Below are 57,671 nucleotides of genomic sequence, written 5' to 3' on the forward strand. Positions count from 1 at the left end.
GAACTTCGTCGGCCACTACCGCAAAACCACGACCCATCTCGCCGGCACGCGCCGCTTCGATGGCCGCGTTCAGTGCCAGCAGGTTGGTCTGGTCGGCGATGCCTTTGATCACGTCGACCACGCCGCCGATTTCGTTGCTGTCCTTGGCCAGTTGAGTCACGGTCTGGCCAGTCTCACCCACCACCACCGACAGGCGCTGAATGGCTTCGCGGGTTTCCCCGGCGATGTCACGACCGCGCCCGGTCAGGCGGTTGGCTTCTTGAGTCGCGTCCGCTGTGCGCTGCACGTGGCTGGCGACTTCCTGGGTGGTGGCGGCCATCTGGTTGACGGCGGTGGCCACCTGTTCGGTTTCCACGCGCTGGCGTTCCAGGCCGCTGGAGCTGTTGTGCGCCAGGGCGTCGGACTGTTTCGCCTGGTCGGTCAGGTGCTCGGCGGTGTCCTGCAGACGGGTCAGGCAGGTTTTCAGGCGGGCTTCCTGGCTGAGGATCGACATTTCCAGACGTGCCTGGGCACCGCGGCTGTCGGTGTACATCTGCGCGATTAGCGGGTCGGACGTGGTCTGCTCGGCCAGGCGCAGCAAGCGCTTGATGCCGCGTTGCTGCCAGCTCAGGCCCATCAGGCCGAGCGGCACCGAAAGCGCGGCCGCCAGGGCAAAGCCCCACTGGGAGTTCAGCGTCGCACCGATCATGAAGCTCAACTGGCTGACCAGAATGAACGGCAGCCAGTCCTGCAGGACCGGCAACCATTTATCGGTGGCAGGGATGGCTGGCTTGCCCTGGTTGATGCGTTGGTAGAGCGCTTCGGCGCGGCGAATCTGTTCGGCGGTGGGCTTGACCCGCACCGACTCGTAACCGATGACCTGATTGCCTTCGAAGATCGGTGTCACATAGGCGTTAACCCAGTAGTGGTCACCGCTCTTGCAGCGATTCTTGACAATGCCCATCCATGGCAAGCCTTGTTTGAGTGTGCCCCACATGTGCGCGAAGACCGCGGCGGGTACGTCGGGGTGACGCACCAGGTTATGCGGTGCCCGGATCAGTTCCTCACGCGAAAACCCGCTGATCTCGACGAAAGCGTCGTTGCAGTAGGTGATCATGCCCTTGGCATCTGTGGTGGAAATCAACCGTTGCTGAGCCGGGAAGGTCCGTTCGCGTTGTGTAATGGGCTGGTTATTACGCATGGCTTATTTAATCCGCAAGGCTTTGACAGGGTGTCGGCCGTGCAGCGGCTTTATTGAATTTATTTTTTGTGCCGGGTGCCAAGCGTGGATCAAGGCGGGAAATGCGACGACGGGCCGCAATGTAACGGTTTGTAAGGGTTTCCCTCGGGGGGCGCTCAGCGTATGATTTTGCGCCCCCGACGCTGGCGCTTTGGTGGCTCACCCTTGAAGGGGCACTGGTGTCGATGCCGGGTAGAAACGTACTCCTAATAATAAATACAGAGTCACTACCCAACTGAATTTAGCAAGTTTCTCAACGTTATGTTGAACCCACGAGGGCGTTCAATGCACTCATCGCACGAAGCGATGGCGGTACCGTTGGGAATATAAAATGGTGGATAAAAGTCATGCGTAAAAAAGTTGCAATTATTGGGGCTTCGTTCCGTTTTCCCGGCTCCACTTCCGCAACTTTTTGGCAGAACCTGCTGGAAGGGCACGACTTCATCACGCAGGTCGACCCGTCCCGCTGGTCCCGCGATGCGTTTTTCCATCCCGACAAGGCCAACCCTGGCACCGCCTACACCCTGGCGGCCGGCACGCTGGGTGACATCTCCACCTTCGATGCCGGCTTCTTCAGCATTTCTCCCCGCGAAGCGGCGATCATGGACCCCCAGCAGCGCCTGTTGCTGGAACTGGGATGGGAAGTGTTCGAGAACGCCGGGGTAAAACCGTCGAGCGTGCGCGGCAGCAATTGCGGTGTCTTCCTGGGCATTGCCAGTACCGACTATGCCTATCGCCTGTCCCATGACCTGTCGCTGGTGGATGCCTCGACGGCCACCGGCAACACCTTCAGCATCGCGGCCAATCGCCTGTCGTACTTCTATGACCTGCACGGCCCGAGCATGGCGGTCGATACCGCGTGTTCCTCCTCGTTGGTGGCGTTTCACCAGGCCTGCCAGGCCATTCAAAGCGGCGATATCGACCAGGCACTGGCCGGCGGTATCAGCCTGCACCTGCACCCGTTCGGCTTCCTGATCTTCTCCAAGGCTTCGATGCTGTCGCGCAAAGGGCGCTGCAACGTCTTCGACGAAGCCGGCGACGGTTATGTGCGCTCCGAAGGGGCAGGGCTGTTTTACCTCAAGGATTACGACAAGGCGGTGGCCGATGGCAACCAGATCCTCGCCGTCGTTGCCGGCAGTGCGGTCAATACCGATGGGCGCAAGTCCGGGCTGACAGTGCCCAGCGCCGATGCGCAGGCGGCGTTGATGACCCAGGCCTACGCCAGCGCCGGGATCTCGCCGGCCGACATCGATTACCTGGAAGCCCACGGCACGGGTACACCGGTGGGCGATCCGATCGAAAGCCGGGCCATCGGCCTGGCACTGGGCCAAATACGCGGGGCGGACAAGCCGTTGTTGATCGGCTCGGTCAAGAGCAACATCGGTCACCTGGAGGCCGCGTCCGGCGTGGCCGGGTTGATGAAGGCGCTGTACTGCGTCACCGAGCGCCAGGTGCCGGCCACCATCGGCATCAAGAACCTCAATCCGCGTATTCCGTTCGCCGACCTCAACCTCAACGTCGCCACTCGCAACCACGCCCTCAAGCCGAGCGGCACGCTGGTGGTGGGGGTCAACTCGTTCGGTTTCGGCGGCGCCAACGCCCACGTCATCCTGCAAAGCCACACGCCGGACGCGGCACCAACCGTTGTCCAGGCAGGCCCGGTGCCGTTGATGGTCACGGCCAAGGACAGCGCCGGGTTGGCGGCAATGGCCGAAAGCATCGCGCAGCACTTGAGCGATCACCCTGCATCCGGTCTGTATGACGTGGCGTACCAGGCGATGATGCGTCGCGACCTGCATCCGCAGCGCGTGGTGGTGTTCGAGGCCGATCAACAGCAAAGCGCCCAGGCGCTGCTGGATTTCGCCCTTGACCCGGCTGTCTCGGCCCTGAGCTCGGTGGTCGAAAGCGGACGCGCGCTGGATCAGGCCAGGGGCCCGGTGTTTGTGTACTCCGGCAATGGCTCGCAGTGGCAGGGCATGGGCAAGGCGCTGCTCGCCGATGCCGTGTTCCATGCCGCGGTGACTGAAATCGACAGCCTGTTCCAGCCACTGGCCGGCTATTCGCTGATCAAAGAACTGGCGGGCGAATACGGCCAGGAGCGATATCACCTGACCGAGTTGGCCCAGCCGGCGCTGTTCGCGCTGCAAGTGGGCGTGACCCGCATGCTGGCCAGCCAGGGCGTGGTGCCGCAGGTGGTGATGGGCCATAGCGTTGGCGAAGTGGCGGCCGCCTGGGCGTGTGGCGCCCTGAGCCTGGTCGACGCGACCCGCGTGATCTACCACCGCAGTCGCCTGCAGGGGCTGACTGCCGGCTCCGGGCAGATGTCCGCCGTGGGCCTGTCGGGCAGTGATACCGCGAACCTGCTGCTGGAGCTGGGCCTGGACGACGTGGTCGTGGCCGGCGAAAACAGCTTCAAGGGTGCCACCGTGGCCGGTTCCGTGGCCGGTCTTGAGCGTCTGGAGCAGGCGCTGACCGAGCGCCAGGTGTTCGTCCGCCGCCTTGGCCTGGACTACGCCTTCCATTCGCCGGCCATGAACGTCATCGCCGAACAGGTGGTCGAGGCGCTGCGCGACATCGCGCCGCGCGCCAGTCGCATCCCGATGTATTCCACGGTCACCGGTGGCTTGCTCGATGGCGAACGCCTGGACGCCGAGTACTGGTGGCAGAACATCCGTTTCCCGGTGCTGTTCCAGTCCGCCAGCGAGACCCTGTGCGAGCAGGGCTACAACGTCTTCGTCGAAGTCGGCCCGCACCCGATCCTGCGCAGCTATGTCGCCGATGCCCTGGCGGTGCGCGAGCAACAGGGAGTGGTGATCGCCACGCTCAAGCGCCACGACGATGCCGCGCCAATGGTCACCCGAGCGGTGGCCAAGGTGCTGATCAGTGGCGTCGATACCGACCTGGCGTGCCTGTTTCCGAGTACCGGCCGCTTCGTGCGCTTGCCCAACTACGCCTGGCAGCGCGAGCGGCACTGGCACGGCGACACGCCGGAGTCGGCGCGCACGCTGTACCACGATCGGGTGCATCCGTTGCTGGGCCATGCGGTACCCGGCCACGAGCTGACCTGGGACAACCGCCTGGACACGCAACTGTTCCCGTCCCTGGAAGACCACAAGGTCGGCGACGCCGTGCTGTTCCCCGGCGCCGGTTTCACTGAGCTGGTGCTGGCGGCCGCGCAGTGCTACCAGCCGGGTGAGTTCGTCGACATCGAAGAGCTGGAAATCCACAGCCCGCTGGTGCTGCACGCCGAGTCGAGCAAGCGCGTGCGCGTGCAGATCGATAGCAGCGATGGCACCGTGTCGATCGTTTCGCGCAGCACCACCCAGGAAGAACCCTGGGCTCGCCACGTGGTCGCCCGCCTGCCGGGTGAGGCCCGTGGGGTGCTGCTCAACGAACCGGCGCCAGTGCTGCCAACCCGCGCCGCGGATTTCACCCGTGCCGAACATTTGCAACTGACCACGGCGGTCGGCCTGAATTACGGCCCGGCCTACCAGGCCATTGAAGCCGGCTGGATCGACGGTGACCAGGTGTTGGCGCAGCTCAGCCCGCCAAGCGTGATTGAGTCGGAACTGCCGACCCTGCACCTGCATCCGGCGTTGCTGGACAGTGCGTTCCAGCTGATTACCCAGTTGCTCGGCAGCGATCCGAAGGCGCGCAACGGCCTGGCGTTCATCCCGGTGAAACTGGGGCGCATCAACTTCGCCGCGGGCAGCCTGCCGCCGTGCCTGGCCAAGGTGCGCCTGGTGCGTCGTTCGGAGCACTCGCTGCTGGCTGACTTCACCCTGTACGACGCTCAGGGGCGCGCCGTGGTGTGCATCAAGGACGCGCGTTTCCGTGCCGTCAAGTTGCACAAAGATCGCAGCGGCGATCTGAAGCTGGCGGATTTCGCCGGTATTGCCAAACCTTATCCGCTGGCCGCCCGTGCGCTGCCGCAACCGGCCTCGCCATTGCGCAGCGCCCTGGCGCAAAGCCTGGCGTCGGTGATCGATGAGCCGACCCTGGTGCGTTACAGCCAGGAAGTCGATCCACTGCTGGACAGCCTGTGCTCCAGCTTCGTGCTGGAGGCCATCGAGTCCCTCGGCGGCCAGCTCAGCGCGGCGCAACGGGCGACCTGGCAGGCCGAGGCGCAAGGCTTCTCGGGCTATCTGGATCATCTGCTGCAGCAGGCGCTGGACGACGGCAGCCTGATTGCCAGCGGCGATGCCTGGCAGCTGGCCGATCAGGGCGAGCGGCCAAGTGCCCAGGACATTTGGCAGGAACTGTTCCGCAGTTATCCCGAGCACTTCCAGATCATTCACTCGGTGGGCCGTATCGGCATCCACCTGCTGGACCTGCTCAGCGGTGCGGTGCAGATCGAAACGCTGCTGCCCCGTGAAACCTCGCCGGCGCAACTGGCCCGCCAGGTGCTGGGTGCCAGCGGCTATCACGCCTTGCTAAACGCGATTAAAGACCATATCGAACAGCGCCTGGCCGTGTTGCCGGCAGGCCAGCGCCTGCGGATCCTCGAGCTCGGCTTCGGTGGCTCACCCTTCGCCGCGCAACTCTGTGCACATCTGGACTTCAACCGTGTCGACTACCAGTACAGCGCCGACGACCTGGACCCGGCCAGCTTGCTGCAGGCCGACTTCCCGGATCTGCGCCTGCTCAGCCTGAGCGACGCCGCTCAACTGCCGGCCGTGCCCGCTCAGGGTTTCGACCTGGTGCTGGTCGCCAGCGACCTGGCGCCGTTGCAAGCCATCAGCGAAGGCCTGCGCCACGGCGCAGGGCGGTTGTCGGCCGGTGGCCAGCTGATGCTGTTGGCGCAGCACCCGGCCCGTTGGGCGGATTTCGTGTTCGGCGCGCAACCTTCGTGGTGGCTGGCCGGACAAGGCCAGGACAGCCTGTCGGTGCAGCAGCGCCCGGGCTTCTGGCAACAAGAATTGCGCCGTCACGGCCTGAGCGTTGGCGAGGCGCTGGAATTGAGCCCGGCCATGTCCAGCGGCAGCTACGTGCTGGTGGGCGAGGCCGAAGCGGCGGCGGCATTCGAGCCGCAGCCATTGCCTGCCCAGCGCTGGTTGCTGGTGGCCGATGAGCAGGGCGCGGAACAAGCCTTCGCCCAACAATTGGCCGCCGCCCTGCGCGAGCAGGGGCAAAGCGTTGACTGGCTGGCGCCGGCGTCGGCCCAGGACCTGGCCGAGCAACTGCGCGCCACGTCGGCGCCGCAGCACCTGCTGTTGCTCAGCGGCCTGTTCGGCATTCAGGGCCTGGATGACCAGGCGCGGCGCTGCATGCTGGCCGCGGCACTGACCCAGGCGTGCGAGCAGGCGGGCATCAGCCCCGATTGCTGGCTGCTGACCCGTGGTGCGGCGGTGCAGTTGCTGCCGGCCGCGGCACAGGTCGCAGGTGACCTGGCATCCCTCGCCGATGCGGCGTTGTGGGGCTTTGGTCGCACCCTGGCCAACGAAGCCGTGGGTTGCCGCGTGCGCCTGCTGGACCTGGCCGAGGGGGCCGGGGTCGACGCATTGCTGCCGGCCTTGCTCGATGCCGATGACGAAACCGAACTTGCTATCAGTGCCGAGGGCGATCGTTACGTGGCCCGCTTGCGGGTGCGCCCTGATCAGTTGGATGTCGGCACCGGGCAACAGGCCGAGCAACAGGCCGCAACCCAGGTCAGCCTTGGCTCCGAACTGCCGGGCCAGTTGCGCAACCTGCGCTGGGAAGCCCACGAGCCGTTGGTGCCGGCGGACGACGAGCTGGACATCGAGGTCCAGGCCACTGGCCTCAACTTCCGCGACGTCATGTATGCCCTCGGCCTGTTGTCGGACGAAGCCATCGAGAACGGCTTCTCCGGCCCGACCATTGGCTTCGAATTCGCCGGTATCGTGCGTGGCAAGGGTGCGCAGGTGGAAGGTGACTTCCAGCCGGGTGACCGGGTTGTCGGCTTTGGCCCGTCGAGCTTCGCCAATCGCTTGATCACAAATGCCAATGCGGTGGCGCGGATCCCCGAGGGCATGTCCTTCGAGGCGGCGGCGACCATCCCGAGCGCCTTCTTTACCGTGTACTACGCGCTGCACCACCTGGCGCGCCTGGAGCCGGGCGAAAAAATCCTCATCCACGGCGCCGCGGGCGGTGTCGGGATTGCCGCGATCCAGATCGCCAAATGGTGTGGGGCCGAGATCTACGTTACCGCCGGCAGTGACGAAAAGCGCGACTTCCTGCGCTTGCTCGGGGTCGAACATGTGTTCGATTCGCGCTCGCTGGCGTTTACCGACGAAATCCTGGCGATCACCGCCGGCCGTGGCGTCGACGTGGTGCTCAATTCCCTGGCGGGCGAGGCGATCAACCGCAACCTGCAAGTGCTCAAGCCATTCGGGCGCTTCCTCGAACTGGGCAAGCGTGACTTCTACCAGAACACCAAGATCGGCCTGCGACCGTTCCGCAACAACATCAGCTACTTCGGCATCGACGCCGACCAGCTGATGAGCGAGCGCCCGGACCTGACCCGCCGCCTGTTCGGCGACATGATGCAGCTGTTCCGCGACGGCATCCTCAGCCCGCTGCCGTACCGTGAGTTCGACGCCAACGATGTCGTTGAGTCGTTCCGCTACATGCAGCAGGCGCGGCAGATCGGCAAGATCATCGTCACCTATCGCTCGCCGATCCAGCAGGTGTTCCACGCGCCGCTGGCACAGCCACCAGCCTTGCAGCTGGCGGCCGATGGCACCTACCTGGTGACCGGCGGGCTCAGTGGGTTCGGCCTGCGTACCGCGCAATGGCTGGTGGACAAGGGCGCTCGTCACCTGGCATTGCTGGGCCGTCGCGGCGCGGCCACCGAAGAAGCACAACCGGCGCTGGCGGCCTGGCGCGAGCAGGGCATCGAGGTCCAGGCGCTGGCCTGCGACATCACCGACAGCGCCCAGTTGCGTAGCGCGCTGGCCAGCATCGAAGCTTCCCAGGCGCCGCTGCGTGGCGTGGTGCATGCGGCCACCGTGTTCGAAGACGGGCTGATCCGCAACCTGACCCAGGCGCAATTGCAACGGGTGCTCGAACCCAAGGCCAAGGGCGCGCAATACCTGCACGAACTGACCGCGCACCTGGCGCTGGACTTCTTCGTGCTGTTCTCTTCGGCGACCACCCTGTTCGGCAACCCGGGCCAGGCCAACTACGTGGCGGCCAACCATTGGCTCGAAGCCCTGGCCCGTCATCGCCTGCTGCAAGGGTTGCCGGCCACGGCCGTGCTGTGGGGGGCGATTGACGATGCCGGTTTCCTCGCGCGCAATCAGGACGTCAAGGACGCCCTGCAAAGTCGCATGGGCGGCGCGGCCTTGCAGTCGCAAGCGGCACTCGACACCCTGGAACGCCTGCTGCTGCAACAGCGCTCCGGGCTGGGTGTGCTGGAACTCGACTGGAAAGCCCTGTCGCGTTTCCTGCCGGCCGCCGGCTCGCCGAAGTTCACTGAACTGGCGCGCCTGCACAGTGGCGATCAGGAGGAAGAGAGCAACGTCGATGACATCCAGCGCCTGTTGGCAGAGATGAACGATCAGGAACTCACCGAACTGTTTGCCGAGATGCTCAAGCAGGAAATCAGTGAGATCCTGCGCATGCCGACCAGCAAGCTCGACAGCAGCCGACCGCTGCAGGAACTGGGGCTCGACTCGTTGATGAGTGTGGAGCTGGTGGTGGCGGTCGAGGAGCGCTTCGGCATTCGCTTGCCGGTTATGGAGTTGAGCGAAACCTCCAGCATCGCCAAACTGACCGTGCGCATTCTTGAACTGCTGCGCGGCAGCCAGGATGCCGAGGCCGCGCCCGTTGCCGAAGACAACTTGCAGGCGCTGACCCTGGCACGCCATGGCGTCGAACTGTCCGAGGCTGAACTGGCCCAGGTCGGCCAGGGCGCGCGCGACGCTGATTCCCAACTATCCCGTTCGATCAATTGACTATGACCACTAAAAGTTCACCAGGGCTTGGCGCTTCGATGAAAGACAAGCTGATCCAGCAAGCCCTGGAGCGGCGCCAGCGGCAGACCGGCGACGGCGCGCCGCCGGCCTCGCTGGCGGACGTGAGCCGCAATGCCCGGTCGGTGCCGGAGCAGTTCTACCGCTTCGATCAGCATCCCGGTTACCAGCAACTGCGGATCATGCATGACGGCGCGGCGCGCTTTGGCCTGGCCAATCCGTTCTTCAAGCTGCATGAAAGCCTGGCGGGCGCCGAAACGACGATCCAGGGCCAGCGCTTCGTCAACTTCGCCAGCTACAACTACCTGGGTTACTCCGGTCATCCGGTAGTTGCCGAGGCGGCCAAGGCGGCCATCGATCACTACGGCACGTCGGTGTCGGCCAGTCGCCTGGTGTCCGGCGACCGGCCGATCCATCGCGAGCTGGAGGCTGAACTGGCCCGGCTGTACGAAGTGGATGACGCCGTGACCTTTGTCAGTGGGCATGCCACCAACGTCACCACCATCGGCTACCTGTTCGGCCCGCGGGACCTGGTGATCCACGACGAACTTATCCACAACAGCGTGCTGCAAGGCATCCAGTTGTCCGGCGCGCGGCGCTTGAGTTTTGCCCACAACGACTTCGAAGCCCTCGATCGTCTGCTGGGCGATCAGCGCCAGCATTTCGAGCGGGTGCTGGTGGTGCTCGAAGGCATCTACAGCATGGACGGCGACTACCCGGACCTGCCGCGTTTCGTCGAGCTGAAGAACAAGCACAAGGTGTTCCTGATGGTCGACGAGGCCCACTCGCTGGGGGTCATGGGGGCCAACGGCAAGGGCATTCGTGAACACTTCGGTCTGGCGGGTAACGACGTCGACATCTGGATGGGCACCCTGAGCAAGACCCTGGCCAGCTGCGGTGGCTACATTGCCGGCGAATCGGCACTGGTTGAGCATCTGAAGTTCATGGCGCCGGGGTTTCTCTACAGCGTTGGCATGCCAGCCTCGGTGGCGGCGGCGGCACTCGCTGCGGTGCGCTGCATGGCCCATGACGCCGAGCGCGTGGCGACCTTGCAGGCGCGGGGCCGACAGTTCCTCGCCCTGGCCCGCGAGGCGGGGCTGGACACTGGCACCAGTACCGGGCTGGCGGTGATTCCGGTGATCACCGGCAGTTCGCTCAAGGCCACGCAATTGTCTGGGGCCCTGGCTAAACGCGGGATCAATGCCCAACCGATCCTGCACCCGGCCGTACCGGAAAAAGCTGCGCGCGTGCGCTTCTTCGTCTCGTGCCTGCACACTCCCGAACAAATTGCCGAGACCGTGGCCATTGTTGCGCAGGAACTGCAGAAGCTGTAACGCTGATGCCTCTGTAGGCGCTGGCTTGTCGGCGATGGCGGCCGGATGTACTCGATCAAACTGTGGGAGCGAGCCTGCTCGCGAAGGCGGCCTGACAGCCGACCTGTCTCCCGCAGATGTACTCCGATCAAACTGTGGGAGCGAGCCTGCTCGCGAAGGCGGCCTGACAGCCGACCTGTCTCCCGCAGATGTACTCCGATCAAACTGTGGGAGCGAGCCTGCTCGCGAAGGCGGCCTGACAGCCGACCTGTCTCCCGCAGATGTACTCCGATCAAACTGTGGGAGCGAGCCTGCTCGCGAAGGCGGCCTGACAGCCGACCTGTCTCCCGCAGATGTACTCCGATCAAACTGTGGGAGCGAGCCTGCTCGCGAAGGCGGCCTGACAGCCGACCTGTCTCCTGCAGATGTACTCCAATCAAACTATAGGAGCGAGCCTGCTCGCGATGGCGGCCTGACAGTCGACTTATTGTTTGTTGTCGGAGTACATATCCATTCCTGCGGTAACGGCCACCTACGGTTTCGCTTTTACAGCGAGTCACTTGGAAGAGCCCCAAGTAACCAAGGGCTCTTGCCCCTGACGTTCGGTGCCTCGCTCTGGCTCGGCATGCCCTCGCTCCGGTCCTGCTCCGTGGGCCCGCCGCGATGGGCCATCCTTGGCCCAGCGCGGCTAACCCGGCATCCATGCCGGGTTACCCACTGCGCAGAACCTCCACTCGGCCTCTCGACGGGGCAAGAAAATCAAAAGCCAAATCAAAAGCCAAAGCGAGGCGGCCTACGGGCCGGCCTGATCGGGAGCCGTACGCGTTACCCCCCTGTAGGAGCCGGCTTGCTGGCGATGGCGGCCTTATAGCCAACCAGTCGCTCGCGGATGTACTCGACTTATTGTGGGAGCCGGCTTGCTGGCGATGGCGGCCTTACAGCCAACCAGTCGCTCGCGGATGCACTCGATCTATTGTGGGAGCTGGCTTGCCAGCGATGGCGGCCTTATAGCCGACCAGTCGCTCACGGATGCACTCAATCTACTGTAGGAGCGAGCCTGCTCGCGATGAACCTGAGAGCACCGTGGGGTGTCTGGTGCCCAGCGTCATCGTTGACGACCATCGCGAGCAGGCTCGCTCCTACAGGGTCCGCCGCGATTGGCCATCCATGCTGGGTTGCCCACTGCGCAGAACCCGCAGCGATGGCGGCCTTATAGCCGACCAGTCGCTCGCGGCTGTACCGATTTACTGTGGGAGTGGCGGTGCGACGATTCGACTTGCTCGCGAAGGCGGCCTGACAGCCGACCTGAATTTTGTTGACTGAGTACATATCCATTGCTGCGGTAACGGCCACCTATGGTTTCGCTTTTACAGCGAGTCACTTGGAAGAGCCCCAAGTAACCAAGGGCTCTTGCCCCTGACGTTCGGTGCCTCGCTGTGGCTCGGCATGCCCTCGTTCCGGTCCTGCTCCGTGGGCCCGCCGCGCTGGGCCATCCTTGGCCCAGCGCGGCTAAACCGGCATCCATGCCGGTTTACCCACTGCGCAAAACCTCCACTCGGCCTCTCGATGTGGCAAGAAAATCAAAAGCCAAATCAAAGCCAAATCAAAAGCCAAAGCGAGGCGGCCGACAGGCCGGCCTGATCGGGAGCCGTACGCATTTCCCCCTGTAGGAGCCGGCTTGCTGGCGATGGCGGCCTTATAGCCGACCAGTTGCTCGCGGATGTACTCGATCTATTGTAGGAGCCGGCTTGCTGGCGATGGCGGCCTTATAGCCGACCAGTCGCTCGCGGCTGTACCCGATCTATTGTAGGAGCCGGCTTGCTGGCGATGGCGGCCTTATAGCCGACCAGTCGCTCGCGGCTGTACCCGATCTACTGTAGGAGCGAGCCTGCTCGCGATGAACCTGAGAGCACCGCGGGCTGTCAGGTGCCCAGCGTCATCGTTGACGACCATCGCGAGCATGCTCGCTCCTACAAGGCCCGCCGCGATCGCCCATCCATGCCGGGTTGCCCTGTGCGCAGAACCCGCAGCGATGGCGGCCTTGCAGCCGACCAGTCACTCACGGATGTACCCGATCTACTGTAGGAGCGAGCCTGCTCGCGATGAACCTGAGAGCACCGTTGGGTGTCAGGTGCCCAGCGTCATCGTTGACGACCATCGCGAGCAGGCTCGCTCCTACAGGGCCCGCCGCGATTGGCGATCCATGCCGGGTTGCCCACTGCGCAGAACCCGCAGAGACAGCGGCCTTGTAGCCGACCAGTCGCTCACGGATGTACTCAATCTACTGAGCGAGCCTGCTCGCGATGAACCTGAGAGCACCGTTGGGTGTCAGGTGCCCAGCGTCATCGTTGACGACCATCGCGAGCAGGCTCGCTCCTACAGGAGCCCTCCGCGATCGGCCATCCATGCTCAAGGGCAAGCGTTTCGACTGCGGTGGCGCCGAAGGCTACATCGACGCGACCAACTTCTGCTTCGAGAACTTCTACAAGACGGGGAATGCTTACTGATGGCGCAGCGCACAGGTATCGACGGCGTCTGTGGCGTGGACGAAAGCGGAGCCGGACACGCTGATGACGCGGGTGCGAGCACCCGTCAACCTCAGGCGTGCGTATCAACGCGTGGTCAGCAACAAGGGTGCGCATTAAAGCGGTCTGGCCGGGGCCAACTATCAGGCATGCGGCTCGGCACTGAGCCTGCTGACAAAACCTGAATTGCTGGAGCTGCCGGCATACGCCGCGCGGTCGGCCTCCTGGCTCTGATCGAGCAATGGCCTGAATGAGTTGGCGGACGCTGGCCGGTTCGAGGCAATCACTCGGTGCATCAATGGCGGGCTCAATGGGCGGTCAGATCGGTTGAAGCTGTGGGCGAAGGTTTCGGCGGTGCTGGCGTGATCTTGCTGTCGAAGCTTTGCTGCTGGCTGTATGCAAGGTGTACGTGCGTGATTTGAATCGATAGGATTTTCGGGCGAATAATATAGGTCGTCTTCGTCATCTCGCAGATGGCAGTACCATCCATACAGCGATGCCACAAGGGTGACAACGATCATGGCTATGAGGATGAAGATTAGATAACGCATCGTACTCGGCTGCCTTTAGTGGTGCGAGTGTATGGTTGAGATGCGTCCTTGCTGGTAGGCGAATTTAAGCCACTTGGAGAACCGGCTGTCTGTAGGGTAAATCCCTACATGACAGTTTTTTTCCCTTAGATGTAGAAGCTGGCTTGCCAGCGAAGGGGACCGCAAGCCTGGTAGAAGATTCAAGACCGCCTTCGCCGGCAAGCCTGGCTCCTACATGGAGTCGGTCGCCCGCGAGATCGAATGCAATATTCAAAACCGCCTTCGCCGGCAAGCCTTCAGAACATACCCTTGAGGTACCGCCGAATCTGTCGATAACGTGCGCAACTCTCGAGCAAGCCGGCCTTGGGGCGGGCGTTGTGATCCTGGGCTTGCTGCAAACTGCAAGGCAAACCGCGGATCTGCGCCAGAGGTTGTTCACCGCCGCACGGCAACTGCAGCGCATCCGCGCGGATACGCCACAGTGGCACGCCATGCGCCTCGGCACGGGCTTGCAGGTCGCCCGATTCGCACGCATGCCACACCAACAACTTACCCGTTTCGCGAGCCACCGCCGGGATCAGTTCGGCGTTGTCGTGGGCGAACGTCAACCGACCCCAACGGCTATTAAGTAACCCACGCATCGCCGACCGCTCGCGACGCGGCACGCCAATCACCGTCACGCTGCCGGCAAACTGGCTGTCCTGCTGCTTTTGCCGAGCCAGTTGCCGGGCCACGGTCATGACGTCGCAGCGCTGATCGGTCAACGGGTCGACATAACGGCAATAGCGGATATACGCCGCTGCCACCAGCTGCTCCAGAGTCGGACGCGCCTGGCGCCGGGGGATGGCCAGGCGGTCATCGGTCAAGCCCCAGCCGGCATAGAACGGCAGGCCGAAACAGGTCACCGGGATGCCCTGGATCAAGGCTTCAAGCCCGGCCTGGCTGGTGCCGACATACACCCGTCGAGCCCGGCGCGCCAAGGACGCCCAGGACACATGACGACTCTCCAGCGTCAGACCGCGTTCGAGTGCGGCATCGAGCAGGCAGCTTTTCTTGTGGCCGTTGACGCAGTCCGGATGAATCCGCACCCGCACATCCGCCTCGGGATTTTCCGCCAGCGCCGCGTCGAGCATGCGGATAAAGTCCGCTTCACACAGCCCGCCACCGGGAATCGAAAAGTCGCCGTAGGTTTGGTCCACCACCAGCACCAACGGCCGCTCACGCCCCAGCGGATCGTCATCGCTCAAGTCCGGGGCATTGTTGTACTTGCCGATGCCACTGCTGCGCATCAAGGCAATCAATTCCTGCGCGGTAGAAAGTTCTGCATCGCTCAGGGTGTGCGGCACCTGCAGGATGTTTTCCAGCAACGACGGCCGATCGGCCAGGTAGTGAATGCCGATCGGATCGACCACCATCGACATCGGCGTATCGCCTTCCACCCCCAGCGACGACGACCGCAAAAAGCCGTCTTCCAGCGCCACATAGGGAATACCCCAGCGCTTACACAACACCCGGGCATGGTCCGACGAGCTTTTGTAGCCAATCCCGGAAATCGCCTTCAACCCCGCAGGCCGCTGTTGACCGCGTCGCCACAGCCACTGCGGCGTCCCTTCAGGGTCGAGAAATTCGCCCAGGTGAAAGACTTTCCACATCACCCATTGCGACATGATGCCCACCCAGCCGGGGCCTTCCACCAGTGACTCAAGGGCGACGGGTCGATTCATTTCGTGGGCACTCATGGACGGGGCGACAACGTGCGGCGCAGGTTGATGACGGTGGGAATCGGCATCAGGCGGCTGAGCCAGCTCATGGTGCGTATCGACACAAAGCCGTGGTGGGCATAGAACGCCCGTGCGGCGAGGTTTTTCGCCTGTACTTCCAGTTCGATTTTTTCATGGCCGCAGCCTAAAGCCTGCTCGCACACCGCCTGCAGCAAGGCGCTGGCGACGCCCTGGCGGCGGGCGGTTTTACGCACACGCAAGCCGTACAGGTAAAACCCATAGTACCACTCGCGGCACTCGCTGATCATGAACAGCCCGTAGCGCAGCGTGCCACCCAGCCAGCCGAACTCACGCACGAAGGGCTGCAGGCCAGGTGAAAACGGCCCGCGTCGATGGTGTTTGAACGCTGCGTAACCGATGACGCCATCACTGCGATAGGCAAGCAACACCCGGTCCCAATTGATCCCGTCCACCAACAGGCGGTGACGGCACTCTTCGTCGCCGAGGATGAACGCCAGCGAGCCGCGCCCCGAGGTGATCCAGCGTGCAATCGCCGGCTCGCGCTCCTTAAGGCTGGAGGCGAGGACGATCTGCACGGGTTCACGCTGCATCGCGTACCGACGCCAGATGATCGATAAACGCCTTGGCCAAGTGCTCGACACCCATGTCCGCGGCGGCGCTGGCGCTACGCGCGGTATTGGACCAGATGAAGTACTCGGTATCGCCATCCGGCTCACCCAGGGCGCCATACACGTCGGGCAGGATTGGCACATGGTCACCGAAGAAACACAGCCCGGTCGGCGTGCCGCGCGCCAGCATGTGCTCGCGCAGTTGGCCGAGCATGCGGTCGGCGTTGCCCAGGTGGCGCACGTAGGGGGCGAGATCGCGCAGGTCTTCAGGCAGGGGGCGGTCGAACCATTGCGCGAGATCGGCCGCCTCGACGCTTTCCAGATGCAGCGGCCCGTGGTTCTCCATGGTGATGGCATGGATGTACAACGGCTGCGTGCGACCCGGGGCATCAAGCAATTCGCTGATCTTGTCGGCCACGGCGCAGTCACCGATAAACGGACCGGCCTTCTGCTGCTCGTTGAAGCTGCGCACGTCGATGAACTCGTCGAAACCCAGCGCCGGCAACACCTTGTCGCGACCGTAGAAACTGCCCACATAAGGATGCACGCACACCGTGCGATAACCTCGACGCTTGAGTTCCAGGGCGATACTGGCAACGCCCTGGCGCGCCAGGTGGCGATAGGGATTGAAGCGATGGACGCCGAGCTGGTCGACCTTGATGCCGGTCAGGAAGGCAAATTCGGTACGCACCGTATTGGCACCCCAAGCCGCCACCTGCAAACGACCTTGGGTCAGCGCTTCACCGCGCAAAGTGTCGAACTGGTCGAGGACCTGCGCACGAATGCCGGGCCACAGTCGGCGCGCATCGAAAAACGATTCGCTCTGTACCGACACCAGGTCCGCCAGGGTGGCATCGGCCATGGGACGAGCCTCCTCGCCAAGGAACGGCGAGTTCAATGACGCCAGTGCCACAGGGCGCCGGGCCGCAAAAAAATACGTCCACAAACTGGCCGCCAACCCCCAGCGACCCAGGTCCAGGCCAGCGTCGAAGGTCGGTTGCAGGGACTTAAAGCCGCCAAGCCAGAGCAGCACCAAGCCACCGAGCAAGGTGCCCGTCGCCACGGCGTGGGCGTTGGCACCGACCGGTTCGAAATACAGGCCACAGCCCAGGTAGACGACAAACAGCAACGCCAGGCCAATCGCCTTGCCGATGCCGAAGAACGGCAGGTACAGCCGCGGATAGCGCACCGCATCGCTGAAGTATTCGAAGTCGGCGCAGACGAAGGGCTCGCGCAGCGAATGGTATTTGGCATTGCTCACCAGCACGATCAACAGCCACAGGGCCAGCACGTTCACCGCGCTGAACCAGACGCGGCCGGTGATCAGGTACAGCAAGCCGACGGCGAACGCCCAGGCACCGGCGTGCAACAGCCAGGCGCGCAGCGGGCGACGCCAGCCGGGGCAGGGCACCAACAGTCTTTCGAAAGCGCACGACAGGAGAAAACCGAGCACAACCACCAAGCCAAACGCACTACTCAAGAAATCAGGCACCGTAATCCAGCCACCGCAAAATGATCGACGACAGCCGTGGCGGAATAACCCCCAGGGCCCAGCATCCAAGGTTCAGCGGGAACGGAAAACTGATCCGCGCCTGATTCGCCGCCAGGCCCTTCTGAATCCTTCTCGCGGCTTTTTCCGGGACCCAGAGCAAGGGTTTGGGGCCGGGCATTTCAAAGCACATTTTCGATTCGACGTAGCCGGGCATGATCACGTTGATCTTCACCCCGTCCACCGCCACCAGGTCGCGCATGGCTTCGCCGTAGGCCTTGATCGCCGCCTTGCTGGCGCTGTAGCTCGGGGTGGCGGGCAGCCCGCGCCAGCCGGCCAGCGAACTGAACAGGGCGATCTGCCCGAACTTGCGCGCGCGCATCGCCGGCAACGCGGCTTGCACCGTGGCCAGGGCCGCCAGCACATTGATTTCGATCAGCGCCTGCGACAGCTCCCAGACTTCGCCCTCGCCATTATCACCGGTGGACGTGTTGACCCCGGCGCCGACAATGATCAGGTCCGGTGCCTCGCTCTCGCTGATCTCGCCGATCCAACGCCGCAAGGCCGTAAGATCCTGGACGTCGAGCGGCTGCAGCAACACCCGGGCACCGAGGGCGCGGCATTGCGCGGCCATTTCTTCCAGGCGATCCAGGCGCCGGCCTTGCAGTATCAGGGTCACCCCCGGTGCCGCATAGGCAGGCGCCAGGGCACCACCGATGCCGCCTGTGGCACCGGTGATGAGAATGCAGCGTGGAGACTTGTGCAGCGTCATAGGTACTGTTCGATCTTCGAGGTTTTCGCCATCAACACTTCCAGGGAGTTGTTCACCGCCATGTCGATGCCACAGCGGGTATAGAAGCCGCCGTTGACCTGCGTGGTGTGAATGACCGTGCTGCGAAAGCGTTGAAAGAGCGTGGGGTCGGGTGGTTCCGGGTGGTCCCAGAACTCGTCGAGGCCGCCTTGGTGGGTCAGCCCCTTGAGGTTGTAGATCGGGTCGCTGAGGGCGATGGTCGGCACGTTGTGCATCAGCGACGAGCCGCCCACGGTGCTGTTGACCGTGACCACGCCGGCGACATGCGACAGCAACGTCGGCATGTGCCCGCTCTCGAGGAAGTCCACGCGGTCTTCTATGCCCAGCTTGTGGGCGATGCGTCGGGTGATGCGCTGGTAATTGACGATACCGGGCGTCAGCGGATGGTTCTTCACCACCAGCCGCGCATCGCTGCCGGCATGGCGGGCGAACGAGCCCATCACGTGCTTGAGCACATCCTTCATGTGCCGGAACGGCGAGTGGTCGCGGATCTGCGCATCGCTATCCAGCTGCAGGGGCAACAGGAAGGTGCGGTGACGATTGCGCGCCACCTCACTGATCACCTCGGAATCGCGGCCCTTGGCACTCAGCAGGCGAATGCCCTGGCGAATGTAGCCCGCATACTCCACCGCCGCGTTGAACGGCGCGTGCGTCTTGTAATGGGGGAACACCACTTTGTTCAGCGCGCCGCCGACGTGATACATCACGTCATGCAGGGCCCGGGAGGCAAAGGACAGGCGAAACTCGTTGCCGTTGTGATAACGCGGAATGTACTTGCCCACTTCCCGATACCACTCCGGATCACGGGGCAGCAGCGAGTGATTGTTCACGCCGTTGCGCTCAAGGGTGATCCAATACGGCCGGAAGTAACCTTCCTCGAACACGTGCACACGAATGCCCAGCGACTTGGCCAGCTCCACCGCCGGTTGATGCACCGGACGGCAGTCGCCGAACAGCACTACGTCGGTGATGTGCTCCGCCTTGAAGCAGTGGCTGTAGAAATCCAACAACCGCTCGGGGCGCGCCGAATAAAACTCCAGCGCACCGCTGCTGTATAGGGTATCGCCCATGTTGAAGCTGACGGACTTAACCCGCTGTCCCTCGGCCCGCAGGGCTTGGGCCAGGCGCGCGAAAAACGGCGAACTGACGCCCTGCAATAACAGGAACGAGTTGCGCGGCTTCACCGGCACCGGGCGCAGAGAGCGCTGCCGGGGAACTAGGATTTCCTGAGGCGTGGTTTCAAAACCGTAAGGAGCAAACGCTGAATCATCTCTCGCCATGTTGGAGTTCTTCCTTGCGTTGGTACTTCATCCCAGTTCTGGATCTCGATAAGCGTGCGTTCAGGAGTGGTAAATTTTCGGGTGATGCGGCTGACATAAGTCGGGTAGCGGATCAGGGTCGCTGCCACCAGCTCGTCCAGGCTCAGGCGCCGGGTGCGGCGCGCCTGAACATCCGGGCTCAGGTCGCGATCCTGGGTCAACCCCCAACCGGCATAGAACGGCTGGCCATAAGTGGTCACCGGCACGCCGCGTAACAAAGCTTCGAAGCCCGATTGCGAAGTCAGCACATGCACCTCGTCGACCTCGGACAACAGTGTGTGGAAAGGCACATCGCCCACCACCTGGTTGCACCAGTCGCTGGTGCGTTCTTCGTCTTCGCCGGCCTCACGTGTGCCGGCCAGTACTTCGGGGTGCGGCTTGTACAACAGCCACGCCATCGGATGACGCTCGCGCACCGCCTTGAGCAAATCCAGGTTGCGGCGGATCCGGTGCGCGCCATAACGAATCGACGCGTCGGACTCCACCTGGCCCGGTACCAGAATCACCCGCTCGACACCGGCGGGGCGTTTCCACGGGGTACCGGGCAGGTTGTACTTGGTCACGCCGGCCACGCAGATCGCTTCACGCAAGGCCGCTGCCCGTTGCAACAAGCCCGGTGCACAAGGCTCGTTTTGCAAAATGTGTTCCAGACGCGAAGGGCGGGTGGCGTCGTAGTAAATGCCCAGGTCGTCGAACACCCAGGACAGAGGGCGGGTTTTTTTTGCGCCTAGGCCGACGGAGCGTAGGAAGCCGTCTTCGACGCGGCCGAGGTGGCTGGCATTGTCTTGTTGTGCAAGCGCAACGTCATGCTGACAGCCCCAGGTGACCACGTCCGCTCGGGTCTTGGAATCTGTGGGCGGTGGAGCAAACTGAGTGAATGAACCGTTAAAGAAGTCCTCCACCAACGGATGTTTCCACTTGCTGAAACCGACCATGTGCAGGCTTTGAGGCAACCGACTGCGCATCCGCCGCTGCAGACCCAGCCACGCCAGCACAGTTTCGGCCTGGCACGGGGCGCCCGTCTCCGGGTCGACATAGCGCGGGTATTCCACCAGCGCGGCATGCAGCAGTTGCTCAAGGCTGACCTGCTGGCGACGCTCAGGGGCGGGCCACGCGTCAACGGTCAAACCCCAGCCGGCATAGAACGGCATGCCAAAAGTGTGCACCGGCACGTTCCACAACAGGGCATCGAAGCCCAGCTGTGAGGTCATCACGTACACCGCCTGAACAGCCGATAGCAGCTCGGCGGGGTGCACGTTATCGCTGATCACCTGCACTCGTGGATGCTTGCGCAACGCCGGCAGGTCGAAGTGCCCCTGCTTGCGCCCGGCCACCACGTCCGGGTGAACCTTGACCACCACTGTGCTCTGTGGATGCTCGGCCAGCGCTGCGTCGAGCATGCGCTGGAAATCGGCGGCGGTGGCACCTTGCAGCGAGGCATCGCCGCAAGTCTGATCGGCGACCAGCACGCAGGGCTGCGGCAACGCATAGACTTCGATCCGTGCGCCGTTGTATTTCGACACACGCTCTTCGCACCAGCTCGCCTGCAAGGCACGGGCACGCAAGACCTGTGCTTGGGTCAGCGGCAGGGAAATCAGTTGTTCGAGGCGAGAAGGGCCGCTGGCGTCGTAGTAGATGCCCAGCGGATCGACGATCAGCGACAGCGGCGGGTCTTCAGCACCCAGGCCCACCGAGCGCAAAAAGCCGTCTTCGACAGTGATCAGCGGCAACCCGGCAGCGCCTGCAGCCGCTTGCGCACGCAGCGCGCTAGGTTTGCGTCCCCATGCCAATACGTCATCGGCCTTGGCAATGTCGCCCACTGCTCCACACAGCAGCCGATACTCAGGCAGCAAGGCAGGAAGGGTAGGGATCTGTTGCGCACCTTTAGACAGAATCAGTAAAGAGCGAAGTGGCGGGGCAGCATTGTCCATAAAAAACAGCGGATATCCATGACGGGCGCACTCTCGGTCAGGCACGAATCATTGCGTGTGCCTGGAGGAGATGCTCAATGAAATTTGCCGCGAATGATAATACAAACGGATGGTTGTCATTCACAAAATGTAGGAAAAATCTGACAACTTTTTCACATAAATAGAGATTTCCCAAAACACCTGCAGGCCCGTCCACCTCGGCCCGATGAGCGGCATCCGTGAGTCTTGCGGCCCGATTGACAACGGCAAGAAAACCAATTCACCTCACTGCAACTGCCCCCCGCCAACGCCCCCATCACCCCTGCAGGAGCTGGCTTGCCAGCGAAGGCGATCACCCAGCCAACCCATTTCGCCCGAATTCACTCAACTTTTGAAGAACCTTCCGACAAGCCTTTCAGGTTGTCGTTAGGAAGACGTATCTCTAGCCTTTATCCGCCGCTGCCAAATCAGCGGCCGGGCATGGAACCCCGGTGCGAAAACGGCTCAATAACATCACCAATAGATGGAGCTTCAACATGCCCAAATCCTCCTCAGGCACCATGTTTCTCATCGCCCCAGGAATCGACACCGAGACATTGCTTGCCCACGCCTGTGAATCGCTGAAGTCCGCAAGTGTCATGGCCAGTGATTTCGCGACATTTGTCGACGGACCGCAGCGCAGCATGCTGTTGGGAATCCAGCAAGTGATCATGCTGGCCGATATGGCGGTGAATCGCGCGCTGGATAATCTCGATCCGCAAGAGTGATCGGGTCCCTCTCGGAACCAGCGTTCTTGAACTGACAGGAAGCCCAGGCGTGAAGACGCCTTCGCGTCAAATCAGCCCCTTGGAGCTGGCTTGCCAGCGAAGGCGTCCTCATATTGAACAACGAACGTCCGTGTCGACTCGCCTAACGGCCCGAAATCAACGGCAGCGCCAACAAGTACTCATACTTCTCATGCAACAGATCCAGCTTGCCCCGTCGCTGATGATCGGCAATGGTCTTGGGTCGCAGGAAGTGCCAGAGGGAATTCTGCAGGAAAAAATAATTCAGATTGCGCAATACCTGTTGTCGGTCGAACCGAGGGTCCAACTTTTCCAGATAGGTCGCGAGGAACTCGTCGCGCGCTGCCATAAAGCGATCCATGTCGCTGCGCCTGAACACCGCGCTCAGGTAGGAACCGCCGTCAAATCCGATACGCCCGACCTTGAACTCGCTCCAGTCGATCATTTGCAAACCTTGGGGCGACAGGAAAAAATTCTTGCGCAAGTAATCCATGTGGCAAAAACAGCGCTGACTCTTTTTTGCTCCATTGGCCTCACGGCGCAACATCGGCCGCAACGCGCGAAGTCGGCGGGGTAGGTCGGCAAAACGGTCGTCGTCTCGGGCCAGTTCTTCAAGGGAGTGCAAATAGCGCTCGTAATTGAAGCGCGACCGCAGCAGATACCAAGGCCGAAAAAAATCCATGGTCCAAAACTTGGGAGCCTGCCACCAGATAGCGAGGCCCAGATGACGGCTGGAAAGTGCCTCGATCTCGGCAATGCCCGGCGCCACGGTCTTTGCGATAGACGACATGCGTGGCGGACGGCCTTGTACGTACCCAGTAAAAATCAAGCTTTCCCAAGGCGTTTCAATCACGCCCAGGCAAGGTGGGTGCTTGAAGTAAACACTTTCGCTCAGCACGTCGCGTTCCCGATAGAAACGTGACTCCAGGCTGGTGATAAAGAGAGTTTTTCGAATCGACTTTTCGATCACGTCCACTGTGGCGCCGGTAGCGAGGTCCGTCAGCCGGTGATGACGCACGTAATTGACGAACGAGGCATTGGACGCGAGATCATTGGTGACGATGCTGAACCCGTCAGCCCGATACCCTGGCAGGAAAAAGCTCAAGCGTTTTTCCAGCGTTGAGCGACTTAGCCAGAAGGCATTCCTGCTGCTGGCAAGTGTTGTGTCGTTCGATTCGGTACCCATGCGTTCCAACTGTAAGCAACCATCCATTTTCTGCCTGACACACCAGTGAGGGCGTCTCGATCCTTACCCACTTTCCGTAACAGTTGACCAGAAGGGGCGCGATAGTACGGATTCCGTCCACTGATTGCCATCCACGTGGCACTCAATGACTTGTTTAATGTGGTTTAGGAAATTTCCTACAGACGGGAGGACTTCTCCGTTCCCTCGCTGCCATTGAGCCGTTACCATACGCGCCTTCAAAATCAAGGAGCGATAAGGTCCCCATGAATCACCTACCAATTGCCAAAGAAGCGCTCTATGCCCAGGCGCAAGCAATCAGTCAGCTGGCCGAACGCCTGGATGGCGAATTCCAACGTGCAGTCGAACTGATCCTCGGCTGCAAAGGTCGGACCGTCGTGTGCGGCATGGGCAAATCGGGTCTGATCGGGCAAAAGATGGTCGCGACGTTCGCCTCGACTGGCACTCCAAGTTTCTTCCTGCATCCGGCTGAGGCCTTCCACGGCGACCTTGGTATGCTCAAGCCAATCGATGTGCTGATCCTGATCAGCTACAGCGGCGAGACAGAGGAACTGATCAAGCTGATTCCGAGCCTGAAATCCTTCGGCAACAAAATCATCGCCATGACCGGCAACGGAAAGTCGACCCTGGCCAAGCACGCGGATATCTGGCTGGACATCTCCGTCGAACGAGAAGTGTGCCCCAACAACCTGGCACCGACCACCTCCACCCTGGCGACCATGGCCATGGGCGATGCCCTGGCGGTAGCCTTGATCGAAGCCATTCAATTCAAGCCGATGGACTTCGCCCGCTACCACCCCGGTGGCAGCCTGGGTCGCAAGTTGCTGACCCGCGTCAGCGACGTCATGCACTCGCCGGCACCGATCGTCACCCCGGCCACCAGCTTCCACGACTGCCTGCTAGTGATGACTCAAAGCCGCATGGGCCTGACCGTGGTAATGGAAGAGGACGTCTTGGTCGGTATCGTCACCGACGGCGACCTGCGTCGCGCATTGCTGGAAAACGAAGGCGTGATTCACACCACCGTTGCCCACTTCATGACCGCCAACCCGCACACCATCAAGGATGATGCGCAGCTGTCCGAAGCGGAAACCTACATGCTCGACAACAAGATCCGTGCCCTGGCCGTCACCAACAGCAACAACGCTGTCGTAGGCGTCGTCGAAATCTTCGATTGATACCGCCAACCTCCATGCTCCGCCAGCTCCTGCGATCCCACACGATCCTTGTAGGAGCTGGCTTGAACTGGTCCAGTGATCTCGGACAATCTTTTCGGGTTTCACGCCGCTAACTTTTCTGGTTCTGCCGGTGAGTGGTAACAGTTGTAGTTGTGGCGCGTTACTAATGCGTTTTACGCATTTTTTATCATGGAAGAATTTTGTGTTTGGTTTATTTTCAAAGAAGGCTGGGAAGCCGTCAAAAAAAATTCAGATCGTATCGGTTCTGAATAAATTGTCTGCACAATCAGGTGGCGTTACCCGAGTAGCGATGGCCAGAGCTCATACGCTTTCCGGTCGCGACCTTCGATCCCTTATTGCAACGCTTGATTACGATCCGATTATATTTGAATCCATCGCTACTCTTCGGGCCGATGCTCGCTTAGGTAGTGGTGTCGGGGTCCTGAATTTCTTTATCTATTACGCGATACTTTCTGCATCTGCCGGGAAGAAGCTTCTTATCAAAGATTATTATGTTGGTATTGATAATGATATTTTGAATCGGCAGTCCCGATATGTAGGCTTGACAGAGTTTAGGTCGACTGAGTATTCGGATGTCAATGGTCGGGTTTTCGCAAGAGAGTTCGTTGGTACAGACGGCCATGTTGTTAGTTTTCAATTGGAGGTTCCCGGCAGGGAGGTTTTGGTTTTTGGGACAAGAGATGACGCTTGTACTCATTGGTTGAATGAGGTCTCTAACTTCGGCAAGACAAGTATATTAATTGCAGATTCATCCACGAAAAGCGGTGTTGTAGCGAGTGTCTCGGCAAGGAAAGCTAGAAAGATACTCACTTTGCATGGTAATCATCTGGCCCGGCCTTATAACTTTGGAAGTGATGTAAAGCCTCTCAGCAGAGGAATTATTAGTAGTTCACGGTCCGCGGATGCTGTAGTGCTGCTTACCGCTGCGCAGGCGAATGATGTTTCAAAGCAATTCCCCTCCGTAAAAAACTTGTACGTAATCCCGAATTCGGTAGATGCGTCTCCAAGCAGGTCGATCGATAGATCAAACAAAACGTTTGTAGTCGTTTCTCGGCTAGAGTCCGTAAAAAATGTTGCAATGGTAATTCGTGCATTTCGAATTGCTGTTGATGTTGACTCAGAGCTACGATTGGAGATTTGGGGCCATGGGAGCCAGCTGGAAGCTCTCGAACGATTGATAGTCAAGTTGGATTTGTCGGGTTATGTGAAACTTGAGGGTTATGCGAATCCTGTTTCTGAAAAATTTTTCGGTGCTCGTGCCTCACTTTCTGCTTCGGTTTCTGAAGGTTTTGGCCTAAGCATTTTGGAGTCTATGTCCTGTGGATGCCCAGTTATTGCGCTTGCTTCGAATTACGGTCCAGTCGAAATCGTTAAGAATGGTTTAAACGGGTATTTGGTCGAGAATGAACAGCAGATGGCTGATCGTATAACTCAGTTGGCCAATGATGACACTCTCCTCAACGACTTGGCTTCAGGTAGTTTGAAAACTGCAGAGGCCCATAATGCTGATTCGATAGGCGATCTGTGGGTAGCTTTAGTAAAAAATCTTACCGATCCATCTTGGCAAGGCTATAAAGCCAAACGCTCAAGAATTCTGAAAAACTCGCGATCCAGCATTGGAGGAAATATTCTTTTCACTACACCTACTAGTGAGAAACTTGATGATTTCAGAAGAATAGAAATCATTCGGGTGAACCGTAAGCGCATGCTCAACGGAGTGGCCTGTCTTGTTGAGCCTGGGTTGTATTCGATCAAACTGCTGGAAAGGGATAGGGAAGGCGGGGTTCTGTTGAAATTTTCTCAGGGTAAGAATGTTTATCAAGGAATTGTACCAAACGGTTCAATCGAGTTTCGATTGCTGTCCTAGGCTAGCTAGCGAAATCTGACAATCTTCAAAGTATTGCATGGGAGTTCTGATTGTATGCATTCGACAGGCAACCTGAACAAGGACTGGGTATAACTTAGACAGGTCGCGCAGTTCATAGTCGATTTTTGTGAGCGAGTGCAAGTGTTGAAAGAGTCTAGCCGAGAGCCGAGTAACCAGTCCTGGATGTGGGCGCAAACCGGCGGCAATACGCCCAAGGCGCGACGGCAAATGCTCAACTTTACAGCCTGGTCGAGACTGCCAAAACCAACGGCCAATGGCCTTGTGCGTGGCTGCGCCACGCACTGGAGCGCCTGTCACATGCATCCTCGGTCGAGGATTACGAAGCCCTGTTGCCATAGAACTGCAAGCCTTCGACCCTACAGCTAAATGCGAGACACGCTTTTGACTAGGTGGGTATATGGAGCGCTTACCCGTATCTCTGCTATGAATGACTCGTCGGCTTACTGCGCCATCTTCGCCATCACCTGCGCATAACCAGCCGCAGTGCCCAGTACCGCATCCTTGCCCTGAGCAAACAGAATACTGTCCGCCACTTCACGGAACGCACCGGTACCGCCCGCTGCATTCAATACATGGGTGGCCGCCGCTTTCACATACACCGGCGCATCCGCCACGGCAAACGACAGGGCACACGCCGCGAAGGCCGGCAGATCGATGCAGTCGTCACCGATGCACGCCGTTTGCGCGGCGCTGACACCGGCTTCGGCCATCAACTGGTTGCAGGCCGCCTGCTTGTCCTTCACGCCGAACTGGCAAAGGGTAATGCCCAGGTCAGCCACGCGCTTGCGCAGCGTTGCCGAATCACGCCCCGATAACACCGCCACCCGCACACCATTTTCTTCCAGCAGCCGCATGCCCATGCCATCACGCACATGGAAGCGCTTCAGGCATTCGCCGGTGGCGTCGTAATAGATGCCGCCGTCGGTGAGCACGCCATCTACATCGGTGATGACCAGGCGAATGTCGTTGAGGGTCGGCCGTGGGGTAGGGGCCTGGCCGCTCATCAGCGCCCGCACCTGCTCCAAGCACTCCGGGGTATCCACTCCCGGGCCGGTCGGTTCGACCTGATACGCCCGAATGCAGTAACCCGCGGCCATCAGCCTCAGTTGCTCCAGTTTCTCGGCGTGCTCCAGCATCGGCTGTGGCAGGCTGCTGTAGTCGGCCAGGACATCGCGACGATAGCCGTAGACACCGACATGCTTGAGGTAGTGAGCGACTTCGCCGTCCCGTGGGTAAGGGATCGGCGATCGGCTGAAGTACAACGCGTTACCGTTGTTGGCCAGCACCACTTTCACGGTGTTGGGGTTGCCAGCTTCGTGCGCTTCGATCGCGTGGCACAAAGTGCCAACCTTCACGTTCGCATCGGCGAGCATGCCTGCAGCCAGCGCCTCAATGTCCGCTGGACGCACCAGCGGCTCATCACCTTGCAGGTTGATGTATATGTCCGCATCGATCTGCGCCATGACTTCGGCCAGGCGGTCGGTGCCGGATGGGTGATCCGGCGAGGTCATGACGCATTCACCGCCGAACGCCCGCACTGCTTTAGCAACGCGTTCGTCGTCAGTGGCGATCACCACCACATGAGCATTGGCAACTTGCAGGGCACGTTCGTAGACGTGCTGCACCATTGGCTTGCCGGCAATATCAGCTAGCGGCTTGCCCGGCAGGCGAGTCGAGCCATAGCGGGCCGGAATGACAATCGCGACCCGTTGTTCTGTACTTGCCATGTTCAAAATCCTTGTTTCAACAGACTTGGCTTCAGGCAATGTTCAATGGCGGGAACGACTTGACCAGGTCATCCAGTGCCTTGATCTGCGCCAGGAACGGCTCCAGTTGATCTAGCGGCAGGGCGCTTGGACCGTCGCACTTGGCTTGATCCGGGTTCGGGTGAGCTTCCAGGAACAGGCCGGCCAGTCCAACGCCCATGCCGGCACGGGCCAATTCAACGACCTGCTCACGGCGACCACCCGATGCAGCGCCCGATGGATCGCGTTGTTGCAGGGCGTGGGTTACGTCGAAAATGATCGGCAGGTTCGCGCAGGTACGCTTCATCACGCCGAAGCCCAGCATGTCCACTACCAGGTTGTCGTAACCCAGGCATGTGCCGCGGTCGCACAGAATCAGTTGGTCGTTACCGGCTTCCTTGAACTTGTGCACGATGTTCTGCACTTGTGATGGGCTCAGGAATTGTGGCTTCTTGATGTTTACTGGCTTGCCGGTCTTGGCCAAGGCCATTACCAGGTCGGTCTGGCGGGCCAGGAATGCAGGCAGTTGCAAAACGTCGACCACTTCGGCGACAGGTGCGCACTGATAAATTTCGTGGACATCGGTAATCACCGGTACGCCGAATTCAGCCTTTACAGCTTCGAAAATACGCAGGCCTTCTTCCATGCCAGGGCCACGATAGGAGTGGATGGAAGAGCGATTGGCTTTGTCGAAGCTGGCCTTGAACACGTACGGAATGCCCAGCTTTTCGGTCACACGCACGTATTCGGCGCAGGCGGTCAGGGCGAGGTCCAAGGATTCGAGGACATTGACGCCGCCAAAGAGGACGAAAGGTTTGGTGTTAGAGCATTCAATGTTGGGAGTGATTTTAATCATGTCTACAAGTCCTCTTTGTAAATAATGAAAAGGGCGTAGTGTCGATGCCGCAGCGCGATAGGTGCGTAGCGGCATCATCCGCTTTTCTTATCCAGTTACGTGTTGAGTGTCGTTATTCATTGAGCCATGTCGCGAGTCTGTTTTGAATTGCGACATTGTCATTTGCTGCCATCGAATACGAATTTACGTAGTAATGCAGAAGTTTCTGTGTGCGTCGTTGATCAAAAACAAACGCTTCATTGAGGCGAGTTTGAAGTTCGGTAACAGTGCGCGGATAAGCGTGAACTGCATACGAATAGTCGCACTCGCCCGTCACAATCACAGGTCGACCATGCAGTAATGCTTCCAGACCCACACCGGAGTTCACCGTAAACACTGCTTTTGCACCGGCGATCAGGTCATGTACCGAGGCATCGGACATCTCGATAGCGCCGGAGGCGGTAAGCGAATCCAGTGTTTTTTGCACGGACATGCTGTTGCAGTAAGGGTGACGCTTGACCCGAACTTTTGTCGAGCTGCCGAAGTAGTGCTCTGCAACAGTGCGGACCAATTCGATACCGGTAATTTCTGCCAGGGCAGCTACAGTGTCAGTTGGTATTTGCAGCGCGACGAAGACGTAGTCATCCTGGAATGTAGTACGTTCGGCTTTTTGCGAATACTTGGAGATATTGTTATGAATGTAAGTATCACGCAGTTCGCGTTCGTTCTCCGTTAATGCTTCGCAGGAGAAATTTTCGCTAGAGCGTTCAATGGGCTCGTGGATTGTAGCAAGCGAGGAATACCCTGCAAAACCTTGGTGATCCATGCTGCAGCGGCCAGCCAAAGGGACTTCCTGGATGTGCAGGTGATTACTGTTCAGTGGGGCATTGGTGTGGTAACTGACGACGCGTGCACCTGGAATTCGTGGGTCGCAGTTCCTCCAGTTCCATTGATGTCTAGGCACCAGTATCAGATCGCTACGATCCATCAAATAGCTGTACACGTTCGAAAGAAACTCGCGAACGGTGGCATAGCTGGGTTTTTCTTCATTGGGTGCAGCAAAAAATACCGTAGGGATGAAAACCTCCACGGTTTTAGAAAGATCGACATGATCTAGGTCGATGTCTACGATCGCTCCATTACGCAATCCGCAAAGGTGAGATGAAATCTCATTGGCGCTGGCGACTTCTACTAATGCGCGGGCTTTACCAAGGTTGCGAATAACGGTTTCCAACCAGCGCTGGTTATCTTCCGATACAGGTTGAGTACCGGTTCTGCTCCGGTTGATGATTTGCTGCGCTTCGTGAAGCCAGCGACACTTCACGGCGACCTTGACTTGATCGTCCGGATTGATGCCTTTTTTACCCTTTTCGGATGCGATAAGTTCACGTGCCTGATTGCGTGCGGTTTGAGTCTTCTCATGCAAGTCCGGGAAGAACGGCGTCGCGCGATTGATCATTGGCATGAACTTCATCAGCGTCTCACGCGGAAAGTTCAAGATATGCAATAAGGTGTTGCGCGCGTCATTGTACAGCGCATTATCAATCTCAAAGGACAGGCGCTTGACTGAGCCAAATACAGGGTAGCAAGCCTGAGCCGCACAAAGATAAGAGTAGGCTCTGGCAACCTGAGCATCATCGCGCAACATGTCACTGATCCGCATGAGCAGTTTGCGCTCGGATGGAAAGTCAACTTGTGCTGCCAGCAGAACGTCGAGCGCAGCCTCCTGGTTGCGAGTCGTCTGGTAAGCTTTTGACAGCATCAGGCGGTAGTTCAGCCTTGATGAAACTTCTGTCGGGAACGAATTGATGGTCTCAATGACTTTATGGTGCTGATCCAGCTGACTGTATACGCGTGCCAGGATGTTGAAGTTCGTCAGATTGCTCGGATCGGTTTTGATCGCCTGATGTGCCTGTTCAACGATAATGTTAAGCCAGGAAGCGTCGTTACCCGCCATCAGAAAAGCCTGCTCAAGCTCGCTGCTTGATACCAGGGATTTGGCCTTTGGCTTGGCGAGTGTCGTTTTTTGTTGTTGGGATTTGGCTGGTCGATAAAGCGCCAGGACTTCCGACACTTGACTGCAGGATGGGGCTCGTAGCAGTGTCTCAACGGCTTCCTCCTTGGCGCCTCGCGCAGCAAGGATCTTGGCCGTCTCTATGTAGCCGAAGGAATTTGATGGGTATTTTTCAATTGCGTAATTTGAGTAGCGTAGTGCTGACTCAAGGTTGTTATGGGCATTGGCGGCACTAACGGCTTGGCGCAGCTGACCTAGTGATACATTCAACCGTAGCAGTCTATCTGTACAAGCCAGGCTTGCGCGATGTGCACCAAATTTAGAAAGCAGAAAAATCGCTTTTACAATGATGTGTCGCTGGATGGATAGCATTATTTTACGCTCTGCTTTTTCTTGGCAATTGCCAGCTGACGCTTCGTTTTGTAATACTCTTTCAATTCTTTTCGTACGTAGGACTGAGGCTGGTTCGGCACAAATTCCCCTTTCCAGAGCTTTACCAGCGCTTCATGGGCCAGGCTCAACGAGTCTTTGGTGTCGGTAAACAGAGAGCTTCGCAGGGGTTCATACAAGTCGACATATTTTTGCGAATTCTCAGACAGTTCGGCGATTCCATCAGCCAGGGCTTCTGGAGTTTTAATCGACAAGCCCAGTTCGCTGCGTCGAGAATATTCCAGGCTGTACTCGTCAATTTTCTTGCCACCCATCTGCTCGGCCAAGTCTGTATCGAGCAGTGCGATGGGCTTTCTGCAGTACATGGCATCAAAGATGGCGCCGCTGTAATCCGAGATAACCACGTCGCTTATGGACAGTAGCTCCAGCAGGTCATCGTTCGCACCAAAGTGACAAATTGCGCCCATGTCCATTTTATCTTTGCGAGCACTTTCAAGAAGCTCTGTGTTGTGGTGCATTTTCATCAGAACGTTGAAGTTTTCCGCCAGATCGTAAATCGCGTTCACATACTGATCGACGCTGGATAGATCACCCCAGGTCGGCAGATACAGTACCGTTTTGCGATTCGGGTTCAATTTGGCGGCATGCTTGCTTTTGGCTGCCTCGTGAAAAGCATCGGAGTGCCAGTCATCGTAACGCGGATTTCCAACGGAAGCGGTCGGGCTGAAGTAGTCGATTCTTTCCGAAGCGTAAGGGCCATAAGTCAGGCACAGGTCTGCAAAAGCACGCCATGGACCATAATTATGAGGTTCCTTGGCATAACCATATTGGATCATGGCTATTTTCGACTTTTCGAAAGTCTCAATGCGAGAGAAGGGTGTCTGGCACACGATGATGTCGAAGACCCCATCAAGATTGGCCATTTGCGCGCGGTCCCACACCATGATCGGGGTGCCGGGATTCTTTAGGATGTCATCGCTGAACTCGGAAATGAAGTCCTGGCGCTTTTCAATCACGAAGCAGGCGCCAGGAAAAGTGCTGGCTAACTTTTGTATATGGAGGAACTGAAAAGGGTTCCATCCAACAAAACCTATCCTGGGTGTCTTACCCATACTTTTTGATCTCTGCAATCAGTTGTGTAGTGGAAATGCCTTCGGTGCGAGGTAGATAAATGACTTCGCACAATGACTTGAACTCATCAAAACGGCCTTCCCAGTCGTTACCCATTACCAGTGCGTGGGCACCGAACTCCTGAATATATTGACCTTTGAGTTCAAGCGATTCCTCAATGAATACTTCGTCAACGCAGGCAAGAGACGCGATGATGTCGCGACGTTCGGTTTCCGGGTAAACCGGGTTACGTTGCTTTTTCGAGAAGTTCAGCGCATCGGACGAGACACCTACCACCAGCCTGTCACCCTGGGCGCGGGCACGTTGCAGGATTTTGACGTGGCCGATGTGAAGGACGTCGAAGGTGCCGAAGGTGATGATGGTTCTCATGAAATATCCCTATTGTTAAACGCTTGCGCTGTATGAAAGTCGAGTATGGGTTCCAGTTCAGACCCGGAAAAGAACTGCGGGTGTGCGCTGCGTTAGATTTGTTGGGCGCCGATTCTCTGGTTTGACGCCGGCTCTAACCATAAAGCCCACCTAGTACGAGTGGGCTTTACAGTCGGCTATAAGTGCGCGCCCAGTTAGGCATTTGCCCGAGGTTGAGTTGTACCGAGCTTGAAGCTGAATTTTTTCTTGAAAAGCTTACCTTTGTAAGGTTCGCCATCGACCATGAATATCAGTCGGTACCAGCCACGCTTGGCATCGAACGAGGTGCTTTGAATCGGATAAATACCTGGTGCCACGAGTGGAGATTTGTCGTCTGGACCTGGCTCATGAGCGACTACTTCAATGGATGTGAAGCGATCCAAAGCATTCATGTCTGCATGAGCGGTAGGCGTGGCAAACCACACGATGCCGGAGCTGGTGCCGCTTGCTGCGTTGGTAACCGTGCCGGACAACGCTGTGCGATTTTTCAGTCCCATGTGCAGTTTGATGGCATTGATCTTGTCAAGCGCTTCAGAGACGTCTGCGAAATCAACGCCTGTCATATCCTGCGGCTCGAGTTCCCACCATTGGCTGGCCAGCAGCCGTTCAATTGTTTCGTCGTCAAATCTGTAGCGAATGATTTGAGCAGGAATGCCACCAACGATAGCGTAAGGGGGGACGTCCTTTGTAACCACGGCACCTCCGGCGATCACTGCGCCGGTGCCCACTGTAACTCCTTGGCAAATCATCGCGCCTGCGCCAATCCAGACATCGTGACCTATCACCGCTGGGTCGGAAGTAGGACCTTTAACTCGTTGATGAGTTTGATATCCTTCAACATCAGTAAAATGATTTGCGTTGTATTGGAAAGGATGGCAGCTCAAGTAATCCGTCGGATGATTGATTGGGCTGATTTCCGCGTTGCGTGCAATGGAGCAATAGTTGCCAATAATAGCGCCTCTACCTACATAACCATCGCGTCCTAGGTATGTATATTTGCCGATCTGCGCTTTGGCATTGACAGTGACTGCGCCATACAACTTTACAGGGCCAATCAAGACAGCTTCTTTAGAAACGCTCGCGAGTTTCGATATTAATGTGTCGTCCAAGATTACTGCGCTCCATGATGTCATTATGCAATCACTAAAATCCAAGCAGCATAAATCGACAGATTTATGCTGTTCACGCATTTTTCAATGCGGTATCAATGAAATCGACGATTTTATCTATGTGTCAAAAATGTGTCAAGCAGTCAGATTGATAATTTAGCTGCAATTAAGTATTGATTCTTACCTTGCACGATCATTTCAGTGAAAATATTTGACGTCAATTTTTGACTTCATCAACAGCGCAGGCACGGGCTTTAGTGATTTTTGCTCGTTTTTCGATGTTTTTTCGGTTTTTAGTCTCTCTGTGCTCGGGGGGGGATGCCCTATGCAGGGATTAATGGATTATTGACGTCAAAATTCAAATACGGGTTTCAAATGCCGGTTTCACATTGCAGGGTCGAGAGCGCCGGAGGGTCTAGCCCGCGGTTCGCTCCTCTCGCGAAAGTAGATGGCGATTTGATATCGCCGCAGGCGCGTTGGGTGCTTGTAGATTGGAGGCGAGAGCATATCCTGTTGGGTATTTGTGTGTGCTCATGCAACAATTGCATTATAAAACAACACTTGCTTAGTGTTGGCTAGAACCTCCGGGAGCGATCTTTGCTATGAGGCAAGTAATATCAGTTTTATACGAGTTGGCGGAGCAAGGCGGTGGGGTTACCCGGGTTTCGTTGGCGAGAACCGCGGCGCTGGCGGATTCAGGTCTAATGGCTCGTATTGCAGTGTTGGAGTTTGATGAAAAACTTGATCAGACATTTGCCAATCTTGTTCGTCAGTCAAGAGTAAGCAAGAACCTGGGAGTTTTGCATTTTTACCGATGGTTTGCGCACAGGGCCAACTGCTTGATGAGGGGTGTTGTGGATTTCAATCAGTCCACAGTTGAGCATCTGAATGTTCTGGTCAGGAAGCGTGTTGATCATATCAATGGTTTTCAACTGGGTGTAAATCGATACGTGACGAGCACAGGTTTCGTTTTTATGGAGGAGTTTTTCCAAAATAAAAGCGATGTGGTGATGGTCATATTATATTTTCCGGGTGAGCGGTCGCTTAAATTCAACTCTTTGGAGTCAGTGCATGCTTATTGGTTAAAGTGCCTGTCGCTTGAGTGTTTACCGAGTTTTTTGGTGGCTGACTCTATAGGAGCTGCTGATACTGTTTGCCGGGTTGAAGGGAGGGAGATCTATCGGATTTTGATGATGCATAGCAATCACTTGCTCAAGCCTCACAACGTCGGGGCGCCCATAGCACCCAAGTATGAAGGGGTTATCAGGGGGATTGAGCATTGTGATCGATTGGTGGTTTTAACCCAGGGTCAGTTGCGGGATGTTCGCGAGCGGTTTCCCGCTGGTCGATATACGGTAATTGGTAACCTGGTGACGATCGATCCTGCGACAGTGCAGGTTTCTCGAGATGAAAACCTCGCCGTTGTAGTTTCGCGCCTGCATGGTGTGAAGCGGATCAAGACAATGGTGAAAGCTTTTTCCAGGGTCATTGCGCGAAACCCGAATGCTCGATTGGAAATTTGGGGGACGGGGGAGCAGGAAGACAGTATCAAGGACTTCATTTTCGGACTGGGTATGCAGGACTCCATAAAGTTGATGGGGTTTGCGACGGATGTGTCTGAGGTTTTCAGGCGTGCCAGTGTCAGCTTGGGTATGTCGGTAACCGAAGGGTTTGGAATTAGTTTTGCAGAGTCGTTGGGATATGGAGCGCCACTTGTTTCAACGAGGACTAACTATGGGCCGCAGGAGATTGTAACAGATGGTGAGGATGGCTTTATCGTTGACTCTGAAGATGAGTTCGTCGATAAGGTTGCGCTGTTGCTGAGTGATAAAAGTCTCGTTTCGGATATGGGTAAAAAAGGGCGTGAGAGCGCTAAAAGATTCGCGAGTGGTGCGATAACAGGGCTTTGGTTGTCATTATTCGACGATTTAATTTCCAGTCATACCGGTCGATTGGAGTGTTCGGTCCCGGATGGTCGAATTTTGGAGAATCTGGTTTCGAGCAAGGTCGGTTGGATTTATTTGCCCAAGGTCGCTGATGATGAAGGTGCAGGATCTTACCTGTCGGCTAGAAGCGCTTTTGTAGTAGAGGTTGCAGACGATAGAGAGTTTCTCGGTAAGGTTGTTCGTTTGCCATTGGGATTGTACGAGGTCGATGGAATGGTTCTCGATGAGGAAAAAGGCAGGTACAGGTTTCGACTTATGAGGGATGGAGTTCCTTTTCGTGGAGTGATTGCAAGTAAAGCGCTGAAGTTCGTGTTGGTTTAATTGTAGGGTTTGATGTGAAGGTGGGGAGAGTAGTTTTTTGGCCGGCTGTCAGGTCGCGAGACGCTACCTGATTCTTGCGGGTGCGAGTGGAGTGTATGGTTGGTTGGTGATATTTTCCGCGGCCAGCCGCGCTCCAGATATTGGCTGGAACCTTGATGTAGCCAGGTGGTCGGTAAGATATTGGAAGCAATTGGAAGGGATGGGGTATGTTGAAGGTGAAGAGTAATTTCCGGTTTTTCTCGTGTGTGCCTGGCGTATTTTTTTTGTTGGCTGTTTTTCCTTTGGTATCGACCGCGGCGGATGATGGAGCCTGTGTGTTGCCGCTTCAGGGGGAGGTTAGAGGTAACGTAAAGTTGAATGCCGCATGCACTTATTTTCAAACTGTTCGGATCGTTGAAAGCAATACGCATCTGGATTGTAATGGTGCGACGCTTGAGGGTGAAGGTAAGCGGGCAGTCGGAATTCAGATCGATGGCAAAAAAAAGCTCATTGAAAATGTGACAGTAGAGAACTGTCGAATCCAGAACTTTAAAAATCGTGGGATCAATATAACGTCAGGGCTCCGAATCAAGGATTTTTCTGCGGATAAAGATGCAAACTATAAACTGGCGCCGAAAAAAATTCTGATTGATGATGTTACTGTGTTGGGAAGTGGTCGCGGTGGTGTGTATTTTGACAGCTACGTGACGGACTCGGTGTTAAGTAATTCGACAGTAGAAGGCTCTGGAAAGGTGGGAGTATATTTGGAGCAGGGAACTCAACGCATTCAGATCATGAATAATACGATTCGAAATAATGGTGTGGATGGGCGTCGTGAAGGGTTGGCCATTGATTCGTCCGCGCATAATACTGTTAAAGGTAATAATTTTATTAGTAATGCAGGTGGTGGGGTTTTTATTTATAAGAATTGTGGAGAAAATTTTTTATCCGGCAAATCGGCGCTCCGTTGGCAGTCAAGTGACTTTAATATTGTCCAGGATAATATTTTCAGGGATGAGCCGGTGGGGGTGTGGATTGCGTCGCGACAAAGCAAGGATTTGAGTAAGTGGGGGTGTGGTGATCCCTCTGTAGATGAAAGTGGTCGCTTCTTTGCGGATCATGCCAATAACAATGTTGTTGAGAGGAATGAGTTTTGTAATACTGTGACTGCAGTACGTGTTGAGGGGGATAATAATACAATCGTTCAGAATAGAATTGACAGTGCTAGCCGGCGGCAGGTTTTTGAGCCATATCAAAGTGTAAATAAGCCTGATGGACGCAAGACTCAAGGTAATACGGTTAAGGATAATACACTGTCTAACTGTGTTCGTTGAATTCTGTCAGTTTTGGGTATGAATAGTGGAGCATTCATTTGGCTTCCACTGTAGAGATTTTCGGGGTTGGCTGGCATAAGCTTTCTCGGTAGTGCACGGTTTTTACGATGGGGCTGGTGTTCGCAGAATGCTATGTGTCGCATTTGTTTGTGGAGCACCAGTCCGTTGTGTGCGCGATGTTGATTTTATCCCGGATCTAGTCTATTTTCCCCGTGCCATTTTTTTCTAATAATAGGTTTGTTGTCATGCACGAATTTTCTGCAATGGAAGGTAAGCATTTTAAGATTGTTGAATGTGCTGATTCCAAACGGCTCATGGTCTTTTTGGCGGGTACCGACAAAACCGATGGCAAGTTTGATTTCTGGAATGTGGGGAACGCTCAGTCCTCTCACTTGTTGTTTTTAAATAATGGACGCAATGAGTGGTATCAGCAGGGTATCCCCGGCTTTGGTGATAGTCATGATGGTACGGTAGAAAAACTTAAAGCACTCGTGCGCTATTTGAACGTTGATGAAGTGTATTTCGTCGGCGTAAGCATGGGTGGGTATGGTGCGGTGCTTTATGGTGCTGCCCTTGACGCCAATGTTCTTGCGTTCGGATACGATACAAAATTAAAAATTCTAGGCAGTCGCAGTCAGAAGCGGATGCCTAAAGATATTCCTGTCGCGTTTCCAGATCTGCGCCCGTTGATCGGATCCTCAAAGGCTAAGATTCTACAAATTGCAGGCGAGTGCGACTCTCTTGATCTCTTGTCTGCGGCGCATGTTCACGACTTGGCTAACGTCAAGACCATTACATTAACCGGAGTGGGTCATGGTGGGGCGCCTTTTATCAAGGAGTACTATGGCCTGTCCGAATTTGTGAGTACGTGGGCTAGTGGTGAACCGCTTCCTGAAATCATTGAGGCTGGTGAGTCGGTTGGTAATGCCGAGCTTGTAAATGCAGTGTACAAAATGTTCTTGGCATTTCGTGACAAGGATTGGAAGGGGGTTGAGCAGGCGGCAGTTCGAGCAATTGAGTTGGATCCGCGACACGAGTACTCCAATTATTTATTGGGTACGAGTCTATTGGAGGACAAGAGATATGCTGAATCCCAGGCGCCGTTGCTGATTTCTGTTGGTTCTGCACCACATTATCTAGGGGCTCGTTATCGTCTGGGGCGTGCGCTTATGCTCAACAAACGTCATGCGTATGCAAAGATGCATTTCATGACTTACTTAAAATCAAATCCAAAGGCGCACATTGTTTTGATGATGCTTTCTGATATTTATATGCTGGAAGGCAATATTCAGTTGGCTATCAAATATCTCGCCGATTCGCTTGAGTGCGGTGGGGATGAGGAGAAGATTTCCAAGCGCATGGCCAAATTGGCAGCTTGATCGATCCTCAGGCGCTCTTCCGCTGAGTTACATGTCGAGTGCCGGGATTCTGCTTTTAGTAGCTGTTCTTCGGCATTTGAGCGGGAGGGTGGTCCTGCACGCACTGGCGTGCAGGACGAACCTGATAACGGTATTACCTTCAACCTCCCAAAACTTTACTTTTTGATTGGCTCGTAATTCGGGTCATGTCTTCCATATCACTGAATGCCAGTGGCGCGGCCCAGCAACATCGTTTGAACAATCGGACTAATAACTTTTTGCCACTCGTACACAGCGGCGTTGGTTACATAGATCGTATCGTCCGGCTTGATCATAATCTGACGAGCATAAAAAATAGCTGCCGGATCACGCATATCCAGTCGCATGACTGTCGGCTTTGGATTGCCGTCAGTTCCCATGCGGAATACAAAGACGCCTTCCGGGTTTGCGCTACCTTCTTTCAGTCCACCTACGCTGCTCAGGGCATCCAGCAAGCTTGTATTTTGCGCAGGCATGTCCTTCAAGCCCGGCTCGGCAACAGCACCCATTGCGACAAACCGCTGACGTGCGCGGTCTAGCACCACTTCCGAGTTCGGACGCAACACCATGTTGTTGCCAGCCAGTACATCTTCATAGTTGAACTGCTGAACCTGACTGCCAGTACGCACGGTGACGTTGACCAGATGTGGCTCCATCACCGGACCGCCTGCCTGGTTGACAGCGTCCAGCAGGGTCAGCGGTCCTTGCAGGGTGCTAAAGCGGCCAGGGGATTTGACCGCGCCTGCTACCAGTACCGAGCCCGACAGGTCACCAACCAGTTCAACGTGGGTCTGCACGTCGGTGGTCACGCCTTTCAGCTGTCTGCGGATCATGTTCTCAACTTCGTTGAGCGTCATGCCGGCGACGAACTGGCGGCCGACGTAGGGCAGGGAGATCATTCCCTGGTCGTCGATGCGAGTCTTGAGCTGGGTGCCACCAGCGGACAGCGGGGCAAACAGCGCCGAGCCTTCCGGTGCGTTGTCGGTGATCAGCACACTGAGGGTGTCACCGGCCATCAGTCGCGCCGAGGGGGCGACGGGCTTGGCGATGGTCGATTGCACCGGGCGTACTGCGCCACGCATGTACGGGGCGATGGTGTTGGCGTTGATCTCAACCAGGTTGTACGGCTGGTTTTTGCTTTCGATATCGCCCTTGTAGGGACCGGCGCCGGACAAAGTGCCGCCGCAGCCTGCCAAGGTCAGGGCCGCCAGGATCAAACCCGCTACAGCGCTGTTTCGCATGCTCACGTTCAGGGGGCGAAGGGGCAGGCCAGTAATGGATTTAATCACGATGATCCTCGATCGATGCAATTAGGAAGCGGGTGACGCCGTAAAGCAACAACAGTGCCAGGAAGATGGTTGCCAGGTTGTAGAGGCGCTCTGGGTAGATGGCCATCTGTGGCGTGTTCGGGCTGACCACGGTGACCAGGGTGCGAATCTTCTTGCTGGCTTCGATACGGGCGTTGTCGAGTGCGGCGACGGCAGTCTTGTAGGTTTCTTCAGCGATGCCGGCGTCCAGGGTCAATTGCTGGAAGCTCGAGGCCACAACGTTGAGTTGGTCGCCATCGGGTGCGGATACCAGCAGGCGTTTTTCAGCATTCAGCTGTTCGCGAATGGCGCTCACGCGTTGTTGCTGCTGCTTGACCTGCGGTGAGTCGGCGCGAAGTTTGTAGAGCATCTGGGTGAGTACGGCGCGTTCTTTGGAGTGCTCGCCTTCCAGGGTGTCGATGATGCTGGCGCGACCTTGGGCCGAGCTTTTACCGTCCAGTACCTTGTTGCGGTTCTGGAAGCTCAGCAGCTCTTCCTTGCGTTGGGTGTAGTTCGCTTTCGCGCCTTCCAGTTCGCCTTGGGAGAAGCGCATCTGCTCGCGGGCGATGCTGTGGGAGACTTCGTTCACGAAGTGCTCGCTGGCTTCCAGAATGACCTGGACCATTTGCTCGGCAAGTTCCGGACTGAAGGCTTGTACTTCAACCTTGAGCAGACCGGTGGTTTCGTCATAGTGCGCGGTGACCATGCGCTGGTAGTACTTGAGCAGGTCTTCGCGCTCAGTGTCGGCGCTCAGCCAGAAAAACGGGTCGTTGCGTTGCTTGCTATATTGCTCGACCCAGTGCAGGCGGTCTTCCAGCAGTTGCATCATGTCCATCGACACGATGTACTCGCGCAGGTACAGGGTTTCTTCGCGGGAGGCCGGATTGGCACCGCTGATCAGCATGCTCAGGCCCGGCATTTGGGCGGCAGGGTTGTTGCTGTCCTGGCGCACCACCACTTGCGCGGAGCTGACATAGCGGTCCACGGCAAAAAAGCTGTAGTAGACGATGGCCAGTACCATTGGTACCACGATCAGCCCCAGTGTCAGGCGCCAGCCCTTGAATTTACCCGTACTGCTCATATGCACACGCATCCTTGAAATAAAACAATCACGCCACGGTCAGGGCGATCAGGTGTTGTAGGCCTTGATGCCTTCGGCGACATCGTCATAGATCTGCACCCCGCCATCGCGCACCAGCAGCACGACGTCGCAGAGCTTCTGAATTTCATTCATGTTGTGTGAAACCAGTACGACCTTGGATTTCTGCAGGCGCTCTTCGAAGACGTTGGCGCACTTGCGTTTGAAATGCGCGTCACCCACCGACATCACTTCGTCGATCAGGTAGTAGTCGAAGTCAAAGGCCATGCTCAGGCCGAACGCCAAACGCGAACGCATGCCGGAGGAGTAGGTCTTGACCGGTTCGTCGATCCAGCTGCCGATCTCGGCAAAGTCTTCGACGTAGGCGACCTTTGCACGCATGGCATCGCCGACCGCACCGTAGACACGGCTGACGAACTTGATGTTTTCGCGGCCGGTCATGCTGCCCTGAAAGCCACCGGACAAACCGACGGGCCAGGAAATGCTTTTGTTGGTGGCAATGGTGCCGGAGTCCGGCACATCGGCGCCGCCCAACAGGCGAACCAGGGTCGATTTGCCCGCGCCATTACGGCCGATCAGGCCGATGTTTTTTTCGGCGGGGATCTTCAGTGACAGGTCACGAAACACATGGCGACGCCCTTTGGGGGTCAGGTACGACTTGGTGATATTTCTGAGCTCGAACACGGTAAGCCTGCGGTTAGCCGTTCTTGGTGGAGATCAAATGCAGTCGACGAACCCGGTAAGTGCCGAGCGATACGAACAGCAAAACCAGGGTGACAGCGATTACGTACTCAAGAGAGACGCCATCGACCGGCACGTAGTAAGGGAAGATCTCGGCGCGGATCAGTTCCAGCAAGTGCAGGAACGGGTTGAGCAATAGCAGTGGCAGCATGGCGTGCGGCAGGTAGGCCGCGGGTAACAGAACGCCGGAAATGAAATACAGTGGGAAGAACATCATGCGGATGAATATCTTGCTGCCGGGAATCGCATGAGCAATCAACGCCAGCAGCATACCCAAGCCAAAGGCAAACAGCAGGCCAAGCAGGATAGTCAGTACCCATTGGATAGGTGCCTTGACCGACATGTCGAAGCCATACCAGGCGAAGCCGAACACCAGGATGGCGTAGACCAGGGCGGAGATGCTGAATTCCACCAGAACCCGGGCGATGAAGGTGTCGAGGGGTTTGATTTGCTTGTAGGCGAACAGCGAGCGGTTTTCTTTGGGGCTGTCCATCAAGCGCAACGCCGTGTTGCGAAAGAGCAGGAAAGGTGCAAGTCCAACCAGAACGAAGACGGGAAATTCGAGGCCGGCCACCGATCTACCGCGCACCAGCGCAAACAGAACGCTCAAGACTAAAAGATGAGCTATCGGTTCCAGTAGCGTCCACACCGCGCCCAAACGGCTCGCGCCTATACGCGCACGCGCTTCGCGCAACACCAGGGCAAAGATGACCGATTTTTTGATTTGCAGAGAGGAACGAGGCTTCAAGATGGTTTACCGCACAGCACAACAGCGCGGTAAACGCGTTGCTTGAATTCATTTTCAGAGGACTATCTGTCGATGTAGGACAGATCGCTTCCATTCGTGGGGCGGGAGGTTAAACGCTGTGCCTGACAGGAGTCAAGCCGCTTAGTTCCCTGCTGATGATCGGCTGTAGGTGCCAGCATTCAGGGCGTTTTGCAGGTGTTTGACTGTTTGGTCAAGCGTTGCAAATGGCTGGTGCATTGTGGCTCAACCGGCCAGCATCGGATAGCTAAACAATCCGAAATGCAGCAGATTCAAACCGAAGTGGGTGGCGATGGCGGCTGCCAATCCGCCGAATCGATAAGCCAGCCCATAGCCAACGCCTGCCAAGGTTGCCAGCATTACCCATTCCCAACCGGCCCCCCAATGGGCCAACCCGAATAATAAAGAAGCAATCAGCAAGGCAAGATGTTCGCCGTCATCCAGATGTTTGAAGCGTCGGCTCAAGCCGCCTTGCAGGTAACCGCGAAATAGCGCTTCTTCTACCAGTGTTACTAGCAGCAGGTTGTTGTTTATCCACAGCCACGCTTGCGGCGGCCATTTCGGTGACCACTCGACAACCCCCAGCAGCCATGCTCCCCCCAACGTGACAAGTGCCGTCAGGCTCAGTGTCAGGGCGCCTGCCTTTAATGCTTGCGTCAACGAGTGGCGGCCGATGATCCATGGGCATACCAGCAACAGCCAGAAACCTATCAGCGGTTTATCCAGATTGAGGTACATCGAGAAGGGCACGGCGTTCTCGGTGAAGCGTTCCTGGTCGATCATCCTGGCGTTGTGAAATCCGGGCCACCAATGGAGGGCCAAGGCGAGTGCCAGGAGGATGAAAAGGGCATGGCCGAGGTAGGGGCCATAGCGAAAGCGTTGTTGCCTGACGGCGGATCCGGCGAGTAGCAGCAGGATGATTGCAATGATCGCCTGGGCGGTCAGGTAACCGTAGGTGAGAGCGAGAACATAACCGGCAGAGACTAATGTCAGGTACGGCCAGGGCAGTACGAGCATGGGGTCATCCTGATTGACTGGTGGAACTACCTTTAGTGATGCATTTAGGCAGATTTACCCGTGAGCCAGCAAGAAAGGCCCAGACTTTTTTCCTTAACATGGCATGTGTAGAACTGTGGCTGTGACTATGTTTATAGGTGCCTGACATTCACTTGGAAGGCGAGCTGGCGGATTATCCTGAATCAGGGAACGCACATGACTACTTGGCCCATGATTACCGTGACATTGTTGATGCTGGTACCGCTGATGGTTCTTGCTACATCGATACAAGGTTGGGTTCAACATTTCAAAATCGAAGGCGACACCGAGTACTAGTCGTGGATTGACGAAGTACCAGTCCTTTCAATAGCGCGAACACTGAGCACAGGGATGTGGTCCCCCGCAAATACGGCATTTTGTGTGTAGAGATATTCCCCTCAGAAAGTTAGGGGCCGCATCACTGGCCCCTACAGACGACCACATACATCCAGAATCAGGCCGGCCAGTAGGCCGCCTCGCTTTTGCTTTTGATTTGGCTTTGGCTTTTGATTTTCTTGCCCCCTCGTGAGGCCGAGTGGAGGTTCTGCGCAGTGGGCAACCCGGCATGGATGCCGGGTTAGCCGCGCTGGGCCAAGGATGGCCCATCGCGGCGGGCCCACGGAGCAGGACCGGAGCGACGGTATGCCGAGCCACAGCGAGGCACCGAACGCCAGGGGCAAGAGCCCTTGGTTACTTGGGGCTCTTCCAAGTGACTCGCTGTAAAAGCGAAACCCTAGGTGGCCGTTGCCGCAGGAATGGATATGTACTCCGTCAACAAATAATAGGTTGGCTGTTAGGCCGCCTTCGCGAGCAGGCTCGCTCCCACAGTGGATTGGGTACATCCGGGGGCGACCGGTTGGCTGTTAGGCCGCCTTCGCAAGCAGGCTCGCTCCCACAGTGGATTGGGTACATCCGGGGGCGACCGGTTGGCTGTTAGGCCGCCTTCGCGAGCAGGCTCGCTCCCACAGTGGATTGGGTACATCCGGGGGCGACCGGTTGGCTGTTAGGCCGCCTTCGCGAGCAGGCTCGCTCCCACAGTGGATTGGGTACATCCGGGGGCGACTGGTTGGATGACAGGCCGTCTTCGCTGGCAAGCCAGCGCCCATAGTGGGTCGGGTACATCCGGGAGTGATTGGTTGGCTGTCAGGCCGTCATCGCTGGCAAGCCAGCTCCTACAGTGGGTCGGGTACATCCGGGAGTGATTGGTTGGCTGTCAGGCCGCCTTCGCGGGCAAGCCTCGCTCCTACAGTAGATCGAGTGCATCTGCGAGCGACTGGTCGGATATAAGGCCGTCATCGCTGGCAAGCCAGCTCCTATGTATGGACTCGCCCCCACTGTCTACCCGCTTTTGAAAAACTGTCGCCCCGTTGCATCTATGTATTAGGCCTATTCGTGGAAGCCGTCTTCGGCCTCTGGCCAAAATTGGAAGAGCTCGTGGTATGCCGATTACAGTCAGGCCTCGAAGGCCAGTAGGAGCTTAGGCATCAATCCACGCCGGTCTTACCTGGGGTCAATTTTTTTCAGCAAAGGGTCAGACAGTCAGTACCTCGGTGGCAGAACTCTGTCGCTCAGTGGCTCATCGTCGCTTGCTGACCATCACCAGCATGGCGACGATAAGACTGGTCATTCTGTAGAAGCACCCAGACGATTCGCAGGTTGCGGTTGGCTAGCCTGATCGCAGCCTCCTTACGGCCCAGTCGGCTCATCCACCGCAACAAGCGGCGGTCATCGGGTTGCTGGGAATCAGGTCGTAGTTGTTGCAGCACCGCATGGGCTCCCTGGATCATCAGGCTGCGTAAATAAACATCACCTCGCTTGGTCATGTCCCCCAGCCGGACCGTCTGCCCGCTACTGTGCTGGTCAGGTACCATGCCAAAGTACGCGGCAAACTTGCGGGCATTGGGAAATCGCTCAGGCTTGCTTTCCTTGGCCACCAGTGCCGTGGCAGTGACTGGGCCGATGCCGCGCACAGTCATCAGTCGCTTCGCCGTCATGTCGGCGTTGGCGGCCACTTCCAGGCGTCCCGTCAGCACGCTGATGCGCTCGCCCAAATGGCGCCACTCGGCCAACAGTTCGTGGATCAGTTCACGCAGCAGGCCCGGCACCGGCTGGGTGGCATCTTCCAGTACCCGCGGAATTTTCTGACTGATCGCAACATCGCCCTGCGCCAAGGCCACGCCGTGCTCGAGCAGCAGGCCGCGCATCTGATTGCTTACCGCTGTGCGTCGACGCACATAGCCCTGACGGGCGCGATGCAGCGCTTGCATTGCCAGCGCCGCAACGCTTTTGACCGGTACCGCGCAGATTTTTTCATCGCGACCCGCCCGCAGAATCGCCAGCGCATCGTTGCGATCATTTTTAGGCCCGCTGCGGTGTGTGGCCACCAAACCGGCTGGAAGAATCCGCGCCAGATTGCCTTTGTCTTGCAGCTGCCGGGCCCAGGCTTGAGCACCCGGACCGGTCTCCATCAAAATCACGACATGAGGCGGCAACTGCTGGAGAAACTCATAAAACGCCTCACGCGACTTGATCCGCTGCTCGTAGCGCACTTGGCCAAGGACATCTTCACCGGCGACCTGAAAGACCTGCTTGGCCAGATCGACCGCCAAAGTTGTGCAGGCCGACAAATCGGAAGAAGACAGGGATTGATCAATCGAACTATGATTTTTCATGGACTCGCCCTCGCTGTCGTTGGCTGTTTAGACTGCCATCGTGGCGCATTGACGCCTCGGCTGGGGCGAGTCCATCCAATTACAGTGGGTCGGGTACATCCGGGAGTGATTGGTTGGCTGTCAGGCCGTCATCGCTGGCAAGCCAGCTCCTACAGTGGGTCGGGTACATCCGGGAGTGATTGGTTGGCTGTCAGGCCGTCATCGCTGGCAAGCCAGCTCCTACAGTTGGGCGGGTACATTCGTGAGCGATCGGTGGGCTGTGAGGACGCCTTCGCCGGCAAGTCGGATCGCCGCCCGCTGGCTCCTACAAGGGTGGGGGGCAGGTTGTGAGGGGGCGTCAGGCGCCGTTACCGAAGCAACGGCGCCTGAAGCGCCAACATTTGTCGTCACGCGTTTACGACGCGATCAATTGCCGCAGCACATAGTGCAAAATCCCTCCCGCCTTGAAGTATTCCACCTCATTGAGCGTATCAATCCGGCACAGCACCTCGATTTTTTCCCGGCTACCGTTTTCCCGGGTGATGACCAGCGTCAGGTTCATCCGCGGTGTCAGTTCGGCGCCGGTCAGGCCAAGAATGTCCAGGGTTTCCCGCCCGGTCAGGTTCAGGCTCTTGCGGTTCTGGTCGAGCTTGAACTGCAGCGGCAGCACGCCCATGCCCACCAGGTTGGAGCGGTGGATGCGTTCGAAGCTTTCGGCGATGACCGCCTTGATCCCCAGCAGGTTGGTGCCCTTGGCTGCCCAGTCGCGGCTTGAGCCGGTGCCGTATTCCTGGCCGGCGATCACCACCAGCGGCGTGCCGGAGGCTTGGTAGCGCATGGCGGCATCGTAGATCGCCAGCTTCTCGCCGGTGGGGATGTAGTAGGTGTTGCCGCCTTCTACGCCGCTGAGCATTTCATTGCGAATGCGGATGTTGGCGAAGGTGCCGCGCATCATCACTTGGTGGTTGCCGCGGCGTGAGCCGTAGGAGTTGAAGTCTCGTGGTTCCACGCCTTTCTCGCGCAGGTAGTGGCCTGCCGGGCTGTCGGCCTTGATGTTGCCGGCGGGGGAGATGTGGTCGGTGGTCACCGAGTCGCCGAGCAGGGCGAGGATGCGCGCGCCGCTGATGTCCTTGACCACCGGTGGCGGGCCGCCGATGTCGTCGAAGAATGGCGGATGCTGGATGTAGGTCGAGTCGTCCTGCCAGACGTAGGTGGCCGCTTGCGGCACTTCGATGGCTTGCCATTGTTCGTCGCCGGCAAACACTTCGGCGTATTCCTTGTGGAACATGGCGGTGTTGACCCGTTCGACCGCCTCGGCGATTTCCTGGCTGCTGGGCCAGATGTCCCGCAGGTAGACCAGGTTGCCGTTCTGGTCTTCGCCCAGGGGTTCGCGGCTGAGGTCGATGCGCACGGTGCCGGCCAGGGCATAGGCGACCACCAGCGGCGGCGAGGCCAGCCAGTTGGTTTTCACCAGCGGATGCACCCGGCCTTCGAAGTTGCGGTTGCCCGAGAGCACCGAGGCCACGGTCAGGTCAGCTTTCTGGATGGCTTTTTCGATCGGCTCCGGCAGTGGCCCGGAGTTGCCAATGCAGGTGGTGCAGCCATAACCGACCAGGGCAAAACCCAAGGCGTCGAGGTACTGCGTCAAGTCCGCGGCCTTGTAGTAGTCGGTGACCACTTTCGAGCCTGGGGCCAGCGAGCTTTTTACCCAGGGTTTGCGGCGCAGGCCTTTTTCCACGGCTTTTTTCGCCACCAGCCCGGCCGCCATCATCACGCTCGGGTTGGAGGTGTTGGTGCAGGAGGTGATGGCGGCGATCACCACCGCGCCGTTTTTCAGGCGAGTGGTCTGGCCTTCGAATTCGTAGTCCACTTCACCGGCCATGTCTGCGTTGCCCACCGCGACACCGCCGCCGCCTTCGCTTTCCAGGCGGCCTTCTTCCTTGCTGGTGGGTTTGAGTTGCAGGCCGACGAAGTCGCTGAAGGCTTGCGCGACATTCGGCAGCGAAACGCGGTCTTGCGGACGCTTGGGCCCGGCGAGGCTGGCTTCGACGCTGGTCAGGTCCAGGGCCAGGCTGTCGGTGAATTGCGGTTCCTTGCCTGGCAGGCGCCACAGGCCTTGCGCCTTGCTGTAGGCCTCGACCAGTTTGACCGTGGCGTCGGGGCGGCCGGACAGGCGCAGGTAGTCCAGGGTCACGTCGTCCACCGGGAAGAAGCCGCAGGTGGCGCCGTATTCCGGCGCCATGTTGGCGATGGTCGCGCGGTCGGCCAGGGGCAGGTCGGCCAGACCGTCGCCGTAGAACTCGACGAATTTGCCGACCACGCCTTTCTTGCGCAGCATCTGGGTGACGGTCAGCACCAGGTCGGTGGCGGTGATGCCTTCCTTGAGTTTGCCGATGAGTTTGAAACCGATCACTTCGGGAATCAGCATCGACACCGGTTGGCCGAGCATCGCAGCTTCCGCTTCGATCCCGCCGACGCCCCAGCCGAGTACGCCGAGGCCGTTGATCATGGTGGTGTGGGAGTCGGTGCCGACCAGGGTGTCGGGGAAGGCGTAGGTGCGGCCGTCTTCGTCCTTGGTCCAGACGGTGCGGCCGAGGTATTCCAGGTTGACCTGGTGGCAGATGCCGGTGCCCGGCGGCACCACGCTGAAGTTGTCGAAGGCGCTCTGGCCCCAGCGCAGGAAGGCGTATCGCTCGCCGTTGCGCTGCATTTCGATGTCGACGTTCTGTTCGAAGGCGTTGCTGGTGGCGAACTTGTCGACCATCACCGAGTGGTCGATCACCAGGTCCACCGGGGACAGCGGGTTGATGCGCTGCGGGTCGCCGCCGGCCTTGGCCATTGCGGCACGCATGGCGGCCAGGTCGACCACGGCGGGCACGCCGGTGAAGTCTTGCATCAGGACCCGCGCCGGGCGGTACTGGATTTCGCGGTCGGAGCGGCGCTCCTTGAGCCAGGCGGCAATGGCCTTGAGGTCGGCGCCGGTGACGGTCTTGGCGTCTTCCCAGCGCAGCAGGTTTTCCAGCAGCACTTTGAGCGACATGGGCAGCGCGTCCAGGTCGCCGAGGCTTCTGGCGGCCTCCGGCAGGCTGTAATAGTGGTAGAGCTTGTCGTCGACTTGCAGGGTCTTGAGGGTCTTCAGGCTATCGAGGGACGGCATTACGATCACTCCTTTGAGTCCGCACGGGTACGGACTGAGGGAACGGGCAGAGCACTAAACCTAGCCCTGTTTTGAGTAGCTGGCTAATAACCGGACTCTATGGGCAAGTCCGAGGTTCCGAAGTCGGCTATCATGCGCCGGTTTTCGTGACAGGCTATGCGCCAGCGCAAGTCTGGGCATCGCGCAGTGGTTGAATGTCTCGCCATCTGCCCAGGAGTAAGAATGAACACCCTTTTTATGCATTGCCGGCCGGGCTTCGAAGGTGAAGTCTGTTCCGAGATTTCCGACCTCGCCGCACAACTGAACGTGGCCGGTTATGCCAAGGCCAAGGCCGCCAGTGCCTGCGCCGAGTTTGTCTGCACCGAAGAAGACGGCGCCGAGCGCCTGATGCGCGGGCAGCGTTTCGCCAATCTGATTTTCCCGCGCCAGTGGGCCCGGGGGATTTTCATCGACCTGCCGGAGAGTGATCGCATCAGCGTGATCCTCGCGCACCTGGCGGGTTTTCCGACCTGCGGCAGCCTGTGGCTGGAAGTGGTCGACACCAATGATGGCAAGGAGCTGTCGAACTTCTGCAAGAAATTCGAAGGCCCGCTGCGCAAGGCGCTGACCGGTGCCGGCAAGCTGGTGGACGATGCGAGCAAGCCGCGCCTGTTGCTGACGTTCAAGAGCGGTCGTGAAGTGTTCGTGGGCCTGGCGGAGTCGAACAACTCGGCGATGTGGCCGATGGGCATTCCGCGCCTGAAATTCCCGCGCGAGGCGCCCAGCCGTTCGACCTTGAAGCTCGAAGAGGCATGGCACCACTTCATCCCGCGGGACCAGTGGGACGAGCGTCTGCACGGTGACATGACCGGTGTCGACCTGGGTGCTGCGCCCGGCGGCTGGACCTGGCAGTTGGTGAACCGTGGCATGCTGGTGACCGCCATCGATAATGGGCCGATGGCTGAAAGTCTGATGGACACCGGCCTGGTGCAGCATTTGATGGCCGACGGTTTCACCTTCAAGCCCAAGCAGCCGGTGGACTGGATGGTCTGCGACATCGTCGAGAAACCGGCACGCAACGCGGCGATGCTGGAGGAGTGGATCGGCGAGGGGCATTGCCGCGAGGCGGTGGTCAACCTCAAGCTGCCGATGAAGCAGCGCTACGCCGAAGTGAAGCGCTTGCTCGAGCGTATTGCCGATGGTTTTAAGGCGCGGGGGATTCGCGTGGAGATCGGCTGTAAGCAGCTGTACCACGACCGTGAGGAAGTGACCTGCCATTTGCGCCGGCTGGACGTGAAGAAACCCAAGTCCCGCTGACTTTGCGTACCGATCGTTCCCACGCTCTGCGTGGGAATGCATCCCGTGACGCTCTGCGTCACTTCCAGAGCTGGAACGCGGAGCGTCCCTGGCGGCATTCCCACGCAGAGCGTGGGAACGATCAGCGGTGTACAATGCCGGCAAGTTTCAGGAGTGAATCATGAGTGAAATGCTTGATACGCCGGTAGACGGCACCCTCGACGCCACCGGCCTCAATTGTCCGGAGCCGGTGATGATGCTGCACCAGCACATCCGTGACCTGGTGCCTGGCGGCCTGCTCAAGGTGATCGCCACCGATCCGTCGACCCGCCGCGACATTCCCAAGTTCTGCGTGTTTCTCGACCACGAGCTGGTGGGGCAGCATGAAGATGCTGGCACTTATCTGTACTGGATTCGCAAGAAGTCCGTTTGATCGATGTCGAAACAAAGGCCTGCATTTGCAGTAATGCTGTTCACTTAAGCGTGGTGCCCCACATTGTGGCGAGGGGATTTAGCGAGACGTCGCACCGCCCCGTTCGGCTGCGAAGCAGTCGTAATTCAGAACAACTCGGTCAGTTTGAATGGACGCTGAGGGCCGCTTCGCGACCCAACGGGGATAAATCCCCTCGCCACAAATTTCTTGCTTGCCTGAAAATTGTCTTAAGTGAACAGCATTATGCATTTGCAGGCATTTTTTTTTACGCGGTTGAGTGACTGATGCGAATCCGCTTGCGTGCGCTGCGCGTCAGGCGGATCGACAGCATCAGCGCCGCGCAGCTGAGGCCGACGATCAGGCCCTGCCACAGGCCGCTCGGGCCGCTTGGCGTGCCGAACCAGTCGGTCAGGCCGAGGGCGTAGCCCACCGGCAGGCCGATGCCCCAGTAGGCGAACAGCGTCAGGATCATCGTTACCCGGGTGTCCTGATAGCCGCGCAACGCACCGGCCGCGGTGACCTGGATCGCATCGGAAAACTGGAACAGCGCCGAATACACGATCAGCATCGCCGCCACTTTGATCACCGTCGGATCCGCCGTGTAGATCGTAGCGATGTGCTCGCGCAGCAACAGCATCATGCTCGCCGAGAGGCAGGCGTACGCCAGCGCCGTGCCCATGCCGACGCCCGCGGCGAAGCGCGCTTCCCGGGGTTGCTCGCGCCCCAGCGCCTGGCCGACCCGCACGGTCACGGCCATGCCCAGGGAGTAGGGGATCATGAACACCAGCGAGCTGAAGTTCAGGGCGATCTGGTGCCCGGCGACCACGGTGGCGCCGAGGCTGCCGATCAACAGGGCGATCACCGCGAAGATGCTCGACTCGGCGAACACGGCAATACCGATGGGCAGGCCGATGCCCAGCAGGCGCTTGATCACCGACCATTGCGGCCAGTCGAAACGGCTGAACAGCTGGCTCGATTGATACGCCGGCGCCCAGCGCTCCCAGCCGGCCATGCCCAGGGCCATCACCCACATCACGATCGCCGTGGCCCAGCCGCAGCCGACGCCGCCCATGGCCGGCACGCCGAAGTGCCCATAGATGAACACGTAGTTCAGGGGGATGTTCAGCGCCAGGCCGCACAGGCCCAGGACCATCGCCGGGCGGGTGCGACCCAGGCCGTCACTGAAGCAGCGCAGCACATGGTAGAGCGCGACCGCGGGCAGGCCGCTGGCGATGCCGTGCAGGTACTGCATGCAGGGGCCGATCAGTTCGGGATCGACCTTCATTACGCGCAAGATCGGTTCGGCGCACAGCAGCATGCCGGTCGCCATCAGGCCCACCACCAGGGCCAGCCACAGCGCCTGGCGCACGATCGGACCGATCTCGCTGTGCGTGCCGGCACCAAAGCGCTGGGCGACTTTCGGCGTGGTGGCAAGCAAAGTGCCGGTCATCAGCAGGAACACCGGCACCCAGATCGAGTTGCCCAGCGCCACCGCCGCCAGGTCGCGCGGCCCGACCCGCCCGGCCATCACCGCATCGACGAAGCCCATCGCCGTGGTGGCCAGCTGCGCGATCATGATCGGCAAGGCCAGGCCGAGCAGGTTTTTCAGCTCGAGGCGGACCTGGGCAGGGCGGGAGAGGGAAGGGCTGGCGGTGTGTTCAGTCACGGAGTTCAAGGGCAAAACGTCCAAAGATTTTTGATGCGCGGGTGCGCATTCTACGCGTTGACGCAGCGGTCAGGAAAAGACTGTGTTAGCGATTTGTAATCCCGCGCTCTTTCCCTCTGTAGGAGCGAGGCTTGCCCGCGAAGAACGATAATGCGGAGTTTCAGGTGAACCGCGGCGTTCCCTTCGCGGGCAAGCCTCGCTCCTACAACCCACAGCCCAACCCACACGATGTGTGCTAGGCGCCAGGCACCGTCTACGCCTACACTGCCGGTCCGCCAAAGGAGCCTGACATGCTGATCGTTGCCGACGAAAATATCCCCCTGCTCGACGCCTTCTTCGAACAATTCGGTGAAATCCGCCGGGTACCGGGGCGTTCCATCGACCGCGCCACCGTCGAACAGGCCGATGTGCTGCTGGTGCGTTCGGTCACCCGCGTCGACCGTGCGTTGCTGGAAGGCAGCAAGGTGCGCTTTGTCGGCACCTGCACCATCGGCACCGATCATCTGGACCTGGAATACTTTCAACAAGCCGGCATCACCTGGTCCAGCGCGCCGGGCTGCAACGCCCGGGGCGTGGTCGACTACGTGCTCGGCAGCCTGCTGACCCTGGCTGAAATCGAAGGCGACGACCTGACCCAGCGCACCTACGGCGTGGTCGGTGCCGGTGAGGTGGGTGGGCGACTGGTCAAAGTCCTGCAGGGCCTGGGCTGGAAGGTGCTGGTCTGCGATCCGCCACGCCAGGCCGCTGAAGGAGGCGATTACGTCAGCCTTGAGCAGATCATCGAGCAATGCGATGTCATCAGCCTGCACACCCCGCTGACCCGTAAGGGCGCCCAGCCGACCTGGCACCTGTTCGATCAGCGCCGCCTGAACCAGCTCAAACCCGGCACCTGGCTGATCAACGCCAGCCGTGGCCCGGTGGTGGACAACAGCGCCCTGCGTGAGGTGCTGCTGCAACGCGAAGACCTGCAGGCGGTACTCGATGTCTGGGAGGGCGAGCCCGAAGTCGACGTGGCCCTGGCCGAACTCTGCGTGCTGGCAACGCCACACATTGCCGGGTACAGCCTCGATGGCAAGCAGCGCGGGACGGCGCAGATCTATCAGGCGTACTGCGAGTTCCTCGGGCAAGCGCCCCAAGTCAGCCTGAACGACTTGCTGCCAGCCCCCTGGCTGTCGCAGGTGACCTTGAGTGCTGACACCGACCCGGCGTGGGCGCTGGCGATGTTGTGCCGTGGCGTGTACGACCCGCGCCGTGACGATGCGGACTTTCGCCGTAGCCTTGTTGGTAGTGTGAACGAGCAGCGTGCGGCGTTCGATGTGCTGCGCAAGCAGTATCCGTCGCGACGCGAGATCGACGGGTTGCAGGTGCACATTGATGGGGATGCGCCAGCGTTGCAGCAGATTGTGGCGGCACTTGGCGCGACGGTTATCTGAACATCGGGCACCTCGTATCCGTAGGAGCGAGGCTTGCCCGCGAACCGAGCGCTGCGGTGTAACTGCTGCACCGCGTAATCGTTCTTCGCGGGCAAGCCTCGCTCCTACAGGCGAACCACGCGCCGCGGTGCATCTGTTAGATCGCGTCATCAAAGAAAGCGGATTCACAGGCAATAAAAAACCCGGCCCTCTAGGGCCGGGTCAATGAAGACGGTGGCTACTTCACTTTTGTTCGGCAGGCTTGACCAATCGCTTCTCCAGTTCACTGCACGCGTCCTGGATCATGTTTTCAGTGATCGGTACTTCGCGGCCCTGTTCATCGATTATCGAGCACCCCAGAGACTGGTCTGGCTGCGTGCGAATCACTTCAATCTTGTCATCGCTGCTTTGTTGCAAGGACATGGCCTGTCTCCTCATCAGGTTGTGTGCCTAGATTACAACCGTCAGGTGACCAGGCTGTGACAACTCCCTGCGATCGCTCCTGAACGGCATCGCCAGTCGACCAGAAATAGCTCGACATGGCTACCGCAACTTTAGACCAATAATGTCTAGGTACTAGACTGCACGGTCATAATTAACCTGACTCATTCTGATTCAGCCGTTTCCACCCCGTGGGGCGGTGTACGCTGGTCCTATCAATGGCTCCGTTGTGGATGATGCAAATGCTCACTGTTCGTCACCGTCGTGCGATTCGCCTGGCCAGTCGTTTCATTGCCCCTTATCGCTGGCAAGCGCTGGGTGCCCTGTTCGCGCTGATCGTCACGGCGGGGATTACCTTGTCCATGGGGCAGGGCATACGCCTGCTGGTGGATCAAGGGTTCATGACCCAGTCGGCGCATTTGCTCAACCAGTCCATCGGTCTGTTCATGCTGCTGGTGATCGGCCTGGCGCTCGGCACCTTTGCGAGGTTCTACCTGGTGTCGTGGATCGGCGAGCGTTGCGTCGCCGACATTCGCCGCCGGGTGTTCAATCATCTGGTGTACCTGCACCCGGGGTTTTACGAGGACAACCGCAGCTCCGAGATCCAGTCGCGACTGACCGCAGATACCACGCTGCTGCAGTCGGTGATCGGCTCATCCCTGTCACTGTTTTTGCGCAACTTGCTGATGGTGATCGGCGGGATCGTCCTGCTGTTTGTCACCAATCCCAAACTCACCAGCATCGTGGTGATTGCCTTGCCGTTGGTGATCGCGCCGATCCTGATTTTTGGCCGGCGGGTGCGCAGCCTGTCGCGCCTGAGCCAGGACCGGATTGCCGATATCGGCAGCTATGTGTCCGAGACCCTGGGCCAGATCAAGACCGTGCAGGCCTACAACCACCAGGCCCAGGATGAACAGCGGTTCGCAGTCACCGTGGAAGAGGCGTTCGACACCGCGCGCAAGCGGATTTTCCAGCGCGCCTGGCTGATTACCCTGGTGATCTTGCTGGTGCTGGGCGCCGTCGGCGTGATGCTCTGGGTCGGCGGCATGGATGTGATTGCCGGGCGAATTTCCGCGGGTGAACTGGCGGCCTTCGTCTTCTACAGCCTGATCGTCGGCAGTGCGTTCGGCACCCTGAGTGAGGTGATCGGCGAGTTGCAGCGCGCGGCGGGCGCGGCAGAGCGGATCGCCGAGTTGCTGCGTGCGCAGAACATCATCCAGCCACCGACCACCGGCCTGGTGACCTTGCCCGAGCGGGTGCGGGGTGACCTGGTGTTGCAAGACGTGCGTTTTTGCTACCCCTCGCGCCCCGAAAGTTACGCCGTCGACGGCCTGAGTCTGACCATCCAGGCCGGGGAAACTTTGGCGCTGGTCGGGCCGTCCGGAGCCGGCAAATCAACGGTGTATGACCTGCTGCTGCGCTTCTACGACCCCGCCGATGGGCGCATCCTGCTCGATGGCGTGCCCCTGACCCAACTCGATCCGCTGGACCTGCGGCGTTGCTTCGCGCTGGTCTCGCAAACCCCGGCGCTGTTCTTCGGCAGCATCGAAGACAACCTGCGCTACGGCAACCCGACGGCGACCTCGGAGGAAGTCCGGGAGGCGGCAAAAATCGCCTACGCCCACGACTTCATCGAAGCCATGCCCAACGGTTACCAGTCGCATCTGGGCGACGGCGGCCTCGGCTTGTCCGGCGGCCAGCGCCAGCGCCTGGCCATCGCCCGCGCGCTGCTGGTGGATGCCCCCATCCTGCTACTGGACGAAGCCACCAGCGCCCTCGACGCCCAAAGCGAACACCTGATCCAGCAGGCGCTGCCCAGCCTGATGAAAAACCGCACCACCCTGGTCATCGCCCACCGCCTGGCCACGGTAAAAAACGCCGATCGCATTGCGGTGATGGACCAGGGGAAACTGGTGGCGGTGGGGACGCACCAGTCGCTGATTGCGAACAACGCGTTGTATGCGCGGTTGGCGGCGTTGCAGTTCAGTGATGGACATGAAGCGGCATGAATCGGGGCTGCTGAATGCTGCCGGGTTGAGGGATTCAGGCCGTTCCCGCGATCAACCATCTGACCACCTTTAGGAGCGAGCATGCTCGCGATGGTCGTCAACGATAACGCTGGAAGCCTGACACCCTGCGTCGTTCTCGGGTTCATCGCGAGCATGCTCGCTCCTACAAAAGATTCAGGCCGTTCCCGCGATCAACCATCTGACCACCTGTAGGAGCGAGCATGCTCGCGATGGTCGTCAACGATAATGCTGGAAGCCTGACACCCCGCGGCGTTCTCGGGTTCATCGCGAGCATGCTCGCTCCTACAAAAGATCAGGCCGTTACCGCGATCAACCATCTGACCACCTGTAGGAGCGAGCATGCTCGCGATGGTCGTCAACGATAATGCTGGAAGCCTGACACCCCGCGGTGTTCTCGGGTTCATGCTCGCTCCTACAGGGTGCAAGACATATTCTGATCCACAGCCGAAGCGACAATCTCCCGCCCCACGCCTACCGTTTCTCTTCCAGCCACCGAAGAGGACAACGGAATGTCCAACACCCCAAAAGCCCACCGCTTACGCACCGGCCGCCACTCGGAATCCGGACGCATCT

37 protein-coding genes and 4 pseudogenes (2 of these 41 only partly in view) are annotated in these 57,671 nt (G+C 58.6%); 16 read left to right on the forward strand and 25 right to left on the reverse strand.

Features of this window, described 5'->3' with window-relative positions; genetic code table 11:
- Positions 1 to 1,180 carry the 5' portion of a methyl-accepting chemotaxis protein gene (locus tag ACA054_RS09230; RefSeq protein ID WP_497689108.1) on the reverse strand. 386 nt of this gene lie to the left of the window's left edge, so the window shows 1,180 of its 1,566 coding nt (coding positions 1-1,180); its start codon is at positions 1,178 to 1,180; its stop codon lies beyond the left edge, outside the window.
- 386 nt (positions 1,181 to 1,566) lie between these two features.
- On the opposite strand from ACA054_RS09230, the gene ACA054_RS09235 reads away from it, so the two are divergent.
- Together ACA054_RS09235 and ACA054_RS09240 are read left to right on the forward strand one after the other, a co-directional pair.
- A complete protein-coding gene (locus ACA054_RS09235; protein ID WP_497689109.1) occupies positions 1,567 to 9,135 on the forward strand; it encodes an SDR family NAD(P)-dependent oxidoreductase in 7,569 nt (2,522 codons plus the stop codon).
- Positions 9,136 to 9,137: 2 nt separating this feature from the next.
- Positions 9,138 to 10,487, forward strand: a complete 1,350-nt coding sequence (locus ACA054_RS09240; RefSeq protein WP_497689110.1) for an aminotransferase class I/II-fold pyridoxal phosphate-dependent enzyme — start codon at positions 9,138 to 9,140, stop codon at positions 10,485 to 10,487.
- Between the two features lie 2,056 nt (positions 10,488 to 12,543).
- Here ACA054_RS09240 and ACA054_RS09245 read toward each other — a convergent pair.
- Positions 12,544 to 12,624, reverse strand: a pseudogene (locus ACA054_RS09245) (outer membrane lipoprotein carrier protein LolA); the annotation flags it as partial.
- A gap of 253 nt (positions 12,625 to 12,877) precedes the next feature.
- Here ACA054_RS09245 and ACA054_RS09250 point away from each other — a divergent pair.
- Both ACA054_RS09250 and ACA054_RS09255 read left to right on the forward strand, forming a co-directional pair.
- Positions 12,878 to 12,973 (forward strand): annotated as a pseudogene (locus ACA054_RS09250) (UTP--glucose-1-phosphate uridylyltransferase); the annotation flags it as partial.
- Between the two features lie 156 nt (positions 12,974 to 13,129).
- Positions 13,130 to 13,357, forward strand: a pseudogene (locus ACA054_RS09255) (glycoside hydrolase family 19 protein); the annotation flags it as partial.
- Here the strand turns inward: ACA054_RS09255 and ACA054_RS09260 are convergent.
- The 7 genes from ACA054_RS09260 to ACA054_RS09290 all read right to left on the reverse strand — a co-directional run bounded on the left by ACA054_RS09260 (position 13,299) and on the right by ACA054_RS09290 (position 21,421).
- Entirely contained in the window at positions 13,299 to 13,481 is a 183-nt protein-coding gene (locus tag ACA054_RS09260) for a hypothetical protein (protein ID WP_497689111.1), read from the reverse strand. The pseudogene ACA054_RS09255 and the gene ACA054_RS09260 overlap by 59 nt on opposite strands.
- Positions 13,482 to 13,817: 336 nt before the next feature.
- Positions 13,818 to 15,245, reverse strand: coding sequence for a capsular polysaccharide export protein, LipB/KpsS family (locus ACA054_RS09265; RefSeq protein ID WP_497689112.1), 1,428 nt, complete (start codon positions 15,243 to 15,245; stop codon positions 13,818 to 13,820).
- Positions 15,246 to 15,256: 11 nt separating this feature from the next.
- Positions 15,257 to 15,853 carry a GNAT family N-acetyltransferase gene (locus tag ACA054_RS09270; protein WP_497689113.1) on the reverse strand — a complete coding sequence of 199 codons (597 nt, stop codon included), beginning with the start codon at positions 15,851 to 15,853 and terminating at the stop codon, positions 15,257 to 15,259.
- On the reverse strand, positions 15,843 to 17,351 hold the full coding sequence (locus ACA054_RS09275) for an LTA synthase family protein (protein WP_497689114.1): 1,509 nt from the start codon (positions 17,349 to 17,351) through the stop codon (positions 15,843 to 15,845). The genes ACA054_RS09270 and ACA054_RS09275 overlap by 11 nt, the downstream gene beginning before the upstream one ends.
- A gap of 4 nt (positions 17,352 to 17,355) precedes the next feature.
- Positions 17,356 to 18,132, reverse strand: a complete 777-nt coding sequence (locus ACA054_RS09280; RefSeq protein ID WP_497689115.1) for an SDR family NAD(P)-dependent oxidoreductase — start codon at positions 18,130 to 18,132, stop codon at positions 17,356 to 17,358.
- On the reverse strand, positions 18,129 to 19,451 hold the full coding sequence (locus ACA054_RS09285; protein ID WP_497689116.1) for a capsule polysaccharide biogenesis protein: 1,323 nt from the start codon (positions 19,449 to 19,451) through the stop codon (positions 18,129 to 18,131). Before ACA054_RS09285 ends, ACA054_RS09280 begins: the two co-directional genes overlap by 4 nt.
- A complete protein-coding gene (locus ACA054_RS09290) occupies positions 19,388 to 21,421 on the reverse strand; it encodes a capsule polysaccharide biogenesis protein (RefSeq protein WP_497689117.1) in 2,034 nt (677 codons plus the stop codon). Before ACA054_RS09290 ends, ACA054_RS09285 begins: the two co-directional genes overlap by 64 nt.
- A gap of 515 nt (positions 21,422 to 21,936) precedes the next feature.
- Here ACA054_RS09290 and ACA054_RS09295 point away from each other — a divergent pair.
- Entirely contained in the window at positions 21,937 to 22,167 is a 231-nt protein-coding gene (locus ACA054_RS09295; RefSeq protein ID WP_497689118.1) for a DUF6124 family protein, read from the forward strand.
- 142 nt (positions 22,168 to 22,309) lie between these two features.
- Here ACA054_RS09295 and ACA054_RS09300 read toward each other — a convergent pair whose 3' ends face one another.
- Complete coding sequence (locus ACA054_RS09300; RefSeq protein WP_497689119.1) at positions 22,310 to 23,161, reverse strand: phosphotransferase family protein; 852 nt, start codon at positions 23,159 to 23,161, stop codon at positions 22,310 to 22,312.
- Between the two features lie 473 nt (positions 23,162 to 23,634).
- Here ACA054_RS09300 and ACA054_RS09305 point away from each other — a divergent pair, with 473 nt between their 5' ends.
- From ACA054_RS09305 to ACA054_RS09315, 3 genes and pseudogenes are all read left to right on the forward strand, one after another.
- Entirely contained in the window at positions 23,635 to 24,567 is a 933-nt protein-coding gene (locus tag ACA054_RS09305; RefSeq protein ID WP_497689120.1) for a KpsF/GutQ family sugar-phosphate isomerase, read from the forward strand.
- A gap of 166 nt (positions 24,568 to 24,733) precedes the next feature.
- Entirely contained in the window at positions 24,734 to 26,455 is a 1,722-nt protein-coding gene (locus ACA054_RS09310; RefSeq protein ID WP_497689121.1) for a glycosyltransferase, read from the forward strand.
- Positions 26,456 to 26,667: 212 nt separating this feature from the next.
- Positions 26,668 to 26,814, forward strand: a pseudogene (locus ACA054_RS09315) (transposase domain-containing protein); the annotation flags it as partial.
- 102 nt (positions 26,815 to 26,916) lie between these two features.
- On the opposite strand, the gene kdsB reads toward ACA054_RS09315, so the two are convergent.
- From kdsB to ACA054_RS09345, 6 genes are all read right to left on the reverse strand, one after another.
- A complete protein-coding gene (gene kdsB / locus ACA054_RS09320; RefSeq protein ID WP_497689122.1) occupies positions 26,917 to 28,203 on the reverse strand; it encodes a 3-deoxy-manno-octulosonate cytidylyltransferase in 1,287 nt (428 codons plus the stop codon).
- Positions 28,204 to 28,234: 31 nt separating this feature from the next.
- Positions 28,235 to 29,077 (reverse strand): 3-deoxy-8-phosphooctulonate synthase, encoded by an 843-nt coding sequence (kdsA, locus tag ACA054_RS09325; RefSeq protein ID WP_497689123.1) that lies wholly within the window; start codon positions 29,075 to 29,077, stop codon positions 28,235 to 28,237.
- Between the two features lie 112 nt (positions 29,078 to 29,189).
- Positions 29,190 to 31,442, reverse strand: a complete 2,253-nt coding sequence (locus ACA054_RS09330) for a capsular polysaccharide export protein, LipB/KpsS family (RefSeq protein ID WP_497689124.1) — start codon at positions 31,440 to 31,442, stop codon at positions 29,190 to 29,192.
- The gene (locus tag ACA054_RS09335) at positions 31,442 to 32,572 is read right to left on the reverse strand and encodes a CDP-glycerol glycerophosphotransferase family protein (protein ID WP_497689125.1); all 1,131 of its coding nucleotides are present in this window, start codon (positions 32,570 to 32,572) and stop codon (positions 31,442 to 31,444) included. The genes ACA054_RS09330 and ACA054_RS09335 overlap by 1 nt, the downstream gene beginning before the upstream one ends.
- A complete protein-coding gene (locus ACA054_RS09340) occupies positions 32,565 to 32,960 on the reverse strand; it encodes an FAD synthase family protein (protein WP_497689126.1) in 396 nt (131 codons plus the stop codon). The genes ACA054_RS09335 and ACA054_RS09340 overlap by 8 nt, the downstream gene beginning before the upstream one ends.
- 194 nt (positions 32,961 to 33,154) lie before the next feature.
- On the reverse strand, positions 33,155 to 34,108 hold the full coding sequence (locus ACA054_RS09345; protein ID WP_497689127.1) for a CatB-related O-acetyltransferase: 954 nt from the start codon (positions 34,106 to 34,108) through the stop codon (positions 33,155 to 33,157).
- A 704-nt stretch (positions 34,109 to 34,812) separates the two neighbouring features.
- On the opposite strand from ACA054_RS09345, the gene ACA054_RS09350 reads away from it, so the two are divergent.
- The 3 genes from ACA054_RS09350 (at position 34,813) to ACA054_RS09360 (ending at position 39,067) form a co-directional block, all read left to right on the forward strand.
- The gene (locus ACA054_RS09350) at positions 34,813 to 36,375 is read left to right on the forward strand and encodes a glycosyltransferase (protein ID WP_497689128.1); all 1,563 of its coding nucleotides are present in this window, start codon (positions 34,813 to 34,815) and stop codon (positions 36,373 to 36,375) included.
- A gap of 206 nt (positions 36,376 to 36,581) precedes the next feature.
- Positions 36,582 to 37,688 (forward strand): right-handed parallel beta-helix repeat-containing protein, encoded by a 1,107-nt coding sequence (locus ACA054_RS09355; RefSeq protein WP_497689129.1) that lies wholly within the window; start codon positions 36,582 to 36,584, stop codon positions 37,686 to 37,688.
- Positions 37,689 to 37,933: 245 nt separating this feature from the next.
- On the forward strand, positions 37,934 to 39,067 hold the full coding sequence (locus ACA054_RS09360; RefSeq protein WP_497689130.1) for a hypothetical protein: 1,134 nt from the start codon (positions 37,934 to 37,936) through the stop codon (positions 39,065 to 39,067).
- A 197-nt stretch (positions 39,068 to 39,264) separates the two neighbouring features.
- Here ACA054_RS09360 and ACA054_RS09365 read toward each other — a convergent pair whose 3' ends face one another.
- The 7 genes from ACA054_RS09365 to acnA all read right to left on the reverse strand — a co-directional run bounded on the left by ACA054_RS09365 (position 39,265) and on the right by acnA (position 49,841).
- The gene (locus tag ACA054_RS09365; protein WP_497689131.1) at positions 39,265 to 40,326 is read right to left on the reverse strand and encodes a polysaccharide biosynthesis/export family protein; all 1,062 of its coding nucleotides are present in this window, start codon (positions 40,324 to 40,326) and stop codon (positions 39,265 to 39,267) included.
- A 40-nt stretch (positions 40,327 to 40,366) separates the two neighbouring features.
- Positions 40,367 to 41,473 (reverse strand): KpsE/RkpR family capsule polysaccharide export protein, encoded by a 1,107-nt coding sequence (locus ACA054_RS09370; protein ID WP_497689132.1) that lies wholly within the window; start codon positions 41,471 to 41,473, stop codon positions 40,367 to 40,369.
- Between the two features lie 48 nt (positions 41,474 to 41,521).
- Positions 41,522 to 42,175: an ABC transporter ATP-binding protein gene (locus ACA054_RS09375; protein WP_497689133.1), complete on the reverse strand. Its 654-nt coding sequence runs from the start codon at positions 42,173 to 42,175 to the stop codon at positions 41,522 to 41,524.
- Positions 42,176 to 42,188: 13 nt separating this feature from the next.
- Positions 42,189 to 42,980 (reverse strand): ABC transporter permease, encoded by a 792-nt coding sequence (locus ACA054_RS09380; protein WP_497689134.1) that lies wholly within the window; start codon positions 42,978 to 42,980, stop codon positions 42,189 to 42,191.
- A 243-nt stretch (positions 42,981 to 43,223) separates the two neighbouring features.
- Positions 43,224 to 44,015, reverse strand: a complete 792-nt coding sequence (locus ACA054_RS09385; protein WP_497689135.1) for a CPBP family intramembrane glutamic endopeptidase — start codon at positions 44,013 to 44,015, stop codon at positions 43,224 to 43,226.
- 1,586 nt (positions 44,016 to 45,601) lie between these two features.
- On the reverse strand, positions 45,602 to 46,660 hold the full coding sequence (locus ACA054_RS09390; RefSeq protein ID WP_497690228.1) for an IS110 family RNA-guided transposase: 1,059 nt from the start codon (positions 46,658 to 46,660) through the stop codon (positions 45,602 to 45,604).
- Between the two features lie 439 nt (positions 46,661 to 47,099).
- On the reverse strand, positions 47,100 to 49,841 hold the full coding sequence (gene acnA, locus ACA054_RS09395; protein WP_497689136.1) for an aconitate hydratase AcnA: 2,742 nt from the start codon (positions 49,839 to 49,841) through the stop codon (positions 47,100 to 47,102).
- 222 nt (positions 49,842 to 50,063) lie between these two features.
- Between acnA and rlmM the strand changes: the two genes are divergently transcribed.
- Entirely contained in the window at positions 50,064 to 51,137 is a 1,074-nt protein-coding gene (gene rlmM, locus ACA054_RS09400) for a 23S rRNA (cytidine(2498)-2'-O)-methyltransferase RlmM (RefSeq protein WP_497689137.1), read from the forward strand.
- Positions 51,138 to 51,297: 160 nt separating this feature from the next.
- A complete protein-coding gene (tusA, locus tag ACA054_RS09405) occupies positions 51,298 to 51,549 on the forward strand; it encodes a sulfurtransferase TusA (protein WP_056857100.1) in 252 nt (83 codons plus the stop codon).
- 265 nt (positions 51,550 to 51,814) lie between these two features.
- Here tusA and ACA054_RS09410 read toward each other — a convergent pair whose 3' ends face one another.
- Complete coding sequence (locus tag ACA054_RS09410) at positions 51,815 to 53,224, reverse strand: MATE family efflux transporter (protein WP_497689138.1); 1,410 nt, start codon at positions 53,222 to 53,224, stop codon at positions 51,815 to 51,817.
- Positions 53,225 to 53,505: 281 nt separating this feature from the next.
- On the opposite strand from ACA054_RS09410, the gene pdxB reads away from it, so the two are divergent.
- Positions 53,506 to 54,648 carry a 4-phosphoerythronate dehydrogenase PdxB gene (gene pdxB / locus ACA054_RS09415; protein WP_497689139.1) on the forward strand — a complete coding sequence of 381 codons (1,143 nt, stop codon included), beginning with the start codon at positions 53,506 to 53,508 and terminating at the stop codon, positions 54,646 to 54,648.
- A 222-nt stretch (positions 54,649 to 54,870) separates the two neighbouring features.
- Here the strand turns inward: pdxB and ACA054_RS09420 are convergent, their stop codons facing one another.
- A complete protein-coding gene (locus ACA054_RS09420) occupies positions 54,871 to 55,050 on the reverse strand; it encodes a PA1571 family protein (RefSeq protein WP_497689140.1) in 180 nt (59 codons plus the stop codon).
- Positions 55,051 to 55,310: 260 nt separating this feature from the next.
- Between ACA054_RS09420 and ACA054_RS09425 the strand changes: the two genes are divergently transcribed.
- Together ACA054_RS09425 and ACA054_RS09430 are read left to right on the forward strand one after the other, a co-directional pair.
- The gene (locus ACA054_RS09425) at positions 55,311 to 57,077 is read left to right on the forward strand and encodes an ABC transporter transmembrane domain-containing protein (protein ID WP_497689141.1); all 1,767 of its coding nucleotides are present in this window, start codon (positions 55,311 to 55,313) and stop codon (positions 57,075 to 57,077) included.
- A 530-nt stretch (positions 57,078 to 57,607) separates the two neighbouring features.
- Positions 57,608 to 57,671, forward strand: partial view of an REP-associated tyrosine transposase gene (locus ACA054_RS09430; protein ID WP_497689142.1) — the 5' portion only. It continues 395 nt past the right edge of the window; 64 of the gene's 459 nt are visible here — the first part of the coding sequence; the start codon lies at positions 57,608 to 57,610; its stop codon lies beyond the right edge, outside the window.

Source organism: Pseudomonas sp. LBUM1653 (assembly GCF_059716115.1).

What these genes read in the sequence shown, in the direction of transcription:
- ACA054_RS09305 (WP_497689120.1), top strand. Translation starts at nt 23,635, where the DNA reads ATGAATCACCTACCAATTGCCAAAGAAGCGCTCTATGCCCAGGCGCAA.
- ACA054_RS09340 (WP_497689126.1), bottom strand. Translation starts at nt 32,960, where the DNA reads ATGAGAACCATCATCACCTTCGGCACCTTCGACGTCCTTCACATCGGC.
- ACA054_RS09240 (WP_497689110.1), top strand. Translation starts at nt 9,138, where the DNA reads ATGACCACTAAAAGTTCACCAGGGCTTGGCGCTTCGATGAAAGACAAG.
- ACA054_RS09280 (WP_497689115.1), bottom strand. Translation starts at nt 18,132, where the DNA reads ATGACGCTGCACAAGTCTCCACGCTGCATTCTCATCACCGGTGCCACA.
- ACA054_RS09360 (WP_497689130.1), top strand. Translation starts at nt 37,934, where the DNA reads ATGCACGAATTTTCTGCAATGGAAGGTAAGCATTTTAAGATTGTTGAA.
- ACA054_RS09270 (WP_497689113.1), bottom strand. Translation starts at nt 15,853, where the DNA reads ATGCAGCGTGAACCCGTGCAGATCGTCCTCGCCTCCAGCCTTAAGGAG.
- acnA (WP_497689136.1), bottom strand. Translation starts at nt 49,841, where the DNA reads ATGCCGTCCCTCGATAGCCTGAAGACCCTCAAGACCCTGCAAGTCGAC.
- kdsA (WP_497689123.1), bottom strand. Translation starts at nt 29,077, where the DNA reads ATGATTAAAATCACTCCCAACATTGAATGCTCTAACACCAAACCTTTC.
- ACA054_RS09335 (WP_497689125.1), bottom strand. Translation starts at nt 32,572, where the DNA reads ATGGGTAAGACACCCAGGATAGGTTTTGTTGGATGGAACCCTTTTCAG.
- ACA054_RS09290 (WP_497689117.1), bottom strand. Translation starts at nt 21,421, where the DNA reads ATGGACAATGCTGCCCCGCCACTTCGCTCTTTACTGATTCTGTCTAAA.
- pdxB (WP_497689139.1), top strand. Translation starts at nt 53,506, where the DNA reads ATGCTGATCGTTGCCGACGAAAATATCCCCCTGCTCGACGCCTTCTTC.
- ACA054_RS09260 (WP_497689111.1), bottom strand. Translation starts at nt 13,481, where the DNA reads ATGGATGGTACTGCCATCTGCGAGATGACGAAGACGACCTATATTATT.
- ACA054_RS09265 (WP_497689112.1), bottom strand. Translation starts at nt 15,245, where the DNA reads ATGAATCGACCCGTCGCCCTTGAGTCACTGGTGGAAGGCCCCGGCTGG.
- rlmM (WP_497689137.1), top strand. Translation starts at nt 50,064, where the DNA reads ATGAACACCCTTTTTATGCATTGCCGGCCGGGCTTCGAAGGTGAAGTC.
- ACA054_RS09355 (WP_497689129.1), top strand. Translation starts at nt 36,582, where the DNA reads ATGTTGAAGGTGAAGAGTAATTTCCGGTTTTTCTCGTGTGTGCCTGGC.
- ACA054_RS09285 (WP_497689116.1), bottom strand. Translation starts at nt 19,451, where the DNA reads ATGGCGAGAGATGATTCAGCGTTTGCTCCTTACGGTTTTGAAACCACG.
- ACA054_RS09385 (WP_497689135.1), bottom strand. Translation starts at nt 44,015, where the DNA reads ATGCTCGTACTGCCCTGGCCGTACCTGACATTAGTCTCTGCCGGTTAT.
- ACA054_RS09310 (WP_497689121.1), top strand. Translation starts at nt 24,734, where the DNA reads ATGCGTTTTACGCATTTTTTATCATGGAAGAATTTTGTGTTTGGTTTA.
- ACA054_RS09350 (WP_497689128.1), top strand. Translation starts at nt 34,813, where the DNA reads ATGGCTCGTATTGCAGTGTTGGAGTTTGATGAAAAACTTGATCAGACA.
- tusA (WP_056857100.1), top strand. Translation starts at nt 51,298, where the DNA reads ATGAGTGAAATGCTTGATACGCCGGTAGACGGCACCCTCGACGCCACC.
- kdsB (WP_497689122.1), bottom strand. Translation starts at nt 28,203, where the DNA reads ATGGCAAGTACAGAACAACGGGTCGCGATTGTCATTCCGGCCCGCTAT.
- ACA054_RS09370 (WP_497689132.1), bottom strand. Translation starts at nt 41,473, where the DNA reads ATGAGCAGTACGGGTAAATTCAAGGGCTGGCGCCTGACACTGGGGCTG.
- ACA054_RS09425 (WP_497689141.1), top strand. Translation starts at nt 55,311, where the DNA reads ATGCTCACTGTTCGTCACCGTCGTGCGATTCGCCTGGCCAGTCGTTTC.
- ACA054_RS09330 (WP_497689124.1), bottom strand. Translation starts at nt 31,442, where the DNA reads ATGCTATCCATCCAGCGACACATCATTGTAAAAGCGATTTTTCTGCTT.
- ACA054_RS09365 (WP_497689131.1), bottom strand. Translation starts at nt 40,326, where the DNA reads ATGCGAAACAGCGCTGTAGCGGGTTTGATCCTGGCGGCCCTGACCTTG.
- ACA054_RS09235 (WP_497689109.1), top strand. Translation starts at nt 1,567, where the DNA reads ATGCGTAAAAAAGTTGCAATTATTGGGGCTTCGTTCCGTTTTCCCGGC.
- ACA054_RS09295 (WP_497689118.1), top strand. Translation starts at nt 21,937, where the DNA reads ATGCCCAAATCCTCCTCAGGCACCATGTTTCTCATCGCCCCAGGAATC.
- ACA054_RS09420 (WP_497689140.1), bottom strand. Translation starts at nt 55,050, where the DNA reads ATGTCCTTGCAACAAAGCAGCGATGACAAGATTGAAGTGATTCGCACG.